Origin of the sequence: Adhaeribacter radiodurans (genome assembly GCF_014075995.1) — a bacterium.
GTDB classification, from domain to species: domain Bacteria; phylum Bacteroidota; class Bacteroidia; order Cytophagales; family Hymenobacteraceae; genus Adhaeribacter; species Adhaeribacter radiodurans.
The window spans coordinates 5,421,119-5,478,789 of record NZ_CP055153.1 but is presented as its reverse complement, the minus strand read 5'-3'; the positions used below and the strand labels follow the sequence as shown (position 1 = coordinate 5,478,789).

41 protein-coding genes, 1 tRNA gene and 2 pseudogenes (1 of these 44 cut by a window edge) are annotated in these 57,671 nt (G+C 39.8%); 22 read left to right on the top strand and 22 right to left on the bottom strand.

What is annotated here, in order from left to right:
* The 3 genes from hsdR to HUW48_RS21855 form a co-directional block, all read right to left on the bottom strand.
* Nucleotides 1–2,727, bottom strand: the 5' portion of a protein-coding gene (hsdR, locus tag HUW48_RS21865) for a type I restriction-modification system endonuclease (protein WP_182412951.1). It extends 519 nt beyond the left edge of the window; 2,727 of the gene's 3,246 nt are visible here — the first part of the coding sequence; the start codon lies at nucleotides 2,725–2,727; the stop codon falls past the left edge of the window.
* Nucleotides 2,728–2,928: 201 nt separating this feature from the next.
* The gene (locus HUW48_RS21860) at nucleotides 2,929–3,237 is read right to left on the bottom strand and encodes a hypothetical protein (RefSeq protein WP_182412950.1); all 309 of its coding nucleotides are present in this window, start codon (nucleotides 3,235–3,237) and stop codon (nucleotides 2,929–2,931) included.
* Nucleotides 3,238–3,899: 662 nt separating this feature from the next.
* Nucleotides 3,900–4,133: a helix-turn-helix domain-containing protein gene (locus tag HUW48_RS21855; protein WP_182412949.1), complete on the bottom strand. Its 234-nt coding sequence runs from the start codon at nucleotides 4,131–4,133 to the stop codon at nucleotides 3,900–3,902.
* Between the two features lie 107 nt (nucleotides 4,134–4,240).
* Between HUW48_RS21855 and HUW48_RS21850 the strand changes: the two genes are divergently transcribed.
* Nucleotides 4,241–4,507: a hypothetical protein gene (locus HUW48_RS21850; RefSeq protein WP_182412948.1), complete on the top strand. Its 267-nt coding sequence runs from the start codon at nucleotides 4,241–4,243 to the stop codon at nucleotides 4,505–4,507.
* 725 nt (nucleotides 4,508–5,232) lie between these two features.
* Nucleotides 5,233–5,415 (top strand): hypothetical protein, encoded by a 183-nt coding sequence (locus HUW48_RS21845; protein WP_182412947.1) that lies wholly within the window; start codon nucleotides 5,233–5,235, stop codon nucleotides 5,413–5,415.
* Nucleotides 5,416–6,789: 1,374 nt separating this feature from the next.
* Here the strand turns inward: HUW48_RS21845 and dnaB are convergent.
* From dnaB to pheS, 8 genes are all read right to left on the bottom strand, one after another.
* Entirely contained in the window at nucleotides 6,790–8,211 is a 1,422-nt protein-coding gene (gene dnaB / locus HUW48_RS21840) for a replicative DNA helicase (RefSeq protein WP_182412946.1), read from the bottom strand.
* Nucleotides 8,208–9,077, bottom strand: a complete 870-nt coding sequence (locus HUW48_RS21835; protein ID WP_182412945.1) for a hypothetical protein — start codon at nucleotides 9,075–9,077, stop codon at nucleotides 8,208–8,210. Before HUW48_RS21835 ends, dnaB begins: the two co-directional genes overlap by 4 nt.
* 212 nt (nucleotides 9,078–9,289) lie before the next feature.
* The gene (locus HUW48_RS21830) at nucleotides 9,290–9,628 is read right to left on the bottom strand and encodes a helix-turn-helix domain-containing protein (RefSeq protein ID WP_182412944.1); all 339 of its coding nucleotides are present in this window, start codon (nucleotides 9,626–9,628) and stop codon (nucleotides 9,290–9,292) included.
* A gap of 109 nt (nucleotides 9,629–9,737) precedes the next feature.
* The gene (locus tag HUW48_RS21825; protein WP_182412943.1) at nucleotides 9,738–11,081 is read right to left on the bottom strand and encodes a hypothetical protein; all 1,344 of its coding nucleotides are present in this window, start codon (nucleotides 11,079–11,081) and stop codon (nucleotides 9,738–9,740) included.
* A gap of 318 nt (nucleotides 11,082–11,399) precedes the next feature.
* Nucleotides 11,400–11,473, bottom strand: a tRNA-Asn gene (locus HUW48_RS21820).
* A 118-nt stretch (nucleotides 11,474–11,591) separates the two neighbouring features.
* Complete coding sequence (locus HUW48_RS21815; protein ID WP_246343577.1) at nucleotides 11,592–12,017, bottom strand: Rieske (2Fe-2S) protein; 426 nt, start codon at nucleotides 12,015–12,017, stop codon at nucleotides 11,592–11,594.
* Nucleotides 12,004–12,879, bottom strand: coding sequence for a 3-hydroxyacyl-CoA dehydrogenase NAD-binding domain-containing protein (locus HUW48_RS21810; RefSeq protein WP_182412942.1), 876 nt, complete (start codon nucleotides 12,877–12,879; stop codon nucleotides 12,004–12,006). The genes HUW48_RS21815 and HUW48_RS21810 overlap by 14 nt, the downstream gene beginning before the upstream one ends.
* Before the next feature lie 120 nt (nucleotides 12,880–12,999).
* Entirely contained in the window at nucleotides 13,000–14,025 is a 1,026-nt protein-coding gene (pheS, locus tag HUW48_RS21805) for a phenylalanine--tRNA ligase subunit alpha (RefSeq protein ID WP_182412941.1), read from the bottom strand.
* 391 nt (nucleotides 14,026–14,416) lie between these two features.
* Here pheS and HUW48_RS21800 point away from each other — a divergent pair, with 391 nt between their 5' ends.
* The 6 genes from HUW48_RS21800 (at nucleotide 14,417) to HUW48_RS21775 (ending at nucleotide 22,698) form a co-directional block, all read left to right on the top strand.
* Nucleotides 14,417–15,049, top strand: coding sequence for a TetR/AcrR family transcriptional regulator (locus HUW48_RS21800; RefSeq protein WP_246343575.1), 633 nt, complete (start codon nucleotides 14,417–14,419; stop codon nucleotides 15,047–15,049).
* Nucleotides 15,050–15,052: 3 nt separating this feature from the next.
* Nucleotides 15,053–16,525 carry a TolC family protein gene (locus HUW48_RS21795; RefSeq protein ID WP_182412940.1) on the top strand — a complete coding sequence of 491 codons (1,473 nt, stop codon included), beginning with the start codon at nucleotides 15,053–15,055 and terminating at the stop codon, nucleotides 16,523–16,525.
* Nucleotides 16,526–16,557: 32 nt separating this feature from the next.
* Nucleotides 16,558–17,694, top strand: a complete 1,137-nt coding sequence (locus HUW48_RS21790) for an efflux RND transporter periplasmic adaptor subunit (RefSeq protein ID WP_182412939.1) — start codon at nucleotides 16,558–16,560, stop codon at nucleotides 17,692–17,694.
* A 9-nt stretch (nucleotides 17,695–17,703) separates the two neighbouring features.
* Nucleotides 17,704–21,111, top strand: coding sequence for an efflux RND transporter permease subunit (locus HUW48_RS21785; protein WP_182412938.1), 3,408 nt, complete (start codon nucleotides 17,704–17,706; stop codon nucleotides 21,109–21,111).
* A gap of 12 nt (nucleotides 21,112–21,123) precedes the next feature.
* The gene (locus HUW48_RS21780) at nucleotides 21,124–21,375 is read left to right on the top strand and encodes an acyl carrier protein (protein ID WP_182412937.1); all 252 of its coding nucleotides are present in this window, start codon (nucleotides 21,124–21,126) and stop codon (nucleotides 21,373–21,375) included.
* A 1,107-nt stretch (nucleotides 21,376–22,482) separates the two neighbouring features.
* On the top strand, nucleotides 22,483–22,698 hold the full coding sequence (locus HUW48_RS21775; protein WP_182412936.1) for a hypothetical protein: 216 nt from the start codon (nucleotides 22,483–22,485) through the stop codon (nucleotides 22,696–22,698).
* A gap of 74 nt (nucleotides 22,699–22,772) precedes the next feature.
* Here HUW48_RS21775 and HUW48_RS21770 read toward each other — a convergent pair whose 3' ends face one another.
* Nucleotides 22,773–23,237 (bottom strand): hypothetical protein, encoded by a 465-nt coding sequence (locus tag HUW48_RS21770; RefSeq protein ID WP_182412935.1) that lies wholly within the window; start codon nucleotides 23,235–23,237, stop codon nucleotides 22,773–22,775.
* A 297-nt stretch (nucleotides 23,238–23,534) separates the two neighbouring features.
* Nucleotides 23,535–23,822 carry a hypothetical protein gene (locus HUW48_RS21765; RefSeq protein WP_182412934.1) on the bottom strand — a complete coding sequence of 96 codons (288 nt, stop codon included), beginning with the start codon at nucleotides 23,820–23,822 and terminating at the stop codon, nucleotides 23,535–23,537.
* Between the two features lie 443 nt (nucleotides 23,823–24,265).
* Here HUW48_RS21765 and HUW48_RS21760 point away from each other — a divergent pair, with 443 nt between their 5' ends.
* Nucleotides 24,266–25,168 carry a histone deacetylase family protein gene (locus HUW48_RS21760; RefSeq protein ID WP_182412933.1) on the top strand — a complete coding sequence of 301 codons (903 nt, stop codon included), beginning with the start codon at nucleotides 24,266–24,268 and terminating at the stop codon, nucleotides 25,166–25,168.
* Between the two features lie 147 nt (nucleotides 25,169–25,315).
* On the opposite strand, the gene HUW48_RS21755 is transcribed toward HUW48_RS21760, so the two are convergent.
* The 3 genes and pseudogenes from HUW48_RS21755 to HUW48_RS21745 all read right to left on the bottom strand — a co-directional run.
* Nucleotides 25,316–26,035: a methyltransferase domain-containing protein gene (locus HUW48_RS21755; protein WP_182412932.1), complete on the bottom strand. Its 720-nt coding sequence runs from the start codon at nucleotides 26,033–26,035 to the stop codon at nucleotides 25,316–25,318.
* On the bottom strand, nucleotides 26,028–27,140 hold the full coding sequence (locus tag HUW48_RS21750) for a type III polyketide synthase (RefSeq protein ID WP_182412931.1): 1,113 nt from the start codon (nucleotides 27,138–27,140) through the stop codon (nucleotides 26,028–26,030). The genes HUW48_RS21755 and HUW48_RS21750 overlap by 8 nt, the downstream gene beginning before the upstream one ends.
* Nucleotides 27,141–27,203: 63 nt before the next feature.
* Nucleotides 27,204–28,349 (bottom strand): annotated as a pseudogene (locus HUW48_RS21745) (NAD(P)/FAD-dependent oxidoreductase); the annotation flags it as partial.
* Between the two features lie 129 nt (nucleotides 28,350–28,478).
* On the opposite strand from HUW48_RS21745, the gene HUW48_RS21740 reads away from it, so the two are divergent.
* From HUW48_RS21740 to HUW48_RS21715, 6 genes are all read left to right on the top strand, one after another.
* Nucleotides 28,479–28,859 carry a T9SS type A sorting domain-containing protein gene (locus HUW48_RS21740; protein WP_182412929.1) on the top strand — a complete coding sequence of 127 codons (381 nt, stop codon included), beginning with the start codon at nucleotides 28,479–28,481 and terminating at the stop codon, nucleotides 28,857–28,859.
* 279 nt (nucleotides 28,860–29,138) lie between these two features.
* Nucleotides 29,139–29,489 carry a GNAT family N-acetyltransferase gene (locus tag HUW48_RS21735; RefSeq protein WP_182412928.1) on the top strand — a complete coding sequence of 117 codons (351 nt, stop codon included), beginning with the start codon at nucleotides 29,139–29,141 and terminating at the stop codon, nucleotides 29,487–29,489.
* A 59-nt stretch (nucleotides 29,490–29,548) separates the two neighbouring features.
* A complete protein-coding gene (locus tag HUW48_RS21730) occupies nucleotides 29,549–30,820 on the top strand; it encodes a lysophospholipid acyltransferase family protein (RefSeq protein ID WP_182412927.1) in 1,272 nt (423 codons plus the stop codon).
* A gap of 112 nt (nucleotides 30,821–30,932) precedes the next feature.
* The gene (locus HUW48_RS21725) at nucleotides 30,933–31,964 is read left to right on the top strand and encodes a LacI family DNA-binding transcriptional regulator (protein WP_182412926.1); all 1,032 of its coding nucleotides are present in this window, start codon (nucleotides 30,933–30,935) and stop codon (nucleotides 31,962–31,964) included.
* A 26-nt stretch (nucleotides 31,965–31,990) separates the two neighbouring features.
* Nucleotides 31,991–32,656, top strand: a complete 666-nt coding sequence (locus HUW48_RS21720; protein WP_246343573.1) for an SGNH/GDSL hydrolase family protein — start codon at nucleotides 31,991–31,993, stop codon at nucleotides 32,654–32,656.
* Between the two features lie 376 nt (nucleotides 32,657–33,032).
* The gene (locus HUW48_RS21715; protein WP_182412925.1) at nucleotides 33,033–33,371 is read left to right on the top strand and encodes a hypothetical protein; all 339 of its coding nucleotides are present in this window, start codon (nucleotides 33,033–33,035) and stop codon (nucleotides 33,369–33,371) included.
* A 191-nt stretch (nucleotides 33,372–33,562) separates the two neighbouring features.
* On the opposite strand, the gene HUW48_RS21710 is transcribed toward HUW48_RS21715, so the two are convergent.
* From HUW48_RS21710 to HUW48_RS21685, 6 genes are all read right to left on the bottom strand, one after another.
* Nucleotides 33,563–34,696, bottom strand: coding sequence for a Gfo/Idh/MocA family protein (locus HUW48_RS21710; protein ID WP_182412924.1), 1,134 nt, complete (start codon nucleotides 34,694–34,696; stop codon nucleotides 33,563–33,565).
* 344 nt (nucleotides 34,697–35,040) lie between these two features.
* Nucleotides 35,041–36,138: a signal peptidase I gene (gene lepB, locus HUW48_RS21705; RefSeq protein WP_182412923.1), complete on the bottom strand. Its 1,098-nt coding sequence runs from the start codon at nucleotides 36,136–36,138 to the stop codon at nucleotides 35,041–35,043.
* 416 nt (nucleotides 36,139–36,554) lie between these two features.
* Nucleotides 36,555–37,448 carry a YitT family protein gene (locus HUW48_RS21700; protein WP_182412922.1) on the bottom strand — a complete coding sequence of 298 codons (894 nt, stop codon included), beginning with the start codon at nucleotides 37,446–37,448 and terminating at the stop codon, nucleotides 36,555–36,557.
* 50 nt (nucleotides 37,449–37,498) lie between these two features.
* A complete protein-coding gene (locus tag HUW48_RS21695) occupies nucleotides 37,499–38,527 on the bottom strand; it encodes an MlaD family protein (RefSeq protein WP_182412921.1) in 1,029 nt (342 codons plus the stop codon).
* Nucleotides 38,528–38,633: 106 nt separating this feature from the next.
* On the bottom strand, nucleotides 38,634–39,407 hold the full coding sequence (locus HUW48_RS21690; RefSeq protein ID WP_182412920.1) for an ABC transporter ATP-binding protein: 774 nt from the start codon (nucleotides 39,405–39,407) through the stop codon (nucleotides 38,634–38,636).
* Between the two features lie 19 nt (nucleotides 39,408–39,426).
* Nucleotides 39,427–40,242, bottom strand: a complete 816-nt coding sequence (locus HUW48_RS21685) for an MlaE family ABC transporter permease (protein ID WP_182412919.1) — start codon at nucleotides 40,240–40,242, stop codon at nucleotides 39,427–39,429.
* A 1,088-nt stretch (nucleotides 40,243–41,330) separates the two neighbouring features.
* Here HUW48_RS21685 and HUW48_RS21680 point away from each other — a divergent pair.
* The 7 genes and pseudogenes from HUW48_RS21680 to HUW48_RS21655 all read left to right on the top strand — a co-directional run bounded on the left by HUW48_RS21680 (nucleotide 41,331) and on the right by HUW48_RS21655 (nucleotide 57,639).
* A complete protein-coding gene (locus HUW48_RS21680; RefSeq protein ID WP_182412918.1) occupies nucleotides 41,331–44,306 on the top strand; it encodes an Ig-like domain-containing protein in 2,976 nt (991 codons plus the stop codon).
* 551 nt (nucleotides 44,307–44,857) lie between these two features.
* Nucleotides 44,858–47,395, top strand: a complete 2,538-nt coding sequence (locus HUW48_RS21675) for an Ig-like domain-containing protein (protein WP_182412917.1) — start codon at nucleotides 44,858–44,860, stop codon at nucleotides 47,393–47,395.
* A 937-nt stretch (nucleotides 47,396–48,332) separates the two neighbouring features.
* A complete protein-coding gene (locus HUW48_RS21670; protein WP_182412916.1) occupies nucleotides 48,333–49,499 on the top strand; it encodes a hypothetical protein in 1,167 nt (388 codons plus the stop codon).
* Nucleotides 49,424–49,591, top strand: a pseudogene (locus tag HUW48_RS27635) (hypothetical protein); the annotation flags it as partial. The gene HUW48_RS21670 and the pseudogene HUW48_RS27635, both read left to right, overlap by 76 nt.
* Nucleotides 49,592–49,597: 6 nt before the next feature.
* Complete coding sequence (locus tag HUW48_RS21665) at nucleotides 49,598–51,313, top strand: T9SS type A sorting domain-containing protein (protein WP_182412915.1); 1,716 nt, start codon at nucleotides 49,598–49,600, stop codon at nucleotides 51,311–51,313.
* 1,025 nt (nucleotides 51,314–52,338) lie between these two features.
* Nucleotides 52,339–56,637: a LamG-like jellyroll fold domain-containing protein gene (locus HUW48_RS21660; protein WP_182412914.1), complete on the top strand. Its 4,299-nt coding sequence runs from the start codon at nucleotides 52,339–52,341 to the stop codon at nucleotides 56,635–56,637.
* Nucleotides 56,638–56,643: 6 nt separating this feature from the next.
* Nucleotides 56,644–57,639, top strand: a complete 996-nt coding sequence (locus HUW48_RS21655) for a PorP/SprF family type IX secretion system membrane protein (RefSeq protein WP_182412913.1) — start codon at nucleotides 56,644–56,646, stop codon at nucleotides 57,637–57,639.
* Nucleotides 57,640–57,671: the final 32 nt, after the last annotated feature.

Sequence of the window (57,671 nt, the reverse complement as noted above, 5' to 3'; positions counted from 1 at the left end):
GTAACCAATTTCGGTGCGCAGGTACTCGTCGTGGTGTTCCGACACGTACATCACTGAGGAAGCTGGTTTTAACTCGTCGAGGTACTGCCACAAACCCGATAGCTGCAAGGCTTTGTGCAGGCTCTGGGAAACGGGCTCATTCTTAAAAAAGTTAATCAGGGTATCCGGGTCGGAACCACCGGCGTTATATTTAAATTTTTCTTCTTCGTGGCCGGTAATAAGTCTTTTCTTCCGGTGCAGTTTGGCAATAATTTGCTCCAGTTGCTTTCTTGCCCGTTCGTTATTGTCGATTTCTTTTAGCTCTTCGGTTAATTGGGTAAAAGTGGTTTTGGGGTCTACCACTACCGGTTTCATTTGGGTGTAATCCTTCAAGGTGTCGTAAATACCTACGGCATCGAATATCCGGAAAGTGGTTTTGTTTATTTCGTCGCAACGGCGGGTAGCGCGGCCCAGCATTTGTTCGTACAAAATCCGGGATTTTACCCGGCGCAGAAACACAATATTGCAGATGGCGGGCACATCGATACCGGTGGTGAGTAAATCTACAGTAACGGCAATGTTGGGGTATTTTTCGTTTTTATAACGGTTTACCAGCTCCTGCGGGTTATGGCAATTGCCGGTTATTTTCTCAATAGATTTATCGGGTACGTCTACGCCAATATTTTTAAATTCTTCTTTTAAGTAGGCTACTACCGCATCGGCATGGTTATCGGTAGCGGCAAAAATAAGGGTTTTCTCCTCGCCGTCCGGGTCGAGTTCTTTTACCAGTTGTTTTAGAACCGTGCGGTTAAAGTTTTCGGTTACTACCAGTTTATTAAAGCCGGCCACATCAATCTGTAATTCGTCTTCTAACTGGTCCAGCTCAATAATCTCATTATTTTCCTGGTCGTAAGCTTTGGGTTTCTCGCCTTTGTTCCAGACAATGCCTTCCTGGTTGAGCTTCGTCTGGATGATATACGGCGGGTCGTGGTCGATGAGGAAGCCATCTACCACAGCTTCGGTGTAAGAGTACGTATAAACCGGCGGACCAAAAATGCTGGTGGTATGTAAAGCCGGAGTAGCGGTTAAGCCAATGGCGTAGGCATCGAAATAATCGAGCACCATCCGGTATTTACTGATGTAATCCTGCTGGTCTTTAAAAGCTAAATCATTTTCGTCTAATTCTCTATCCAATAAATAACCCCGGTGGGCTTCATCAATAATTATGCAATCGTATTGGTCTACGGCGGGTATATCTACTGTAGAATCGTTGTAAAATAAACGCTTAACTACACTTTGTACCGTGGCAAAATGCAGGCGGCTATCTATATCCGGAAGGGCATCTTTTAAGCCTTTAATGTCATACACTTCGGCAAAAGTATTCAGGTCGGCTACCTTGTTATCTTTAAAAGCATTCAGGGCCTGGGTACCTAGTAAAGTCCGATCCACGAGAAACAGAATGCGATTAAACCGGTTCGACTTGATTAAATGATAACACAGGCCAATGATGGTGCGAGTTTTACCGGTGCCGGTAGCCATGGCCAGTAAGGCTCGTTTCTTTTCCGGATGTTGCACCAGGTTTTCTTCTACGGCCCGAATGGCATTTATCTGGTATTTACGCAACCCTAAGCCGGCTTTGCTTTCCAGAAAATCAAGATTGGTTTTGGTGAGCTTGGCGTTAGCTTCCTCAACATCTGCTTTATACAATCGGATTAATCCTTCCGGCGAATACCAGCCTTGCAGCGCCTTGGCATGGTTCTCGGCTTTACGCACATCTAAAAACCAGATACCACTTTTGGTTTTAATCTGTTCCAGGTAAGGTCGGCCGTTGGTAGAGAATAAAAAAGGTACCTTGTATTTATGCCATTCTCCCAGAAATACAGCATTATGATTGGCCTGTACCAACTCGGCATATATTTTGGATTGGCCGAGGTTGGTAGAAATATCCTGAGCGTATTTCTTGGCTTCTACAATACCGTACAGCTCCAAACCAATAAACAAAGCATAATCCGCCCATTTTGAACTAGCCGGCCATTCGGCAATAGCCAGATTTTTTCCTTTTTGGGGTAAAGTCTTTTTCAGCTTATAGTTAAGCGTTGCCGTATCCGCTTCCCAACCGGCTTTGCGTAGCTGGGCATCAATCAAATCCCTGGTTTCTGCCTCGGTCATTTCTATCTTGCGGGCAGCTTTCTCCGAACGCTGCTGAATAGCCTGCTGCTTTTCTTCCGGTAAGCCTTTGGTCTCCCGTTCTTCCAGCAGTTGGGTAAACTTGCTTTGGAGGTCTTTAAAACTGGTTTCCAGTTCCTGTAAAGCGTGGCGGGTATCTTGTATAGCCGGTACCTGATACTTAACTCCCGAAATATCTTGATTATTCCGGGAGTAAGTCTCGTAAAACCACTTGCTCAGTTTAAAGGCGGAAAACAAGCCGTGCTTGGCATCATCTATGGAGCCTTTGTTTTGGTGTACGGCTACGTTGCCTTTCTCTTTGATATGAAAGAACAGGTCTTTTATATTGGTTGGTAGTACCCGCTCCAGCTCGAGGGTTTTTATCCGGTTATGAAAAGAATTTTCGTAAGGAAACTGTAGATTATGTTCCTCAAAGAGCTTCTCCGTTAAGCGCTCGCCAAACAACCGAATCTTAAAAAGACTTGCCACTGGGTCTTGGTGCAAGTAAAACTCAGCCGATTGCCCTATGTTGAATAAAATCGGAAATTCTTCTTCTAGAAAAAAGAAGTTGGAAGACGCCATATCAGGTGATTTCAGGTATTGCTTTCAGAAAAGCAAAAAGTAGTAAATATAATATATAATTTTCGTAATACAGTAGAGTAATTCTAATTAATCATTCAATATAGTAGGGAATTTAATAATATAATTTTGTTACTACTCCGTTATTGGCTTTAGTCCACATTGTATTAGCATTTAAGCCTTGGGCAGAAAGTGGAGTAGAGTCTAATTGATTCTATCGATAAGCAGTTGATAGAATTTTTGCGCCAGGGCATCTAATTGATTAAAGAAGATAGAAGTTTCTAGGGAAGTGAAACTGGTCAATTGATTCTGATAAAAGGCATATAAATTGTCATCGCTTTCTGGAAGGTTCATTAGGATGAGGATAATGCTGCCTAGATCACTGTGGTAATGTTCGGCGACAATGCCGAGCTGGTTTAAGCCCAGTAGGAGCTTATTACTTTTCAGGTCTTCTTTCAGGAGCCTGATTATCAATTCTGGGCTAAGGGTAAGTGGGTTGGCTGGTGGCGTCATAAGATTTTTTAATTAATGGTGAGTGGCTAAGTTGATTGATGTAAGAATGAAATGTGATGTAAAATGAGGACAGGCAGGTTTGGACTTGTAGGATGTAGTAATAAGGAATGAAAACTCCGGAATACTGGAGGTGTTTACCGGTTAGGTATAATCCTATTATTTAGAAAGTTTGTAAAAGGCGCCAAGCTGGGCTTTTACCCCTTACTTCGTTCTGCTAGATGGTTCTTTGTGCTGCTAAACATAAACGCCCTCTTCAAACTTCATTTCCTTCAATACCAAAGGCTATAATCTTTAACCTTATTTCATATCAATTTCAAAACAGTAGGAAGGGGAAAAAATAAACGGAATGGAATCATATAGGATCAGCAAAAGCTTGCTAAGTTCAATTGTAAAACGGGGCTATGCTAGTTCTGAATTGGTCTGGCATTAAAGAAACGCTTTAACAAGATTTCTTTTGCTGTTAGTGTAATTAAGTTGTGGTAGTTACAAGAGAGGAATATGTATTCTAATAAATCAATAAATAGATCAGTTCTCGAGACATACTTAACCAGTAGAAATGCAACTAACTATAGGAGCCAGGGTAAACAACAACTGTCAACTACCTAGTTCTGTTTTTAAATATATAAACAATCCTAAAGTCTAGTTATTGCTGTGACAAGAAGTTAGGTGGTGGGCAGAATGGGAAAATCCATTAAGTCCTTTAACGGCATTTCTAAGCCTTCACTCAAGGCTAACAATACATCTAAGGTCACGGCAAACTGCGCATTCTCAATCCGGTAAATGGTTTGCTTGGCAATATTGGCCCGATCAGCCAGTTCTTGCTGACTCATGCCTTTCTCGGCTCTAATCTTTTTGAGATGCTGCCCAAACGACTTAATTCTTGCTTCATGTTTCACCCTATAAAGGTCAACCCACTAGAAAATAATTTTGTATACATATATGTTTACAAACTAAAATATTCTTAATATTGCTGAAACATTTCAGAATATTAATTCAAATATCAATGGTACAGGTGTACAGTTACGGCATGGAAGATGAAAATACCTTCTATATGGAGGGCGAGATCGATGGAGAGGAAGATGTGGAATTATTTGGTAAACGATTTCAAGAGGGGCTCCAGACTCATATGGGTACCGTTTATGCTTTAAACTATTATTACTTCCATCGCGCTTTTAAAGTGACTTACCCTTTTAAATTGCGATTCCGGGTGGCTTATGATCGGGAATGTTACTTTAAGATGGGGTGGGAAAATGGGTATGATTATTCTTAGTAGAAAGTTGCGCAATGCTTGATTGCCCTATTTAATAGAAGAAGCCAGGAACGAGCATAAGCCAGCCAGAGGCCGTTAATTCGACTCCTTAGAAGTAAAGAGCTAGATTCAAGTAAGTAAATAGACGACAGTAGGGTATCTTGAGGCTAGTGTCCGATATAGCCCTCTGCGGCAATTTTGATTTCGATAAGCAAGTTCTAGGGTGCATTATAGAACGGCAAATAACTTTAAGAGAATAGGAGTGAGGTATAGCCCAAAAGGATGGGCTCTATCTAATAAGACGACCTAGATTTAGTTCTCCCTTATATATTACTACACGCAAGGGATAAATCAAGATTAAGGGCAAAATTAAGGCTTTGGAGCCTAGTATACAAAATAGTATCCTTTACTGTACTGATGCTTGCACGTATCAGGAGCAGCTTCTTAAATGTCAAAAACAAGGTGTTTAGCTGTTGGCACTTGCTTCAGGTTTGATAAGTGTACGCAAAAAAATAAAAGGTAGGTACCGAATTCTGAAGTTGTCAAAAAGATTTGCGTTGGGGAAATATATTGACGGGGGAGGGTTTGAAAGGGTGGTACCCCGTTAGGCACGCTCCCCAAAAATAAGAGCACAGGTAGGTTCCCCTGCCAGGTACAATGCTGATGTAACCCCAGGATTGCCGGGTTAGCAAGCACTTGATTATTCACTTGAGCTATCGAGAAAATAAAGGCTTACCAGATGGTTAATGACCATCATTGCCCAAAGTATTGCACCGGCTAAATGGAGCATCAATCACACGCACTATAGTTATTACAGTTATACTAAATACCAAAAGGATAAAACAAGGAAAAAGCACGAAAGTGTGCAAGGTTCGGAGTGGCTTTCTTCTTCGCACATCCCTTACAATTTTTTACACTTGGCAGATTAAAAACACTGCAGATCCCGGTACCTACCTTGTATTAACTCTAACAAATATCCAGGAATTGAGGAATGCAGTAATTCGGTGCTTAGATAACCTAAATAAAATCGTACCGTCCAGAACCAGGATGGATATGTCGTACTTGAATTAGCTTCCAGGTAAAAGTAGTAAATTTCATAGGCAGTGATTTGTATGGCCTGAACCTACTCGGCCCAATAGAATTTATCAGCTATCATTAGAAGGGAATGGAAGTAAATGGGTGAGCGTATAAGTTAATAATTTATAGTAGAACAAGCCTCTTAAAATCTTGGTTTATGAAGTGCTGAAAATGAGCTTCAGGCTCTCGCACTATAGTATACTACAGTTATACTAAATACGAAATAGAATACAAGTACTAAAAGCACCCAAAAAGGCTTGGTTAAGAGTGGCTGTCCTCTTAACATCTACTTCTGTTTTTTTATTTCTTTAGGTGAAGATTATTCCATTAGACCTGGAAGTAACGGCCGTACATTTTTTCTTTCCTAATTCGTTCTTAAGTAACAATGAGAAGAGCGTTTAAAGTTATCGCTCCAGGTAGAAATTAAGCTTTCCACAAGAAAATAGATAGCAATCTGCTGGTTAATACAATGACTTTAAAAAGACTTCAATCACACGCACTATAGTATACTACTGTTATTATAAACAGCAAGTGGGAAAAATCAGGAACATTCACTCAAACAAGCGCTTTTAAGAGTACCACCTCCTTTTATTCAAGCTTACATAAATTTAGGAATACCTAACGCAACATCATCAGCGATTACCTATATTCGTTAGCTTGTTATAGATTACTACAAAAATGGTTATTCTTCCCTAATATAATAAATTGCTTTTGTTAACTAACTCAGTTTAATAAGTGCCCTCTTAACATGTCGCCAACTCTCGTCTGGACAATCATCATAGTCATATTGGCTTTCTTCCTGCTGCAGGTCCTGTTTAGATACCTAAAAGAAGCTTAGCATATAAGCCGGAATGGCGGCATGGCCACCAAGTACCAGGAATTGATCCGCTTGGTCTGCCAGGCGCAACCAGGCTTACACGTCCGGTCAGTAGGAAGTCGTTACATTGTCTACCAAGGTGATCAGCGTATCGGCCCAGTCGGCTTTACCCTTTTCCAAACCGTCGGCCAACTGAAAGTAGAATGGCGTTTGCGACATCCTACCTTTGGCCCGCGTACCTATTAATGGAAGTTTTCTGAAAATGAAGACCAGCAGCACATGTATGAACGGATAAGAGCAGATTTAGAATGGGCAGCCTATTAATAAATGTAACGGGATAAAAATTTGCCTTCAAATTTGGTATAATCTCTTTATAAATGCCAGATTGGAGCTAATATTTCAGGAGAGTTCAAGAGTAATAAATATCCTCAATGTTTTGAGAATAACTATCGTTAGTTTCAAGTTCTGTATCATTAAATAAGCTGCCCACATCCCCGAAGCGCATGGTTGGTAAATCATATTCGATTATCAAGTCATCTAACTCTCCATTACGATGCTTTGCAAAAACAATTTCCATTTTATTCTTCCACTCCGGATCCGTCCTATCTTTAGCATAGTACTCCCGTCGGTAAAGAAAAACAATTACATCCGCATCCTGTTCAATAGACCCGGACTCTCGTAGATCAGACAACTGCGGCCGTTTACTTTCCCGCTTTTCTACTTCTCGGCTCATTTGTGAAATAGCAATAATGGGTAATTTAAGTTCTTTGGCTACTAGCTTCAACTGCCGGCTAATAGCGGCAATTTCTTGTTCCCGGTGGCTTTTTCTGGTGACATCCTGCATCAATTGTAGGTAATCTACCACAATTAGCTTAATACCGTATTTGGCTTTCATTTTAATAGCTTTAGCCCGAAACTGTTGAATAGTTAATCCAGCGGTATCGTCAATGTAGAGCGGCGCACGGGCAAATCGATGGACTCCTTGCTGCAGCTGAACTAGCTTCTCATCTGTAAGGAGAGCGGGACGTCGAATATGATTTAGGTTTACCCGGGTTTCCGCTGCTAATAACCGGTTCGCCAACTGCTCGCTACTCATTTCTAACGAGAAGATAGCTACGGGGATTTGATGTATCATGGCTATATGCTTTGCCTCTGCCAACGCATATGCTGTTTTGCCCATAGAAGGCCGGGCCGCTAACACTATCAAATCGGATTCTTGCCAGCCACCTGTTAACTTGGTAATTACATCGCAGCAGGAAGGAATTCCGGTGGAGGCTTGTCCCTGGAATTTCGCTGCAATCTCTTTCATGTTCCGATACATAACCTGATTTACGTGTTCTTCTTTCTTGACACAAAGCATATCACTTAATTGCAAGAGATTGGCCTGACTAGTGGCTAGTAACTCCAGTGGATCTTCGGTGTCATCATAAGCCTTTCGAAGTAGTTGTTCTTGAGTATAGATGACCTGCCGCCTTACATAATGCTCCTGTAAGAGGCGGATATGGTATTCTAAATGCGCGGCGGAATTCACGTGACTAGTTAATTGCACGATGTAATGGGGACCAAAACTATTTTCCTTCCCTATTTGATCTAAGGTGCCTAATTTTCGGGCTTGCTCCGTTACGGTAATGACATCAATCTTATGGCCCGCCTGATGGGTAGCCAGAATAGCTTCAAAAACAAGTTGGTGACTTCTCTGGTAAAACACTTCCGGGTTCTGGATTAGCTCCAGTCCGAGCTGGGTACCTTCCTGTTCCAACAACATTGCTCCTAATACCGCTGCTTCCAAGTCAGACGCGTGCGGAATTGTTCGCGGTAGAAATTGATTCATATTCTTTGGTTTTGGCGTTGCAGACGCTCGCTTAAAGATAGGTTCTCAATGGCGCCATGGTTTGATTTAACAAGTATGAGGGGAGGAATGGGAGGGATCTCCTCCTCCCACTTTCGGTTGTTTATCCAAGTAACAAAGTTGGGTAAAGCAGGAATGAAGAATTTAGGATCTTTAGCTTTATAAACTTCTGCCTCTTGATGCCAGATGTGCAAAGCATTAACGGCAGTTTGTAGAGCAGGGCATAAGTCGAGGTATTGAGATGGATATTTTGCCCGAAAGTTTTCCCATTCTGTTTCCAATCCGCGTTTTCGCCCTTTGTAGGATAACCGGGCCTCTTCAAACATTTTCTTCGCCGTATTTTCTAATTCTATATTTTTTTTACTGTTAGAATTAGAAGAAGAAAATGAAGAGGAAGTAGAAGGGGTTGCATTTTGCTTGGCGGTTTGCTTAACCTTTTGCTTAGTCTTTTGCTTAACATTTTGCTTAAGCAAATTAGAGGTTCCTCCTTTGCTACCAGCTTTTGCGCGAATATTGCGTAGGTATTCATCTTTTATCATCCGGCGGCTATAAATAGCTCCAGATTCATCCTTGCTATAAACACCGGCCACTTCTAATTCCTGTAAACACTTAATGGTGTCTTTCAAAGGTAGGCCCACCATAACTGCCAATTGCCCTGGTTGAATGATTTTCTGGTTAACTCTTAAATAGCCATAAGGTGAACCTTCATGCATGAAGCAGAGCATGTCCATCCATAAACCCCGCGCAGTAATGGAACAAGTTCGCAAGGCAGTATCTCGGAGCCAGTCGGAAGGATAGAATTGAAAGCTGGGTCTTTTACCTTTGTAATCTTTATTATTTACAGCCATTTAAAAGCACCTCCTTGGCTGCAAATTTTTGTGATTTTAGTGGGAAACATTCTAAAGATTGAGTCATACCATTCATCATATTTTTCAAATATTATAGAATAGTAAACCTTCTTATGGATAAGATAGCTGCGTATAAAAGATTGTGATACTCTAACTTTATTCCATCTAATAGAAAAATTAGGTAAAGAAAATAAATATAGATGCAGCACTGATTATCCTCTTTTATTTTTAGAAAACTTGAAAGTCGTAGCTTCAGCTTCTATCTCTAAAATAGTCTTCTTCCTTCCGGATTGAACCCACTCAGTTAACTCCGGCTTGGAGAAATAAAGACGTTTCCCTTTCTTTGAATGAGGCAGCACTTGCTGGCTTACTAAAGTGTAAACGGTGGGTACAGCCAAATTAAGAAATTTGGCCGCTTGCTGAATAGTAAGCGGTTGCTCTGGTTCAGAATGTGTAGAAAAGTTGTTTTGCTGTAGCAGCTTTTCAATTTGGTCAACCTTTACTAGGAGTTGCCCAACCGCTTGGGGTAATTGTTCGAAAGTGATTTCCATTGTTAACAGTGTTTTATTTATATTCTGTTAGCAATGATAGAGGCTTATTATGGGTTTGTTTATTTTAGGGCAATTTGGGCAAAATCTTGGGCAAGTTGGGCAAAATTTTTTACCAATTTACCTTTGTTTTACTTGGTTTGAAATTGTCGAAGATCTGTTTATGCGTCCAATTGGTAAAGTTATCCGCAACTAAATCCATATATTTTTCTCTTTTACTTACTTCCCCCCATAGAGTTATGGCTAGGACATAGAACTCATGAAATCTTTTAATCAATAATCCTGTCTTCCTGTTGGTGTGGTTCATGGTTAATTTTGGAATTTCTTTTTCACCCAGAAATGCCCTTTCCATAAAATTGATAAATTGTTCCGGTGTAAGATGAGGTTTGCTATTTTTACTTTTTTTATCCATAAATATACGGAAATGGTTAATAACCACCTTCATGGGCATTCCTATACAAAAGGTATTCTCTGCCAACTCTAGAGAAGCTAGTTTCTGTTCTATTGTTTCGATTGTAGGATTTAATATAACTTCCATTGGGTCATTGGCAGAAGCTAACGAATGTTGTTTCAAATAGGAAGCTTTTTCTAAGTGGCGGGTAATATCCTCCATATACTTCTGTTCAGTTGTTAACCAAGCATCTAATAGGGCCACATACTTTTTTTCATCTTCATTATATTCTTCTAATAAAGCCTTTTTCTTTAGCCGGTAATTGGAATTAATAACTTGTATTATCTCCGCTGAGGGAATTGATCCTTTTTCAAAAAGTTTAGAAGTTTCCACTCTATTTAACATTTGCTTGCTCTCTTCCACCAAAGCGGCTATTGTTTCCGAATTTGTTTTAGGTTCATAAAATTCCTCCCCTAGATATATATTAAACCGGGTTTCTTTAAAAAATATATTTTTTAAATTATAGCCCTGTTGCCTAATTTCGTCCACATAAGTGATATCGGAAGGGAACGTTTTCGACCATTTTAGATACGTTTGCAAGTTAATTTCTGAATCGCGGTCCCTTTCGGCTGCTGGTTTCAAAAGCCAATCAATAAACGCTATTATCCTTTGTTGCTTCTGAATCGGGATTTCCGGAGCTTTCTGAATAAAATATTTAGTCCATTTGAGATAGAATTTAAAGCCTTTGATAGCCATTAAACTATTACCATTATAATAGATATAGTCTGTTATATCTTCATACCAATTCTCCTGAGAGATATTGTTAGTTATATGGTGCTCGGTAAAGGACAAATGTTTTAACATTCTATACCTAAAGCGCTCAAAGGTCATTTTTCTACCTTTTAATGTAGAAAGCCTCCAACTAAAGTAGTATTCCCCATCAACCAAATCTTGTTGTATCTTTTGGTGATAGTCGCAACAGTTAGGGAATCCTTTGTGCAGTTGATAACCCTTTAAGGGGTCGATGCCAAACAAAATCTTATTGTTACTTATATTCTTTACCATTCTTCCTTATATTGATCTAGATCACATTTGATTTTTAATCTCCCCACTTTCCTCTTAATAGCAAAATATATAGCAATAATTAGATGTTAAGTTGGGCATTAATCTAAAATGAATTAACTATTCATTTTAGATTAATAATATAATGTAAAAGGGAAATACTGATTTGAGATAAAAAAGGATGTACAGGCCTGTAAACTTAATTATTATAAGGATGGTAATTTCAACTAGCTGAATTAATATACTTGGATGTGTGTGCAAATTGTGTGCAAATAAAAAAAGCCACTTATCGATTTTACTCGTAAGTGGCTGATTTTAAAGCTCCCCCTCTTGGGCTTGAACCAAGGACCCCATGATTAACAGTCATGTGCTCTAACCAACTGAGCTAAGGAGGAGTTTGTGAACTCAATTAGCGTTGAATTCGGATGCAATATTAGGGCAAAAACCCGGTTCGTGCAACTGTTTGTTCGAAAAAAAATGAAAATTGTTGCATCTTCCTGATTATGAGAAAAATTAATTATTGATGTAAAGTAAGTTGCCGGTTAAAGAAGTACTGTATTGTTTTAACGGATAAGGCGAAGGACCACCCGTAACAAAGCCGTTCAAGTCGAATACAGATTGGCAGCACGAATCGGCCATGAAAAAACCGGAGGGATCCATGGAAACCTGGGCGCACTCATCAAAAGGCCGATAAGGGCAGTTACGCTCAAAAGCAAGGTAAGTATCGCCGGTTTTGTGTAGTAAGATAATGCCTTTTACGCCGCTTTTTAAATAAACATACCCGTTATCCCGGCGGAGCGAATTGTACTGGATGTTCGTTAAATTTATTTGTTCGTTTACGAGTACGTTGGGGATAATAGGATTGTCCGTGGTTTCGTCGCAAGCAGAAATACCTGCTAGCAGAAAGCCAAAAAATAAGAAGCGTTTAAGAATAGTCATAAAAACCTTTGCCGGATTTGCGTCCGTGGTAGCCGGCATCTACTTTTTGTTTTTGTATACGGCTTGGCCGAAACTTAGGATCGTGGTAAAAAGCGTCGTATAAGGCACTGGTTACCGCAAAATTAACGTCTACACCAATTAAGTCCATTAACTCAAAAGGGCCCATCTTAAAACCGGTAGCTCGCAGCAAGGCGTCGATGGTAGCTACATCGGCAACGTTTTCTTCCAGCATTTTTAAACTCTCCGTGTAAAATGGCCGCGCTACCCGATTAACGATAAACCCAGGTGAATCTTGTACCCGCACCGGCGATTTTCCTAATTGTTGCGCCATGGCATAAACGGCATCGGTAACTTTTGGGTCGGTGCCTAGGCCGGCTACTATCTCGACTAAAGGCATTACGGGAGCAGGATTGAAAAAGTGCATGCCAACTACTCTTTCGGGATGCGGGATTTTGGCAGCAATACTGGTGATAGGCAAGGAAGAGGTGTTAGAGGTCAGAATGGTACTGGGTTCATTGAAGGCTGCTAGTTCAGTTAATAAGTTTTGCTTAACCTCCAATTTTTCAATTACCGCTTCTATAATTAAATCAGCGATAACCTGTTGGATGTCGGAAGTAAAAACAATCAGCTTTTCGGCTTCGATTTTTTGCCTCGGAGTTAATTTACCTTTTTCAACTGCTCGTTGCCAGTTTTGTTCGGTTGCCCGGCGGGCTTGGCTCAGTACCGCCGGATTAATATCATATAAGATGGTAGGGCAACCTGCCTGGGCACAAACCTGGGCAATACCTTGGCCCATAGTACCGGCTCCCACTACTCCAATGGTTTTAATGTTGTAGTCGATGGTCGATAGGTCATGGTCCATAGATCATAGTTCTTATTACATGGAAATTAGTAAGTCAAATTATTTCTGTCCTAATTTAATGAAAACTATCAATCACGGACCATGACCTATGGACTATTGTCTATGGTCTGGGGCTAATATTTAAATAGATTCGAATTGCCGTAAAAACCGTACGTCGTTTTCGGTAAATAAACGCAAATCTTTAATTTGGTACTTCAGCATGGCAATACGCTCGATACCCATCCCGAATGCAAAGCCTGAATAGCGAACCGGATCGATGTTACAGTTTTTTAGTACCTCTGAGTCTACCATGCCGGAACCGCCAATTTCTACCCAACCGCTTTGTTTGCAAATATTACAACCCGCTCCTTTACAAATCAGGCACGAAATATCAATTTCAGCGCTTGGCTCGGTAAACGGAAAAAAGGATGGCCGGAAACGAATTTTAGTATCTGCCCCGAACATTTCCTGCACGAAATAATACAAGGTTTGTTTTAAATCGGCGAAGCTTACTTTTTTATCGATAAATAAACCTTCTACCTGGTGAAAAATACAATGAGCCCGGGCCGAAATAGCTTCATTGCGGTACACCCGGCCCGGTGAAAGGGTCCGGATGGGTGGTTTTTTGTTTTCCATCACTCGCACCTGCACACTGGAAGTATGGGTACGTAACAGCATGGCGGCATCTTCGCCAACAAAAAAAGTATCCTGCATGTCGCGGGCGGGGTGGTTTTCCGGAAAGTTCAGTGCCGAGAAATTGTGCCAGTCATCTTCAATTTCCGGGCCTTCGGATAGATTAAAGCCAATCCGTTCAAAAATGCGGATGATTTCTTCCCGCACTAAAGTTAAGGGGTGCCGGGTGCCCAGGGTTTGCGGTATAACTGGTAAGGTAAAATCAAATTCAATTTCAGTAGTAGCAGCGCTGGCAGCTTCCAGTTCTTCTTGTTTAGCTTTAAATTTGGCTACGGCTTGTTCTTTTAAAGCATTTAGTTCCTGTCCGTACGCTTTCCGTTGCTCCGGGGCAACGTTTTTAATACCATCAAACAAATCGGCAATCCGGCCTTTCCGACCCGTATATAAATTCCGGAATTGTTCCAACTGCTCTTTATTGGCTAATTCAAAGGTCGCCACTTCTTGGGCTACCTGGGCTAATTCTTCAAACTTCATAGACACAAATATACACTTTATCAGAATTTAGTGAACCTGCAAACTGGTATAAAAAGCTTAAATCTGGTTTCTGTAAAATCAAACACGAATAATATGGTTTATCTTTATTCTGATAGTCTGGATTTTATAGAATACGATGAAACAATTCACCGACTTTTTCCGGCTTTTTACCGGTAATTCCTACCTAGTTGGCTTATTCCAACTTGTCCAAGCTTCAACCACCTGCTACCTTTAAATCGTTCTTTAAAAAAGAGCAAAATATCTAATAATAATTCTATTTCGCATAAAATATTCAAAAAATCCGGCAGATGATGGTTCCTTTTTAAACAAACACTAAATTTTTAGGTTATACTCTGGAAACTTTGGAAACAAAAATAGTTTCCTTAGTTTTGTGCCGGAAGCAATTGAAATGGAGATCAAAGATAAAATTTTACAAGCAGCTTTTAGGCTGTTTATGCGCAACGGTATAAAAAGTGTTTCGATGGACGATATTGCTTTACATCTGGGAGTTTCAAAAAAAACGCTTTATAAGTGGTTCGAAAACAAAGACCAGCTGGTTATGGCCATGTTGCAAGACCACTTAGATAAGATGGTAGAAGACTGTGGTAGTTTTACTATTCAAGCTAAAAATGCCATTGAAGAGCTGTTTCAGATGATGCAGATGATCCGGCAACAACTGGCAGGTATGCATCCGTCGGTATTTTACGATCTGCAGAAATACCACCAACCCGCCTGGCAAGTCTGGATCACGCATAAAAATAAATTTATTCTGCAGCAAATTGCCCGGAACCTGAAAGACGGGATAGAACAAGGTTTATACCGCAGCGATTTTGACTTAGATATAATTGCCCGGTTACGACTGGCCCAGATTGAAGATGTATTTAATCCCGAAATATTTCCTCCGGATAAGTTTGATTTACAAAAAGTGCAGTTAGCCACGCTTGAACATTTTATGCTGGGTATTGCCAGTTTAAAAGGGTACAAGCTTATTAATACATATAAACAAGTTGTTGAACAAGATTAAATTATGAAAAAACAATTATTCAGTCTCCTGTTCGCAGGTATTTTCAGTTGGTCCGCCCAAACTGTTACGGCGCAGCAAGCGCCTCAGGCATTCAGCCTGCAACAAAGTATCGACTATGCCTTAGCTAATCAGCCTAATTTAAAGAATGCCCAGCTACAAAATGAAATTGCCAAAGCCCGGATCGGACAGATTCGTTCACAAGGCTTGCCTCAAATTAACGGAGCCGTGGATGTGGGCAATAACGTTGTATTGCAAAAAACGCTGATCGACCCAAACATGTTTGGCGGAGGAGGAAAACAGCAAATTACCATTACTCCGGATAATTTAAATTCCTTAAATAATGGGCAGAATGTAGTACTTGATCCGCAGTTTGTAGAATCTACAGATCCATTACCACCAACTACCCTTGCTTTTGGATTGAAATATTCTGGTTCGGCAGCTATTAGTGCCAGCCAATTGCTGTTCGATGGTTCGTACCTGATTGGCCTGAAAGCCGCTAAAGTGTATACAGATTTATCGCAGAAGCAGGCGCAACAAACCGAAATTGATGTGATTGACCAGGTTACTAAGGCTTATTACGGAGTTTTAGTATCTCGGGAACGCCTGAATTTATTAGACCGGAATTTAGAACGGCTGGAAAATCAGTTACGCGAAATTACTGAAATCAACCGGCAAGGTTTAGCAGAAAAAATTGACGTAGACCGGCTGCAGGTAGCTTATAATAACCTGAAAGTAGAAAAAGATAAAGCCACTCGTTTGGTAGAACTGGGAGTAGATTTACTAAAATTCCAGATGGGTATGGATTTGAGCCAGCCGTTGGAATTAACGGATAAGTTAGATAATGCCTTAGTAGAAGCACAAATAGTAGCTAATAGTAACTTTGACTATAGCCAGCGGATTGAATATTCTATTTTAGAAACCCAGCGCGATTTAGCCAAGCTGAATATCAAAAATAAGCAATCGGGTTACTATCCTAAATTATTGTTAAACGGGCGCTATGGTTACAGTGGGTCGAGTAATAGTTTCCGGGATTTAGCGCGTTTTGAGACGCAGGTAGCCGAAAAATTCTATCCTAACTGGTTCAATTTTGCTTTTGTTGGCGTGAGTTTACAAGTGCCGATTTTTGATGGCTTGCGGAAGAAATACGAGATCCAGGAAGCCAAGTTAAACTTAAAAACACTGGACAACGGTTTCCGGAATTTGCAGCAAAGCATTGATTTACAATTAAACCAATCGAATACCAATCTGCAGAATGCCTTGCAAGTAATTAAGTCGCAGAAAGAAAGCCTGGAATTAGCCACCGAAGTAGCCCGCGTAACCAATATCAAGTTTAAAGAAGGGGTAGGCTCTAACCTGGAAGTAATTACCGCTGAAACTGAACTGCGTCAAGCCCAAACAAACTACTACGCTGCCATTTACGATGCGCTTATTGCCAAAGTAGATTTACAAAAATCAGCTGGAACCTTACACAAATAATTTATTCAAAAATGATACGCACTAATAAAAAGATGAAAAAACAACTATCTATAGCTCTTATAGCTGCCTTAGTAGGTTTTACGGCCTGCTCGAAAGGTGGTGGCACTCCCGAGGAACAATTGGCTGCTTTAAAGAAACAGCAAGCCGAAACCCAAAGCAAAATTACAGAACTGGAAGGTAAAGTAAAAAGTACCGGTAAAACCGATGCTCCAGCCGCAGCGGCCGTGCAGGTAGTAGTACAGCCGGTGCAACCCAAAACGTTTGACCATTTTCTGGAAGTACAAGGTCGGGTAGATTTTGATAAGAACGTAGTTGTAAGCCCTAAAGTACCTGGGGTGCTTACCAGTGTGCGGGTAGACGTAGGTGACCGCGTAACCAAAGGTCAAGTTCTGGCTACTATTGATGCTTCAATTCTGGAAACCAGCGAGCAGGAACTTCTTACTGGTTTAGAGCTAGCCAAAACCGTTTTTGAGAAACAGCAACGTCTTTGGGATCAAAAAATTGGTACTGAAATTCAATACTTAACCGCTAAGAATAACAAAGAATCGCTGGAGCGGCGTCTGGCTACTTTACGTCAGCAAAAAGACCAGTATACTATTAAAGCTCCTATTAGCGGCGTAATTGATGAATTTAATCCAAAGGTTGGTGAAGCTGTAACTCCGGGTTCTCCAATGCCGGTGGCCCGAATAGTAAATACCTCCAGTATGAAGGTGCTAGCCGAAATTTCAGAAGCCAATGCGGGTAAAATAAACAAAGGCGACGAAGCTATAGTAGCTCTGCCAGACCTCAATAAAGAGTTTCCAGCTACAGTTACTGTGGTTAGTCAGGCAATAAACGCATCTTCTCGATCCTTTCCTGTGGAGTTGACTATAAAAGGTGGTTCTAAATCAGAGCTACGGCCTAATATGATAGCCTTGATAAAAGTAAAAGATTACGAAAAGCCGAAGGCCTTGGTAGTACCCGTAAACGTGGTGCAGCGAGATGATACCGGTGATTTTGTGTACGTAGCCACGAAAGAAGGTAGCCAAAATGTAGTTCGCAAAAAGAAAGTACAGACTGGTTTAAGTTATGCCGGTAAAGCAGAAGTAACCGGAGGCCTGGCCGTAAATGATCAGGTTATTACTACGGGCTATCAGAATCTGTACGAAGGTCAAACAGTTACTTTTTAAAGTAAGCCGATGAAAAAGATAAAAGATTTTTTTCCTACCAGCTGGTCCATTGACAATAAAACCAGCATTTATGTAATGACGGTGATCCTGACTATTGCGGGTGTGCTGTCTTACAATAGCCTCCAGAAAGAAAACTTTCCGGACATTGTTATCCCTACGATAATTACCGGGGTTATTTACCCGGGAACGTCGCCTTCGGATATGGAAAACCTGGTAACCCGCCCCATTGAGAAAGAAATTAAATCTTTATCGGGCGTTAAAAAAGTTACTTCTAACTCTATGCAGGATTTCTGTATGATAACGGTAGAATTTAACACCGATGTGGCAGTAGATGTGGCAAAGCAAAAGGTAAAAGATGCGGTAGATAAAGCAAAAGCTGATTTACCGCAGGATATGCCTAATGAGCCGGATGTACAGGAGGTAAGCTTTTCTGAGTTTCCGATTATGTACATTAACCTATCCGGCGATTACTCCAGCGATAAGTTAAAGCAATATGCTGAGGCTATGCAAGACCGTATTGAAGCTTTATCTGAAATTAACCGGGTAGATATTGTAGGTGCGCTGGAGCAGGAAGTACAAATAAACGTGGATATGTATAAAATGCAGGCCGCGCAAGTTACTTTCGGGGATATTCAACGCGCCATTGCTTCTGAGAATATGACTATGTCGGGGGGCTTAATTGCAGTAGGCGAAATGAAACGTGCTGTGCGAGTAGTAGGGCAATATACCGATGCGAATGAAATCGGCAACATTGTGGTAAAATCATTGCCAGGGGCCAACATCCCGCTCCGCGAAATTGCCACAGTTGTCGATGGCTTTAAAGAAAAAGAAAGCTATGCTCGCTTGGACGGTAAACCGGTTATTACCCTGAATGTGATAAAGCGGAGCGGAATGAACCTGATTGAGGCATCCGATAAAATTAATGCCATTGTTAAAGAAATGCAGGGTTCTGCGCTTCCTAAAGACTTAAAAGTAACGGTAACCGGCGATCAGTCAACCCGTACCCGGCATAGCCTGAATGACCTGATTAATACTATTATCATTGGTTTTATTCTGGTTACGGTTATTCTTATGTTCTTTATGGGTACTACTAACGCTTTGTTTGTGGGCTTATCGGTGCCAATTTCCATGTTCGTAGCCTTTATTGTGCTATCGTTCTTTGGTATTTCCATGAACATGATTGTGCTTTTTGCCTTTTTGCTGGCCTTAGGTATTGTGGTGGATGATGCCATTGTGGTAATTGAAAATACGCACCGTATTCACCACGAACATCCCTGGAGTATTGTTAAATCAGCAAAAGCAGCCGCCGGTGAAGTTTTTGTGCCGGTGCTCGCGGGTACTTTAACCACCGTTGCTCCCTTTGCTCCGCTATTATTCTGGCCGGGTATTGTGGGAGAGTTTATGTACTATTTACCGGTTACGCTTATTATAACGTTAATGGCCTCGTTGCTGGTAGCATTTATTATTAACCCGGTATTTGCGGTGTCGTTTATGGGTAAAAAAGAAGTGAACCCTGTAAAAGCGCGCAAAACGTTCCTGTATACTATGATTGGCATGGCGGTGTTTGCGGGAATTTGCTATTTGGCTGGTTTCCGGGGAGTAGGCAACCTTACCATATTTATTATGCTTTTTGTGGCTTTAAATAAATATGTGTTTACGAGTTGGATTAATTCCTTCCAAACGAAAGTACTACCTAAGTTCATGAACTTGTATGAACGTACTTTACGCAGCGTATTAAAAGGTAGCCGGCCCTGGATGGTGTTAGGTTCAATAGTTTTCCTGCTTATACTCTCGGTTGTGTTTACTGTTATCCGGCAGCCGAAAGTTGACTTTTTCCCATCAGGTGACCCGAACTTTGTTTACGCCTACTTAACGTTGCCCGTTGGTACCGATCAATCTGTCACCGACTCTTTGACTAAGGTAGTAGAGCAACGGGTAAATAACGTAATTGGTAAAAATAACCCCGATGTAGAATCGGTAATTGCAAACGTAGCTATTGGTGCCGGCGACCCTACGCAGCCGTCTTATACCGCTGAGTCGCACAAAGGTAAAGTTACCGTGGCTTTTGTGGAGTTTATGGAGCGCACCGGCCCCAATACCAAAACGTACCTGAACAAAATTCGGGAAAGCGTAAAAGGTATTCCAGGAGTAGAAATTATCGTAGACCAGGAGCAAAACGGGCCGCCGGTAGGTAAACCAATTAGTATTGAAGTATCCGGTGAAGATTTTGGTCAGTTAATTAAGGTATCTAAAGACGTAGAGCAATACATTAATTCCCTGGGAATTGCTGGAATTGAAGATTTACGTACCGATTTAGAAGATAAAAATCCGCAGATAAGCGTAGCTATCGACCGGGTACGGGCTAACCGGGAAGGTATCAGCACGGCCCAGATAGCCATTGAATTGCGAACCGCTATTTTTGGAACCGAGGCGTCTAAGTTTAAACGCGACGAAGACGAGTACCCGATTCAGGTGCGTTACGCCGAGCCTTACCGTAAAAATATCGATGCCTTAATGGATATGCGCATTACCTTCCGGGATATGTCTATGGGTGGAGCTATTCGCCAGATTCCATTGTCCTCGGTGGCTAAAATTGATTATTCTAATACGTTTGGCGGTATCCGGCGCAAAAACCTAAAGCGGGTAATTACGCTCTCCTCTAACGTGCTGGAAGGGTATAATGCCAATGAAATTGTTGGCGAGATTCAACAAGCCTTACCAAACTTTAAAGCCCCTGAAGGGTATGAAGTAAAATTTGGTGGGCAGCAGGAAGATCAAAAAGAAACAAGCGATTTCCTGGGTGTTGCCCTGATATCGTCTATTGGTTTAATCTTCTTGATTCTGGTTACCCAATTCAATTCTGTATCTAAACCGCTCATTATTTTATCTGAAATTGTATTTAGCTTAATTGGTGTACTGCTAGGTTTCTCCATATTTAACATGAATATCTCTATTGTTATGACGGGAGTAGGTGTAATAGCGCTGGCGGGTATTGTGGTGAAGAACGGTATTTTACTGGTTGAATTTGCCGATGTGCTACGTGAACGGGAAGGCTATGAGCTGAAAGAAGCAGTAGTTATGGCAGGAAAAACCCGTTTAACGCCGGTAATTTTAACGGCTACAGCTGCTATTCTGGGCTTAATTCCATTGGCTATTGGGTTAAACCTGAACTTCTTTACTCTGTTCTCTGACTTTGAACCACACTTCTTCCTGGGTGGTGATAGCGTAGTATTCTGGGGGCCGCTTGCCTGGACGATTATATTTGGCTTAAGTTTTGCTACTATATTAACCCTTTTAGTTGTACCTGCTATGTACTTGATTAGTGAACGCTTTAAGTTAAAAATGGGTCGGAAGCCGAAACACGTGCAACCAATCGAATCTCAACCGCATCTAGTAGAAGAATACAGTACACATTAATTTTATCCTGACATGCCACGTACTCAAAACATCGAGCATCAAATCATTAACATAATTAGTAAGACCAAAGAAATTAAACCTTCTCGCTTACAGGCTCACGCTAATTTAAGCCGGGAGTTTGGTTTCGATACCGTGGATGTTGTTGACATTATCCTGGAACTGGAAAAAAGTTTTAAAATAACCATTCCGGATGAAGTGCCTCTTGACACAGTTGGTGATTTTATTCATTATGTTTCTGCGCAAACGTTGCGTAAAGCGAGCTAGTACAAATTTTAAGCTTTCGTAACGAAATAATAATTATAAAATTAAGAAAGGCGAACCTTGAAAAAGGTTCGCCTTTCTTGTTAAATGAAAGTGATAAAATGAAGAACTGCTTTGGCGAGAACAAGTACTTGGCTAGTATGCATCCGTATTCGGATTTAGTAATAATTTCTCGCCTTCCTGCTTAGCGGCTACAACTACTAGCTAATAACTTGCAACCAAATTATACCCAGCGAGAGCGATTCTGAATTCCTATTTGGCACCACCCACGGGTAGTTAGCAGCAAGAAGAAAACTGGCCAGAGCTTTTAATTTTCTTACCTGTTTTAAATTTTAATCCAATCATGTAAAGTTGTTATTATTACTATTTTGCCTACGGGCATATAAAAGATTTGCGGCTAAAGAAACTTTAAAACAGAGCATTATAGTCAATATTAGGCCGTTCAACTTACTTATTAACACTGTAACTTGCGTAATCCATTATCGTACTTCTTGCATGAGAGTTTGTCCTTCAGGTTACTTTTGTATCTAAACTAATTAGCAAGAATAAATGGCATAAAATCTTGTAATCAAGTATGTCTCAGGAAGAACCTAAAGTTTATTATTCCCCGTTCAACATTGCGCATAAACAGGCTAGATTAAGTTTAAAGGCGCTTCTTTTCTGAGGAACTAACTAATTGTTATAAAGTTATAAATTTATTACAGTGTCATGGCTATTAAAAGACCTAGTTTAAAAATGCATAAAACCACAGTTTGGGTCTTTTTAGCTATAGTAATAGCTTTTGTAGTTATAACCTTAATTGCTTTAGAGAAGAGTGCAGATAGGCACGGGCGGAAGTTGATGCCAACTAAACACGGACTAGAATCAAAGAAACAAAAGAATTAGAGAAGCAAAGGTTAGGAATACTTTTAGGATTAGAAGATTGTGCTTTATAGCTTCATTAGAAGCCTAAGCATTTCTTATAGCCTATTAGATAATGACTAATGGTTTTCTGAAGACAGGACGTAAAAAGAAGAATTGAAAATTATCAAACGCTATTCCTGTCTTATAAGTATAACTGCACAAGTAATATCAACAATACTCCTTAAAGGTGATTAACAGTAAATTTTAATGGAAGGTAATAAGTTAACTTACGACGAGTTTAAAGCTATAAGCTTAAAAGATATTCCGGAAGAGCAGCATTCGCAGTGGTTAAGCGAAAATGCCATTGAACCTACTCCTCTTCTGGAAGAAGGCTGGATGGTAATTCCGAAAGAAAAGCAATTACCTGGATATAAAAACCTAGATGATTTCCAGGATTATGAACATTCGCGCGAGATCGAATAAAAATAGCTAAAGTGCCTTAAGAAAAGTTTTATCCAAGCCCAATTAGGCTCTAAATTAATGTATCTGGCAGGCTATTAACTTGCTCTTTCCAGTAACAGAGTGTAGTCCGTTAAAGGAATATTCTTTTCCTCTATGGATTTTTGCTTATAACTAATAATCCGGTTGATATAGCCTAAAGCTTGCGGAAAATTACTTTTAACATAAGAGTTGGGTATTCTTATAGTGTATTGACCATTTACTAAGGAGTAATGGGTTCTTTGTAAATCAGAAAGGGAAGTATTAGTTGTATTAGTACTTCCATCTATTTCAATTGTTATTTTATGCTCCGGAACAGATATCGTCATGATGTGCTCCTGGCTAATGTACTTCTCTAATTTTGCTCTGATACCTAAATCCTGCAATTCATGGTACAAGGCTTTTACCTGGGGTGTTACCTTAAATGATATAGGTTTAGGATAAGTAGCCGTAGCCCATATGCCATAATTTAAGTTATAATAAACAATATACGCTACCGTAAAGCAAATGATTAAAGAACCCATGATGCTAAATATATTTTATTTTAAATATATTAATAAATAATTATATATGAAAATTTAGATTAAATTTTACGCAGAAAAAGGGAGGATCAAAAAAGATAATTACCGGTTGTTTTTTGCTTCAATAAAGTAACTGCTTCACCAGCTTAAAACATCTTACAATAGGGCAGGTGTCTAAATTATGGCTTAGTTATTCAAATCTTTCACAAGCAACCTTAAATGAGTTGCTTTTATACTTAGGAAAGGATTGCTTAATTAGAATAAAGGTATTTTACGATTATTTTTTGATTGCCGAAATGCCTATAAGTTAGCGTACATATATTCCCGGTGTTGTTTCTGCTGCTTTTGTTCTTTGGGTTGCTTTTGCTTAGGCATTATCTCTTTAGCGTAATGTAAATTCTCTCTTGTAATAAGTTCACGGGTGGTGCTAGCAATAACGCCTTGACCTTCGTATAAATAACACGCTATTAAATCGGTAGGACGATTATGTTTAAATAACAACTTATAGATGGTCTGGACTAAGTAAAGTTTTCTAGTGGTAAGATCGGCAACCAAAAAATATTCTTCTGGATCGTAAAAATGGTTCATGTAAATAGTAAAGTATAAGTTTTACAATATATTAAGGGTTTGTAGTTCTATTGTTAATACATTCAAAATTTGCTATATATTAGTACTTTAGTAAGTAGCTATTCCGTTTATCTGTCATACAAATAAATTGTATAATTAGGTAATAAAATCCATTTAGAGCCATTAAATAAGCTATTATTCTATAAGTTATATAAGATTCTGATTAAATTAATATAAGCCAGGATAATTGTATTAAACTGAGTATAAAACCAATGCCCAAATCAGAATCAGACACTAATCTTATCAGACTGAATAAGTACTAAAAAAATAAATGGCCGGGCTTATATTAAAGTTAATGGTTTAAATAATAGGTAAAGCCTATAAACAATTTATAGGCCAGAAGTCTTTAGAATACGTTATTTGAAAAGTTTTTTTGTAAAAGTTCTTAATATCTGTTTTACTGCATGCTAAAAATCGCCTGGACAGAACAATATGCCCATGCTTTACCCCCGGGGCATCGTTTTCCGATGCTGAAATATGATTTACTGCCGGATCAATTATTACACGAAGGAACTATTGAATCTGCGAATTTATTTCGGCCTGAACCGTTGCCGGATAGTATTATTCTTACTACGCATGATCCTGTATACTGGCAACGTCTTCGTGATTTACAACTTACTCCCAGTGAAATCAGGAAAACTGGTTTTCCGTTGAGCCAGGAATTAGTAAATCGCGAAGTAGTAATTATGAACGGAACGGTACAGGCCGCTTTATTTGCTTTGCAATATGGTATTGCCATGAATGTAGCTGGTGGCACGCACCATGCCTTTACGAACCGGGGCGAAGGCTTTTGCCTTTTAAACGATATGGCAATAGCGGCTAATTATTTATTGCAGCACCACCTCGCTAAGCAAATATTAATTGTTGATCTGGATGTGCACCAAGGTAATGGAACAGCACAAATTTTCCAGACAGAACCGCAAGTATTTACTTTTAGTATGCACGGGAGCCACAATTATCCGTTGCAAAAAGAAAAGTCTGATTTAGATGTGCCTTTACCTGATGGAATAGAAGACGATGCCTATCTGCAGCAATTATTTGATCATCTACCACGTCTTATAGATCAGGTGAAGCCCGATTTTATTTTTTATCAGGCGGGAGTAGATATACTGGCTACAGATAAATTAGGTAGATTAAAAGTATCAATGGAAGGTTGTAAAAGACGCGACCGCTATGTGTTGGAAACTTGTAAACAGAACCACATTCCGGTTGCGGTGAGCATGGGAGGAGGGTATTCGGAACGGATTGCCACGATAGTGGAAGCGCATGCTAATACCTTTCGGCTAGCTCAGTATGTATACTTTTAATTTAAAACTTACGAGTGTTACTAATATGTTCCACTAAGTTGGCTTACGTAATTATTTTTAGTAAAAGCTGCCGAGGTTTAAAAGTGCCACAAATAGGCTGCTTTTTACTTTTAAGCTGGCGTTAAAACAAAATAATGAGAAACTTTACTATCGGTTGGTGTAGAGAATAGCTTGCCAGCGAAAGGCCCATTGCCAGCGCAACTGGTACTTAAAGAACCCGGTAGCTTTAAATAAACGAATCAATTCGGTGCGTTTAAAAGCCCTAAGTACCGAAAGTGGCGCATCATTTTTTACTAAATACGAGCGCGAAAAAAAGTGAGTTAACCATTTAATAGAGTAGTAGGCAAATGGATGTCGATGAATGTCGTTTATAATAATGGCTAACCGGGCTTGCTGTTTTAGCCGTTGGAGCAACTGCTGCAATTGGGCATCGGTAAAATGGTGACAGAATAAACTGCAGATAACAATATCGTAGTGGGTTTCCTGAAAATCAGGCGCAAAAACATCTGCCTGTAAAAAATGAATATTAGATACACCCGCACATTTTTGCTGGGCATACTTAATCATTACCGGATTAGCATCTACGCCAATTAAAGTAGCATTTACATTTTTTTCGAATGCCCAATCAGCTACATCGCGTAAGATATCGCCCCCACCACAACCTAAATCGGCAATAGTTAAATTACTTTGGAGTTCCGGATTAATTTGCCCGTTGTTCCATAAAGTATTTAAAGCTTGGGTTACTACTTCATTGCCACCCAGCCATTTGTTAATAAACTCCAGCTCTTCTAAGTTACGCCGTAAGGCAGATCCATCTACATTCGGATCGTCCATTAACTCGGGGGTAATTGAACGGTTCTTAAACATAGCACACTCTTAAAAGCATTGATTCTAATGTTAATCCAGGACCAAAAGCAAAGCTCAGTATCGGCTGGTTGTGGTGAGCCGGTGAGAGGGTCTGTAATATTGCTTTTAAAACAAATAGTACCGTAGCCGACGACATATTGCCATAATCGCGCAAAATCTCGTAGGCAAAACAATTATGTTCGGGCTGTAAATCTAATGCTTTTTCAATTGCTTCCAGTATTTTCCGCCCACCCGGATGAATAGCAAATAAATCTACGGTAGATAACTCTAAATTTAACTTTTGCAATAAGCTTTGAGTAAGAGATTTAATACCTTGTTGGATTAAATCGGGCACGTACGAGGATAAGGTCATCTCAAAGCCATGATTGGCAATGTGCCAGGCCATTTCTTTTTTACCGGCTGAGGCTAACTCGCAATGGAATGCAGCCAGTTCTAAATTTTTGTGTTTAGGGATGGGTTTACTTTGAACCAGCACAGCAGCCGAACCATCGCCGAAAATAGCATTAGATACTAAATGATCGTACTCCTGATACTTCTGAAAATGAAGGGTACATAGTTCGGTGCATACCACTAACACCTTAGCCTCCGGATTAGTCTGGCAAAAGGCATCGGCTACTTTTAAACCGTTAAAAGCGGCGTAACAGCCCATAAAATTTACCGAAGTACGCTGGGTAGTAGAAGGTAAATCTAATGCCTGAATTAAGTCAATATCCAAGCCCGGTGCATACATCCCTGTGCAGGAAACCGTAATTAAATGCGTAATAGAGCTCCGGTCAAAGTTTTTTATTTGATCCAGACAATCTGTAACGGCCGCTACCGAAAGCGGCAATGCTTCTTGCTGATACATTTCCATCCGCTGCCGCACTGTTGGAAAAGGTTCTAAATCGGGAGTATTAGGAAAAAAAGTAAATTGGCCGTTCGTAGTGGCAAAGTCGGGTAATACGGTGTAACGGTGGGCAATGCCTGTTACCCGGTATAAAGCCTTTAATTTCCGGTTTTCTTCCGCAGGTAATTGCAAGGCGGTAGCCATAAATTCGGCTGTTCGCATTTGCGCTATTTTGTGAGGGGGCGTAGCGGTACCAATCGCACAGATAAAGCTATTCATCGTGGTAGTATAAGCAAAAAAATGGGAAATTGTTTTATTACTTATTTCGCCAGATATAAATATTTACTCAAAAGCTTTTCCGTGCGTGTTTTTCATTAAAAAATGTACAGCCTGGGGCATTTGCTTTAATAAGGTTACCGTTGCTTCAGATAAAATAGGTCTACCAAACAAACCTTGAATTAACCGGCCCACCTGCAACCGGCTATTAAATTGCTTTTTCCATTGTTGGCTATAGGCTTGTTCTAATTGTAAACGGGAGTAGTGGCCTTGCAGGTAATGCGTAACCCGATCGCTGATAATTTTTGCTCCGTGAATAGCCATAGCCATACCATTGCCACATAAGGGCGTAATCAGGCCGGCTGCATCGCCGCACATTAAAATATGATTTTCAAGGCAACTCTTCGGGGCAAAAGAAATTTCGTTAATTACTTCGGGTTGTTCGTACAAAAAATCGCTTTCGTTAAATATGTGCTTTAAGTAAGGGTTTTGCTGCAACACAATTTTTTCCATTTGGGCAATAGTGCCGTGCTTTTTCAGGTTAGAGCGGGTTGTCAGGTAGCAAAAACAATATTTATCGTTTTCAATGGCCGAAATTCCGGCGTAGCCATCATTAAAGTTATGCAACGCAATTAAATTGCGCGGAAAATCGGTACGGATATGGTATTTAACGGCTAAGTAAGGCGAACGCTTCTGAAAAAAGGTTCGCTGTAAGTTCCGGTCGAGATTTGCCCGCTTACCGTAAGCGCCAATTACTAAATCAGCAGTAATTTTACGATTATCGGTTAATAACACTGAAAACTGATCATCGTTAAATTTTACATCTGAAACACTGGTGTTTAAAATAAACTCCACTCCCCGTTTTTGGGCCAGTTGAAATAAGTAATTATCCAGAGAATACCGGCTTATGCCAAACCCGCCTAAATCGAGCGGAGCTCTAAGCGTTTTACCAGCCGGTGAGCTTAGTAAAAATTGATTAATTGTAGCCGGTTGTAGCGCATCTAAATCAACCTCAAGTTTCTTTAAAAATGGTTTTACTTCGTTAGAAATATACTCGCCGCAAACCCGGTGAAACGGATATTGTTTCCGTTCAATTAAAGTTATGTGGGCGCCGGTACGTTGTAATTGCAGACTGGTAATTAATCCGGCAAGGCCGCCGCCAATAATAATTATATTTTTCAAAGTACTTGATTGTAATTTAACCTGACTTTTTGAAGGACAAGTTTGTTTTTAGATTTTGAGCAAGTAATACTAGCTAAAATACAAAAACTAATTTATTTACAATGCGTTACTTCACAAAGTAGACATATTCATGCAACTTGATTTTGATAAATAGAATATATGAAAAAAATTATACTTTTGTTTGGTGCCTGGTTGCTCTGCCTGAATATTGGTGCTCAAGTTAAAGCACCGGATTCAGAGCCGGCAAAATTACAGGTTGCGGCTCCAGCACCAGCAAATAAAGAATCAGATAAGGGAATAACAATTTTTCCTAATCCTAGTACCGGTAAAGTTTTTTTAGAACTTTCCGGTTTTAAAGGCCATCGGACCGAACTTCGGGTGTTAAATGTAATTGGTAATGTAGTACTCCACGAAAACTTTTACGAAACAGAAGATAAAACTACTAAGGTATTAGATTTAAGTAAATTCGCGAGTGGTTTGTATTACGTAAAACTGGAAGCTGACGAATACAGCGAAATTAGAAAAGTTATAATTAATTAAAACTTAAAGTATTTTATCACTTTTAAAGTAGTACAAAAGGAGCAGAAAATGCTCCTTTTATTTTTATAGCCATTTAGTAAATTAAATAGCAAAGTTAGACCTCTAAATACTTCCTCTCGTTTTTCTTGTAAAAGCATCAAAAATAGTAGTATTAACTATTTTATAATATCTGCATAATATAAAAGTAATATCCCTAATCCATATTTGCTGAAGTCGGTTTGTGTCAAAATTGCCAAGATTAATTTAGAATAAAAGGTTGCGGCTACTATCTACTTTACTATGGATATTACTTCAGCAAATGATTTTGCTTCGGCAACAAAATTAGATAAAACCAATACCCGGTTTTTAGCTCCTGTGCTTATGCGACTACTTAAATTGCATCAGCTTAACGCTGTTTACGCGGCCACCCAACATTTAAATGGCTTAGATTTTATTGATGTTGTGTTAGAGCAACTAGGTATTCAGTTTGAAGTAGACGCGAAAGAGCTGCAAAATATACCGGTACACGGAGCCTTTATCGCTATTGCCAATCATCCGTACGGTGGTATTGATGGCCTTATCTTACTAAAAATCTGGCTAGCGTACGGCCCGATTTCAAAATTCTGGCGAATAAACTATTACAAAAAATAACGAATATCGAAGATTATTTTATACCGGTAAATCCTTTTAAAACCCACGATCTGTTTAATGTGCCAGGTTTACGCAATGCCTTAGATCTCATTCATAACGATGGTCCATTGGGTATTTTTCCGGGCGGAGAAGTGTCGAGCTTACAAGCTGTGGAAGAGTATAACGTGAGTGATCCGACCTGGCAACCTGCCGTTGGTCGGCTTATTAGTAAAGCGAAAGTACCTGTATTACCCGTTTATTTTACCGGAAGTAACAGCTTCTCGTTTAATTTATTAGGCTTGGTTCATCCTTTGTTACGCACGGCCCGTTTACCCGCCGAATTATTTAACAAGCAAGGCGTTTGTATTAAAATCCGAATTGGTAAGCCAATATCTTATACTAGCTTACATGGTTTGTCTAATCCAGATTTATTGGCTTACCTCCGCGCTAAAACATATGCCCTTGGATCTTCTTTTTTCCGGCCAGCTGTGCCTACGGTGTTTAAATACGTCTCTGCGCCTAAGCCATTGCTGCCAGAAACAGATAATGAGTCCATTTTAAACGATATTAAAAATTTAAAACCCGCCAGCCATTTGTTCTCCCATCATCAATACGCGGTTTATATGGCTCGTCAAGCAGAAATGCCTTGTGTTATTCGGGAAATTGGGCGTTTGCGTGAACTTACTTTCCGGCAAGTGGGCGAGGGCACCAACCAGGCAACCGATCTGGATCAATATGATGCTCATTACTATCATCTGTTTTTATACGACCACCAGAACCACCTGATTGTGGGAGCCTACAGGTTAAGAAAAGGAAAAGAAATTTACCGGAAATTTGGTAAAAAAGGCTTTTCTACTTATTTAGCCGGTAAATTGAGCTATCAGTATATTTTAGGGCCGGTAAGTATAAGCAATTATTTCTCCCAGGTATCTAAAGCTCTAATGGTTAATTTTATTACCCAGTATTTTTTTGATGCCGAGTTAGCGCAGTATATCAAGCCCCGAAAGAAGTTTAGGTACCGATTAGCAAACCATTATCCGGAAACCTTGCTGCAAAAAAATGTACAAAACTTACATTCTCTCGACGATTTAATTGCCGAAATAGAACCGAAGCACATAGGAATACCTATTTTACTAAAGCAATACCTGAAGCAAAATGCCCGTATTATTGGCTTTAATATTGATCCTAAATTCTCGAATGCGCTGGATGGCTTAATGGTAATGCGAATAAGTGACTTACCCGCTGCCACCGCTTGTATGTTGGAACGTATTCCCCTACCCGATAGTAATCATCCCGAAGAATATCGCTGTTATTTTCTCGCAGGTACTCCACCCAGGTATATAAAATCTTAATTTTATTAGTATAGTTATTATCACGGGTTAGGTTGTTTTTTATACGAAATTTTGTTCATTTTTGTGAGAATTGAATCTTGGGTTTCCGACCTCAGGATAAAGCTCATTGTGTATGAAAAACAGACCGGTTACCATTAAAGATATTGCGCAGCAGTTAAATATATCGGTTTCTACAGTTTCTAGGGCTTTACGGGGTTCGCCGGATATTAATGCGGATACAAAAAAAGCTGTATTGGATTTAGCCGCCGAGTTAGATTACCAGCCTAATTCTATTGCTTTAAGTTTAGTAAAAAGTCGTACTAATATTTTAGGGGTTATTATTCCGGATATAGCTGTCCAGTTTTTTGCTTCGGCTATAAGTGGCATTCAGGAAGTTGCTTCGGCGGCTGGTTTTAACGTAATGATTTGTCAGTCGAACGAGTCAGAACAAACAGAAATAAATAATATTCAGGCTTTGCTATCGAGCCGGGTAGCGGGATTAATTGTGTCGGTGTCTGGGAGTACGGTTAGTACCGAACATTTTAAAATGCTCCAGAAAAAAGGAATTCCTTTAATTTTATTCGACCGGGTATGCGATGATATTGAAGCCTCAAAAGTAATTGTAGATGATTATCAGGGAGCCCTAGCTGCTGTTAATCATTTAATAGCCGTTGGTTGTAAACGGATTGCTCACCTAGCTGGGCCAGAAAAACTACAGATTACCGCTAACCGCAAAAATGGCTACCTCGACGCCTTGCGCCAGAATAATATTCCGGTGGAGGAAACCTTAGTGAAGCACGTAGATTTTGACCGGCAGAAATCCATAGATGCTACTAACCATTGGATTCAATCAGAAAACCCGCCCGATGGAATTTTTGCTATTAGCGACCGGGTAGCTATTGGGGCGATGCTGGCAATAAAAGCCGCCGGATTACGTATTCCGCAGGATATTGCTTTGGTGGGTTTTGGGAACGAAGCTACTTCATCTATTTTAGATCCGGCGTTAACTACCGTTATGCAGTATCCCGTAGACATGGGAAGAGCAGCCGCCCGTTTGTTTTTAGAGCAAATAGAAGCAGACCCGGAGGATTTTACTCCGCAAACTATTGTATTAGAAACTAAATTATTAGTAAATAAATCTTCAGATAGAAGCCTGATAAAATAGGAATTGTTTAAAGAATCACTACGCTTATGTACCGCCTGAAAAGTTTAATTCTGTCTTTGTTTATTAGCTTATTATTGTTTGTTGGCTCTCTGCAAGCGCAGGATTTTCAGAAATGGGAAAAAGAAATTTCAACTTTAGAGCAGCAAGATAAACTAAGTGCGCCTCCGCGCAAACCTATTGTGTTTACTGGTAGTTCGTCTATTCGGCTTTGGAAAACCCTCAATCAGGATTTTCCGGGTAAAAAGATTTTAAACCGGGGTTTTGGAGGTTCTCAGACTTTTGAAGTAGTACACTTTGCCGATCGTTTGATTTTGCCTTATCATCCGAAGCAAGTAGTAATTTACGTAGGCGATAACGACTTGGCCGCCGGTAAGACTCCCGAACAGGTTATGGCTGATTTTAAATCTTTGTTTCAAAAAATCAGAGAAAATAATCGAAAGACTAACATCACCTTTATTTCAATAAAACCTAGCCCATCCCGCAAAAACTTAATCCCAGTTATTACCCAAACCAATCAGCTCATCCAACAATACCTGGCTGCACAAAAACACGCTACTTATGTGGATGTGTACAGCCGAATGTTATTACCATCCGGTAAGTTTAATCCATCTCTCTATCGCGCTGATAGCTTACACATGACGGATGCGGGCTATCGCATTTGGGCAGAAGCGGTGCGTCCGGTATTAAAGTAGAAGCTTGCTTATTTCTATCTTTAGATTACGTCAGAAAATTGCTGCATTTGTAAGTTGTTAACTAGCTTTTATAGAAAATAATTAATATTTAATAGTATAAAATAATTTTTTTAAGACAAAATTTTCTAAAAAGTTAAGTTTAAATAAAGTAATTATTGAAAAAATGATATTCGTTCATTAAAATTATTAACTCTAAAGCCGACTATTTTTGCTGATAATAAACAGCTGGAATTTCCTACAGAGAACGAGCATAATAAGGTTTAACTAGGTATATTTTGTATTTTTCTAATTAAAATTGCATTATTTTTGCTAAATAACTAGAACGGTATTACATTTGTTTGATTAATAGCAAATTTAATTAGTAAGAACAAAGAAAATGATCGAAGTTAGAACTTTTAGCTTTAGCCTCAGAGTAGAAAAGAATAATACAAATAACAGCCAGTGCAATGGTAACTATTATTTAGTATTATCTTGTGAAAGCCCCTTTGATACCAATAAGTCTTTTTCTGAAGAATTTTTGTCTGATTCAGACTTAACTCCATTCTATAGCTTTGGCGATATAGCCCGGTTTGCTGAAGAAATGGCTACTTTTTGGAAAATCCGGTTATTAGTTAATCCTAAGTTAGATTTAACCCGGCTCGAGGAGATTGCGGATTTGTGGAGTAAATTACTTCGCCAGTTAACCAGCGAACTTACTCTTAAAGAAGTAGCTTAATTTAACCTAACAACTCAGTATCAAGCTCGTCTTATTCTTTCTACTAAAAAATATTGCCTTTAAATTTATAGTAATTTTACGTTTTAATTAGGAGAAAGAATCTGTTTGATAGCTCCGTAGAATTTGATAAATCATCTAGAAAACAATACTGGTGAAAGTTAGGCCGTAAAATATAGAACAATAAATTTAGTTTACTTTGTCTTTTCCTTTTCCAGTAAAATAGTTTTACCCGATTGTGCTGAACGGCGCGCAGCATCCAAAATTTCTACTACTATTACATTATTAGCCAAAGAAGATAAATTATAATCATCATTAGGTTTTATATCGTTGCGGACTACAGCCGTTAAATACCGGAACGGATCGTTATAGGGTGCTTGTAAAGAAGCGGTCTGATAGGGTTTAGCAGGTTCATCGGGCTTTAAGCGCAATTGCATATGCGTATTATCTAAGGCAAATACGGCCCCGGCTTGTCCGTAAATTTCTAAATCTTTGCGGCTGTACGGCCAGTTCCAGGAAGCTTGAATAATGCCCTGCGCTCCCGGATACGTTACCAAAATAGTAGCTTCATCGTCTACTTTAGGATAAATTTCGGGTTTAAGTTGTTGGGTAACTGCTGTAACCGATAATGGGCGCTGGCCTTGCATGAGCCAGGTAATTAAGTTTGCCCCGTAGCAGCCAAAGTCGATAAGCGCTCCGCCCCCGTTTTGTACCGGGTCTGTTAACCAGGCCAGGAACTCGGGACCCACTCCAATTTCTTTAGGTCCTTGGTGACCATCGTGTACCACCATTTTCCGGATAGAACCAAGTGATTTATCGGTATGAATAATGTCGTAAGCTTTGTGATTGCTGCCGTACCAGGTAGTCTCGTAATTGGTAAGCAAATGAATCGGGTGCTTGCGGACGAGCACTTCCATCTGGCGGGCATGATCCAGGCTTACCGCCAAGGGTTTTTCTACCATCACGTGAATGCCGCGCGGCGCGCAAGCCTGAACTACCGCTAAATGATTGTAAATGGAATTAAAAGCCGTAACCGCTTCGGGTTTGGTTTTAGTAAGCATCACATTTAAATCAGAATAAATCAAGCTCGCTGGTAAATTATATTTTTTAATATAGCGTTGAGCCAATTCGGCATCCGGTTCGGCAATGCCAATAATCTCGATATCGCCGCGTTTGTTACTTTCAAATACCCAACCTACGTGACCGTGTACCAGACCTGCTACTCCAACTCGCAAGGGTTTGGATGATTTTACCTGGCTTAAAGCAGCTATATTTTGGCAAAAAAGAAAAACAAGAAGGAAACCGAAAAAGGCACTAACAGAATTCATAAGCGAGTGGCTATAGATTTGTGTTCTGTAAATATAAGTTCAAAAAATCAAGGCGCTACTAAAATAACAGTTTTCATTTAGTTATAGGAGTGGTAGCAAGAAGTGGCTACTGGATTTGGAAAAAGAAAATTGATTGTCTGAGGTTTGATCTAGCGAAACGGTTACCTAAATCTGTAATTATGTTTTCTGAAGACGATAGCTTCGGAGAAGTTTCGCCTCCAGAAAACATGAATGTAATTAGTAACTTTTATAAACCAGAATTTAAAGCGAATTGCTACATTTCTTCTATTATTGCTCAAGCTAGATTTATCAGCAAGGCTCAGCTAAATTCATGATTTTATTTTTTAATCTATGGTTGTAAATATGCGGTTCCAGCGGATTTTATCGGTTAAACCACCTTTAGGATCTACTGACATCCAAACAAATACGGCCTTGCCCACTACATGGTCTTCGGGTACAAAACCCCAGTAACGCGAGTCTTCGGAGTTATGCCGGTTATCACCCATCATGAAATAATAGTTTTGCTGAAAGGTATATAGCTTTGTTTCTTTACCCTGAATAAAAAGTTTTCCGTTAGATACTTCCGCATCTTTATTGTGCTCGTACTTGGTAATAACGCGGGCATACAAAGGTAGGGTAGTAGGAGAGATGGTAACAGTGGTGCCTTTTTTAGGAATGAATAAAGGGCCATAATTATCTTTATTCCATTGGTAGATAGTTGGTGCTTGCGGAAAAACATCGGCTTCTACTTCGCCGGCAGGAGAAAGTAAAAACCGTACTTCTTTAATAAAATCCAATGAAGCTAATTCTTTCGCTTTAGCCGGACTTGTATGTACCGCATAACCATTTGGAGCCGAGAAGTAATCTGTTATATCCCGATCAGCGAAAAACTCTTCGTTTAATGCCATATCGGTAACAAGGTAATACTGGAATTGCTCTTTCTCCGGATTAGAGATAGGTTGATTATTAATATATATCTGTGCGTTTTTAATACTAAAAGAATCGCCGGCCAAGCCCACGCAGCGTTTTATGTAATGCGTTTTTAAGTCAAAGGGGTGCTGGTCTTCGGAGGGAAGGTTAAAAACTACGGCGTCGTTGCGCTTGATTTCGGAAAAACCAGGCAACCGGAACGATGGTAAAGTAATTAAATCAGAATAGGAGGGTAGTTCTGTTCCCCAAAGAGTCTGGTGCGTTAAGGGCACTTGCAAAGGAGTAGCCGGAGTACGGGAGCCGTAATGCAGTTTACTTACAAACAAATAATCCCCGGTCAATAAAGATTTTTCCATCGATGAAGAAGGAATAGCGTATGCTTCGAAAGTTGCCCAACGAATTAAAGTAGCTGCTACTACGGCAAACATGAGCGCATCGCCCCACTCGCGGATAATACTTTTAGTAGGAGCTGGTTTATGGTTTGATTTTTTGTTCCGGAAAAATATTCTCATAGTGTTGATTTAGGCAGAATATAGTTTTTCTGTATATAACTGATTATTTGCTCATAAATTATATTGTAGCCTATAATTAGGTAGTACAAAAAGTAAAAGTTAGCTAAAAGTAAATAGATAAATTATTTCCTGAGTTTTAAACAGCTAACTGCTTTTAAAACGGCCTAGATCTATTTTAAAACAGCGTAGTTTTACTAACCTATTTTAATTTGAGGAGGATCCTTTAGGTGACGGAGCCTGGCAAAAAAGCCTGAATAGTTTAGAAAAACTAAATAAAATTCTTCCGCAAGTGGGATAAAAGCAGGGCTACGAACGAGCAAAAATTTGATTTCAATTTTAAGATTAAGGCTACTGCAAAAAAAATAAATAGGAGTAAATGAAGTGGGTACGTAAAGGGCTAATGGAAAGCCAAGTTATTAATGCAAAGGTTTCTTTTTTACCATACCACCTTCGGTATCATCAATGCTGTGCTGGATTAAAAAAGCGTTTGGGTCGATGCGTTTTACTTCATTACGCAAGTCTGGAATTTCGAAACGAGTTACAACAGTAAAAATAATATCAATACCTAAACTACGATCGCCGCGTTTGCCATAACCGCGCTTGCCCTGGTAAATAGTAACACCCCGGCCTAATTTTTCGGTAATACTTTGCCTGATTTCTTCGCTTTGTTCCGAAACAATGGTTACTCCGGTGTATTGTTCAATACCCGAAATAAGAAAATCAATCATTTTAGAAGCAGCAAAGTAAGTTAAAATAGAGTATAAAGCTGATTCGATGCTGAGTAAAAAGGCAGCGGCCGAAAAGATAAAGATGTTCAATAACAAGATAAAATCGCTTACTTTTAACAGCGGATATTTCTTGCTTACAATTAAAGCTGCTATTTCGGTACCATCTAATACTGCTCCGCCGCGCATGGCTAAACCAATTCCGACGCCAATAAAAACACCCCCAAACACAGCCGTTAATAGTCTGTCGGGAGTAATATCCGGAAAAGGCATTATAGCCAGACAAACCGCTAAACCAGCAATAGCTATCGCACTTTTAAAAGAAAAGCGCCAGCCCATTTGCCGATAACCCAAAATAATAAAGGGTAGATTAATAAATAAAATAAGTACGTACAGCGGAAAGCCCGATACTTGAGCCAACAACATGGAGATTCCCGTAACACCCCCATCAATAAAATGGCTGGAAAGCAAAAAACCTTTTAGGCCAAATGCTGCGGCTAAAATGCCGCAAATAATAAGAACAATATTTTTTATCGCGGTTCCAACGCTTTGCTCTTCATTAATAGTAGTAGAATTAGAAGCCATAATATAGTAGCTGACAAGCCTCGCTAGAACGACCGGGCGCCGAGATTTTGTTAATTGGTTTGAATTTTTTCCTTTTGTTTGGCTGCCTCTTCTTTTTGTTTAGCTGCTTCCCGTGCTTCCCGCACTGCTTTTCGTTTGAAGTAACCTTTCAGGAAAAAATTATTTTGAATAGCTTTTAAGGTCTCATCCAATTCATCGGTGCTGGATTCGAGATTTGTCATAGTATTGCGAAGTTGATCGGCAAAGACTTCATCGTTTAAAAAGACACCTACGGCGTTGGAATCGCTGTTTAATTTACCGCTAACCTGTTTTAAGTTACTGGTAATATCGGCGGCAGCAGCGGTGCTTTGTTGTATTTTCCCCACGGATTGCTCTAAACGCCGGAAAACTACTGTATCCGTTAAAAATTTACTCGCTAACCCGTTTGATGTATTGAGTTTGTTGGTAAAAGTGGCCAAAGCACCGGTTGCCTTTAAGGTAGTAGCAGAAGCTTGTCTTAAATTATTTACCACTGCCTGAAAATTATCCGCCATAGTAGAGTCTTTCAGGATAGCTCCCATCGTGCCCTGGCCTTGTACCAGCCGGGAACTAAGCGTTTTAAAATCGCGGGTTATATTTACTAAATTCTTGTTATTTTCCTGTAAAGTTTCTACTACATCATCGGTGTCGAGTGGGTTTTCGGCTAGTACCCGGTCGTTTTCTTCTACGGGAGCTGCCTGCGGACTGCCACCAAACAAAACAATAATACGGTTACCAATTAAGCTTTCGGAACTAATCCGAGCTTTAGAGTCTTTCCGGACGAACTGCCTTACTTTTTCTTCAATACTCATGGTGATTTCTACTTGCGACTCGCCGTAGAAATTAATGGTTTTAACCGTACCAATTTTAACTCCGGAAAACCAGACATTATTACCCGGTTTTAAACCGGCTACATCGTCGAAAACGGCTTTAATGTTGATACTGTTTACAAACCGCTTTTGCTGGCCACCTAACAGAAAGACACCGCTGATAAAAATAATAATGGCCAGTAAGATAAATATGCCTACGATTACGGAACGTTTGTTCTCTGCTACACCCATTTAAGTAAGTGGTAAATATTTAGTTTGTTAGTGATGAGCCAGGTAAAAGAAGAATGCCCTCCTATTAATCCCGACCCGCTATTTTACTTTTTAATGGTTAATAAAGTTATTCGATAAAATTATAATCGTAAAATGCTTTAACCCGATCATCGGCTGCTGCAAATACTTCTTCAAATGAACCTTCGTATTGGAATTTCCCATCTAGCAGCATTACAATCCGGTCGCCTACGGAGCGGGCACAGGTTAAATCGTGGGTAATAATAATGGAAGAAGTATTAAATCTTTTCTGCACCCCATTAATCAATTTATTAATTTCAATACTGGTAATAGGGTCCAGACCTGCCGTTGGTTCGTCGTAAAGCATAATTTCCGGCTTCAGAATCAAAGTCCGGGCAATTCCGATTCGCTTGCGCTGGCCTCCCGATAATTCAGATGGCATTTGATTAATGGTATGCGAGAGCTCAACTGCTTCCAAAACAATATTCACGATCCGGTCAATTTCGTGCCGGCTTAAGTTCTTCTGATTCCGGACTAACGGAAACTCCAGATTTTCACGAATAGTCATGCTATCGTACAAGGCACTATTCTGAAAGGAGAAACCAATTTTTAAACGAAGCTGATCTAATTCTACCGGCGTAAGGTTATTTAAATTACTGCCTAAAACATTAATATCCCCTGAATCGGCCTTTAGCAAGCCGGCAATTATTTTAATTAAAACCGATTTACCGGTACCAGACCGGCCCAAAACTACTAAGTTTTCGCCTTGGTACAAGTCCAGGTCTACTCCTTTCAATACATCAAAATCATCAAAAGATTTCTTTAAATTCCTGATGGAAATTACTCTATTATTTTTATCAATATTCGGATTTATTTTTTTCATAAAAATTATACTAGCCGAATTACATGGTTCTTAACGCGGTAATTATTTGCAGCGAAATTAATTCTTCAATAAAAATCAGGAACATGCCGGTTACTACCGAGGAGTTTGCTGCTTTTCCTACTCCTTCGGTTCCTTTCGAAGAGTTGTATCCTTTATAGCAACCTACTACGCCAATGGTAAAACCAAACACAAATGATTTTATAATAGAAGAAAAAATATCTAAAAAAGTTATTGCATTAAAGACCTGTACGAAATAAGTAGTAAAACTGGTTAATTCGTTTTTATGAACATTTACATAGGCCCCCAGTAGAGCCACTAAAACCATATACATCATTAAAGAAGGAACCATAAAAGTAGTTGCCAGTACCCGACTTACCACTAAGAAACGGAACGGGTTAGTGGCCGATACTTCCATAGCCTCTATTTGTTCGGTTACTTTCATGGAACCTAGCTCGGCGCCAATGCTGGAGCCTACTCGTCCGGCGGCAATTAAAGCGGTTACCAAAGGCCCCATGGCTCGAACAATAGCCACCGAAATAAGCGCTGGTAACCAAGAAGTAGCCCCAAATTCGGCTAAAGATACCCGCGACTGATTGGTGAAAACAATACCAATAATAAACCCGGTTAAAGAAATAAGCGGCAATGATTTTACCCCTATTTCAAAACATTGCTTTATAATTTCTTTGCCTTCGTAAGGTGGTACAAACACTTCCCGGAAAAAGCGGGCGATGAACTTGTAAATAGAATATAGTTCCAGAAACAAGCGGTCCATCCGTTTAGACAGCACGTACTTGCGTGAATTTTTAGTGTCAGTATTTTCGTCGGTAAGAGCCATAAAGTAGTATAAACCGGTTCCGAAGTAAAAGTACTAGTTATACCGTAAATAAGTTTGGACTAGCAGTTAATTGTTTTAAATTAGATTCTATTAAGATAAAATTTTTAGTACCTAGATAAGGGTCAAATACAATTTTGTACTTTATACGTAAAGCTGACTTATTATTATAAAGTACAAACAAATAAAGATATATTTTTATAAAATTTAGTTTAATAATTAGGCAACCTGTTTTTAGTTACTGTCCGTATAAGGATTTATATTAAATATTGTAAATTTTGTATAAATATTTATCAGCTTTTAGGAGCGTAACTTACAAATACCTAAAAATAGGTATTGTTTTTTCCTGGATAGTACTGCAACTTGCATATATTAATTTAAAATGAATCTATATATTAATAAATCTATAGTGTGAATTTAATATTTAATTTAACTATAGCTGAAAGAACAAAAAATTGTTAAAACGCTAAGTAATAGTTGAACCTTTTAGCTTTTATTCATTTTAGCTATAGTAAAAGATACATTAAACCTAGAATTCAGAAAAAAATATTAAGGCAATAAAATATTAATAGTGAATAAGATATATATGCATAATTTAGACTTCTTGCTCTAAAAGAAGATAAAATAAAGTCTCGGTTTTTAGTGAATTTGCTTAAAATTAAATGAGTTATTACTAATTCTAAACCTTGTTTATTCAATTAGTAGTAAAAAAATAATATTGTAAAGTTTGTGCCTCATAATGTCCGCATTATATTTAAATTTATATTGACTTAGCTATAACCAGCTAATTATATTATAATGGTTAAATTAGAAATGTTCAAATGTTCCAAATAATTTTTCAATCTATAAATACGTCCTGAGCATACATAAAAATTATTACTAGAAGTGTTAGAGTAACAGCTAGTTAAAGTTTCTCCGAAAACGACAGTTTCTGCATTAAAACATCCAAACTTTTCGATGTTTATAAGTCACTTCAATATCCATTCTGCCTGACAGATTTGGAGAGGTATATGCTACGTACCTTATCCTATTTTATCTGATGAATCCTGTTTTTTAGCTTATTGTTTAATCATAGTGTATTTTAAATTTGTATGAAAAAAGAAATTACCCCTTATCAAAGGTTTATAGAATTATCAAATAGAAGGTTACTTACTACGCTTCTTTTCGCCTTGATATTCGGTATCCAGTTAAACGTAACCAGTTATGCTGCCAGTGCAGCCAAAGGGAACAGCAAAAACTATTACTCAACTACTAAAAATGGTATTGCTTTCGCGGGCCAAAGAATAATAAGCTTTACCCTGATTAATGCCGATACGGAACAGCCTATTCAAAAAATTGCCAACGGTGCAACTTTAAATTTATCTACTTTACCAACCAAAAATCTTAATATTCGAGCCGATACTGACCCCGTTACAGTAGGAAGTGTAAAGTTTGAGTTAACCGGCGCTCAAATTCGGACAGAAACGCAAACTGGTAAGCCATACGCCTTATTTGGCGATGCCGGTGGCGATTATAATCCATGGATTCCTACTCTAGGAAGCTATACCCTTAGATGTACTCCTTATGTGGGCAGTGCGGCTTCCGGAACGGCCGGTACTACTTTAACTATTACTTTTAAAGTAGTAAGCCAGAGTTCAACCAGTTTAATAAGTAACATTAAATCGTATACTGGTCATAGCTATGCCCAGTCTAATTTAGCGGTAGGGGTTCCTTTCTATACCGATCGGACTTATAAAATTACCTCTTTGCCCGCTTCCTTAAACGGAGAGGCATTTATTAAAACGCCTAACGACGATAAATACTTTACTGGTTCTACGGCATTCACCTTTCAGCTTGGCCAGAGTTCTACGGTTTACGTGGCTTATGATCCGGTAGCTACTAAATTACCAGGCTGGATGACCGGCTGGCAAAAATCATTTGACCGAATTGGAATTAATGACCCTCGTATTAGTTATTTAGACGTTTACAGCAAAACTTTTGCGGCAGGTACCGTTACTTTAGGCGGCAACCTGGCTAGTCCGGCAGTTGGTTCTAAGAATACATACATTGTAGTAGTAAAACCATCCGGAGTTACTAATGTTCGCCCTTATGTAACGGCGGTGCGTCCTGCTGATGAAGCTACCAACGTTTTACTAGATCAGTCTGTTTCTGTAGATTTAAAGTATCCGGGTGGCAATTCCATTAACGGAAGTACAGTAAATACCAATACTGTTAAATTATATACAGTTAGTTCTACGGGCGTTAAAGCCTTAGTAAGCGGCACTGCGGTTAACTCTACGGCGGCTGGCGATGCTATTACCTTGTCCGCGGCCTTAAAAGCCAGTACTACGTACGAGTTTCAGATTAGCGATGGCGTGAAAGATGATAATGGTAATGCTTTGGTTCCTTTTGCTTCTCGGTTTACTACTACTAGTGCAACCCCAAATGATCCCGGTGATTTAAGCGGAGTATCTTTTACCGAAAAAACTTTAATTACAACTTCTTTCGGCAGCGATGGTTTTACCTCGCTAGTAGTGGGTCCGGATCATCGTTTATATGCTACTACTTCGGGCGGTAAGATTGAACGTTGGGACATAAAAGCAGATGGTACCATTACTAACCACGTCCGGATTTCGCCATTTGGAACCAGTCGCCGTTTGCTGATTGGTCTACGTTTTGCTCCTTCGTCTACCTCCAGCAACTTAATCGCCTGGATCAGCCATTCTTCGCCGGTGTTTACCAATGCGCCGGATTGGTCGGGTAAAATCTCCCGGATTAACTTAAACAATCCGTCTAGTCCGCAGGTGATTGATTACGTAGTGAACTTACCTCGTTCGTATAAAGATCATTCTACTAACAGCCTGGATTTTGGACCCGATGGTGCTTTGTATTTCCCGCAGGGTAGTAATTCTGCCATGGGTTCTCTGGACGGAGCTTGGGGGAACCGGGCCGAAAGACTGCTAAACGCCGCTATTTTACGGTTAGATATTAATAAGGCCCAACAGCAAGGATTGCCGATTAATGTAAAAACCCAAGAAGGCGGTATTTATAACCCATACGCTAGCGGCGCGCCTTTAACTCTTTACGCAACCGGAGTGCGCAATGCCTATGATTTAGTGTGGCACTCGAATGGCTCGTTGTACATTCCGGCTAATGGTTCGGCTGCTGGTGGCAATACGCCTGCTTTACCTAATGGCACAATATGGTCGAATGGCAAAACGTATACAGGCCCAGGTATCCCGGCTATGAACGATGTGCGTCAAACCCAAAGCGATTATTTGTTTAGAGTAGTACAAGGCGGTTATTATGGGCACCCCAATGCTCTACGACACGAATACATTATGAACGGGGGTAACCCAACCAGCAATACTGATCCGGGAGAGTTAGTAGGTTACCCAGTAGGAACACCTATAGAACCAAATTACCGGGGCTTCATTTATAATTTTGGCTTGAACATTTCTCCAAACGGAGCTATTGAGTATAAGAGCAACGCTTTTGGGGGTAAGTTAAGAGGTAAAATGCTGGTTTGCCGCTTTAGCGGGGGCGACGATTTAATTGTGTTAGCACCAAGTTCAACTAATCCGAACAGCATTACCGCTACCGAAGGTATTAAAATACCAGGTTTCCGTCGGCCATTCTCTAACCCACTTGATGTAATAGAAGATGTAAAAACTGGTAACCTATATTTATCTGAGTATTACGATGGCAATGGCGATGGTCAGCCGCGCATTACTTTACTAAAAGCCGATAAACCTGCTACCAGCGGTACCGTTGCCAAAAGAGTAGCAAGCGTTATAGACACGGAGGTTATAAAAGAATCGGGTTTAGCCGTAAGTGTGTATCCAAATCCAAATTCAGGCAATAACCTGCACGTAGAAGTAAAAAATTTCTCGGCGCAGGAAGGTATTACGCTTACCTTGCACGATGTAGTCGGCCAGGTGGTACATGCTACTTCGGTGGTTACAGACGAACAAGGAAATAGCAGCGCGGATATAGCCTTAAATAAGACGCAATTAGTGCGCGGCGTTTACATAATAAAAGCAGCCGGAATTTCAGGAAATACCCAAACAAAGGTAGTGATAGAATAAACGCTGCTTTTTCTTCTATAAACTATTATAGTACAAGGGAACTGTCCATTTAAGGGGCAGTTCCCTTTATTTTTAATGGTACTAAAAACCAATTATTAGCTTGATTGGGATATGTGCCAGTTTATATTTAATCCAATTTTGATCTAACAAATTTTAAAATTCAAATTTATTCTTCTTTAGATTGTATTCCTGGTTTAAGTAATAAAATCTAAATATAGTTGTGCAAAAATTTGTATTTACTTTAGATACTATTATATTTATAAAGTATATTGCGCCAAAATAATGTTGTTTAAAGTTTTAACTTTTATACTTTTGAAAAATTTTTCTTAAATAAACATCTAAGCTAAATTATATGCGGCATCTGTTTAGTAAAAAAAAATGAAATGGCTTATTCCATTTTCAAGCAACATATCCTAACTTAAATTTAATCCTTTTAATCAGCCAGGTTAATTAAAGAGAGTTGAAAACGCGATAGATCCAAAATTAGAAAGTTGCCTTTTAATCAGTTTATAATTAATTGTTAAGTAATAGTTCCTATTTATTATTTGTTTATGAAAAAAGTATCTACTTATTATCAAAAGTTCACGGATTTATTTATTAGAAAATGGTCGGTAACTTTACTCCTCAGTTTGGTGTGGGGAATGCAGGCCAATGGCTCCACTTCTCTCGCTAAAGCAAATAGTGCTACTGCGCCTAACACCCATTCTACCTCTGTAACGCGTGCTGCTTACGCCCTACAAAGAGTTGTTAGTTTTACGTTAATAAATGCGGATAATGAGCAGCCTATTCAAACAATTGCCAATGGTGCTGTTTTAAAGCTTTCCAGTTTGCCTACCAGAAACCTGAATATCCGGGCTAATACCGACCCGGCTACAGTAGGTAGTGTTAGATTTGTTTTAAGTGGTTCTCAGTCTTTAACTCAAATGCAAACCGAAAAGCCTTATGCTTTATTTGGTGATTCGGGTGGGGATTATTATCCTTGGGTACCTACCAATGGTAGTTACAAACTCGTATGTACGCCCTACACGGGTGGGGCAGGTTCTGGTACAGCAGGTACAGCTTTAACTATTTCCTTTACTGTAGAAACCGGCACAACCAGTATACGTCCGTATGTAACCGCGGTGCGGCCAGCCAATGGTGCTACTAATATAGCGTTAGATCAGTCTGTATCCGTTGATTTAAGATACCCAGGCGGTAATTACATAAGAACCACTACGGTAAACACTAGTACTGTTAAATTATATTCGGTGAGTTCTACCGGTACTAAAACCCAGGTAAGCGGTACTACCGTTAATTCAACGGCGGCCGGCGATGCTGTAACTTTATCGGCTCCTCTTAAATTAAGCACCACTTACGAATTCCAGATTACGAGTGGGGTAAAAGATGATAATGGTAATTCTTTGATTCCGTTTACTTCACGTTTTAAAACTACCAGTACAGCAACCCCACCCGGAAACTTAGATGGCGTGTCTTTCACCGAGAAAACTTTAATTACTACTTCTTTCGGAAGCGATGGCTTTACTACCCTCGTGATCGGACCAGACCACCGCTTATACGCAGCTACTTCGGGCGGTAAAATTGAACGTTGGGACATTCGGACAGATGGCACTATTACCAACCATAAAACTATTTCGCCTTTTGGATCGAGCCGCCGATTGCTGATTGGTTTTCATTTTGCTCCTTCCGCAACAGCTAGTAACTTAATTGCTTTTATTAGCCATTCTTCTCCGTTATTTACAAGTGCTCCCGAGTGGTCGGGCAAGATTTCGCGGATTAACTTAAACAATCCATCCAGCCCACAGGTGGTTGATTACGTAATTAACTTACCGCGTTCGTACAAAGACCATTCTACCAACAGTATTGATTTCGGATCAGACGGTGCGTTATATTTTACTCAAGGTAGTGCTACTGCCATGGGTTCTTTGGACGGAGCCTGGGGTAACCGGCCAGAGAAAATTTTAAATGGTGCTGTGTTACGTTTAGATATTACCAAAGCACAGCAACAAGGTTTGCCGGTTAACGTGAAGACTCAGGAAGGAGGAACTTATAATCCATATTCCAGCAGCGCTCCATTAACTATTTACGCGACCGGGGTGCGGAATGCGTATGATCTGGTGTGGCATTCGAACGGGGCTTTGTACGTACCCACTAACGGTTCAGCGGCGGGTGGTAATACTCCAGCTTTGCCATCTGGTACTGTATGGTCGAACGGGGCGAAGTATACAGGCTCCAGTATACCAGTGATGACAGATGTACGCCAAACTATGAACGATTACTTATTTAGAGTAGTAAAAGGAGGGTATTACGGACACCCCAACATTTTACGCCACGAGTTTATTTTAAATGGTGGTAACCCAACTAGCGGAAGTGATCCCGGCGAAGTAACCGCATATAAAGTAGGTACTCCTAAAGAACCGAATTACCGAGGCTATATCTATAATTTTGGAACAAACAAGTCACCAAACGGTATTATTGAATACAAAAGCAACGCTTTTGGTGGGAAACTAAGAGGTAAAATGCTGGTGTGCCGCTTTAGCGGGGGCGATGATCTAATGGTATTAGCGCCAAGTTCTACTAATCCGAACAGCATTACTGTTACCGAAGGTATTAAAGTGCCAGGTTTACGCCGGCCATTTGCCAATCCTTTAGATGTAATAGAAGATGTGAAAACTGGTAACCTGTACTTGTCTGAGTATTACGATGCGAATGGCGATGGTCAGCCGCGCATTACTTTACTGAAAGCCGATAAACCTGCTACTAGTGGCAGTGCCATAGCAGAAAGAGTAGTTACCGATCCGTTTACAGAATTTAGCAGCGAGGAAACTGGTTTAAGTGTAGCCGTTTTTCCTAATCCGAGTACAGGAGATAATTTGCACACAGAAGTGAAAAACTTTGGCTTCCAGGAAAAAGTTACGTTGACTTTACATGATGCAGTGGGCCAGGTAATTCAAACCTCTACCTTGGTTACAGATGATCAGGGTGCAGGAAGCCAGGATATAGCTTTGCATCAGCAAGTACTGCGAGGCGTTTATATTCTGAAAGCAGCCAGTGCTTCGGGTAATACCCAGACCAAAGTAGTAATTGAATAAATTTTAACGTATTTTCTTATTAAGGGACTACCTTGTAAAGGGTAGTCCTTTTTATTTTCATAGTAATATAGTAATTTTTCTACCTATTATTTTCTGATTATATCCCTTTTCTGGTGGCCATTCCATGAAATACTTCTTTCCCTATTTTATAGAAGTTTGCTTTTCCACTGCTAATAAAATAGCTGTTAATTACGGTACTTAATCTTAAAATGCTCTAATGCTAGCCCAAAAACCAATTTGCTATAATAGTTATTATAAAGTTTTCTTAATTATCAGGTAACAATCTGTTTATTAATAAGATATATACATAGATTGGATAAAAGAGGTATTTATTAAAACGAGTATTTCAAAATCTTAATAAAGCCCTATTACACTCTTCGGCAGATTTTAATTCTAAAAAATGCAACCAGGCTTGAGAAATAAACTATCTTCTTTCCATCCGAAAACGCCTAAAAAGTAACTGCCTGTTTACAGGTTTAACTAAGTATATAAAGCTTACTTTCAGAGGTCTGTATTAATTAAATAATAAATGTACAGAGTATAATGCTATTTATTTTAATTCAGGTACAAATACTGATAATTGTCATTTGAATACTAAATAGAACTATAAATATTTGTTCGTTTAAACTATAGCATTATATTTATAAATAGATTGACTATGTAATTAAGAGATTTGCAAATTTTGCGATTCAGAATAATTTCTTAACACTACAAAAGATTATGCTTACAATTGATTTCTTAACTAGAATTATTAGGGTAGCAGATTATTTTTATCGTTCAATTTATATCTCTCCTGAGGGTTGTCAAAGCGTAGCCTCAGCATAATTTCAATTCCCTTCTGCCTGACTGATTTTCAAGAGTAAATATTTTGTTTACCTGAATCAGATGTTTTCCAATTCTATCTCATCACTTTTACCATTCTGTTTTATTTACTATTATGAAAAAGAAATTTACTTTTTATTTAAAATCTGGAGAGTTCTTAAAAAAGAAGTGGCTTGTAGTTCTGCTTCTAAGTTCAGTAATTGGTTGGCAAAATCATGTTTTGGCGTTTAATCTAAAAGAAACCGCCAAGGTAAAAAAAACAAATTCTTCTACTATTAATAACCCTGCCCCTTTCGCCGGAGAGAGAGTAACTAGTTTCACCTTAATAAATGCAAATACAAACGGAGAGATTCAGAAAATTGCCAACGGCGCTACTTTAAACCTGGCAAATTTACCTACCCAAAATCTTAGTATTCGGGCAGATACCGATCCATCTACTGTAGGTAGCGTAATATTTAATTTGAGTGGTACACAGGCACATACTCAAATGCAAACCGAAAAGCCTTATGCTTTATTTGGCGATAGTAAAGGCGATTATTATTCCTGGAAACCAGCTAATGGTAGCTATACTTTAAAATGCACTCCTTACTCCGGACCGGATGGCTCTGGTACGGCTGGTACGGCTTTAACTATTACCTTTAAAGTAACTAACCAAACAACAAGCACCAGCTTGGTTAGTAATATTCAGTCTTATACAGGTAATAAATATGCTCTATCTACTTTAAATACAGGTACAGCTTTCTACACCGATCGAACTTATCAGATAACTTCTGTTCCGGCTTTATTAAGTAAGCAAGCTTCTATAAAAACCCCCAACGATGATAAATATTTTACCGGCACCAAGGCAGTTTCTTTTAAGATTAGCCAGAGTGCAACTGTTTATGTAGCTTACGACCCCTTAGCTACCCAATTGCCATCCTGGATGAACGGTTGGCAGAAGCTTTCGGAAAGGATTGGAATTAATGATCCCCGAATTAGTTATTTACAAGTTTACAGCAAATCTTTTGCGGCAGGTACTGTTACATTAGGCGGCAACCTGGCTAGTCCGGCAATTGGTTCTAAAAATACGTACATTGTAGTAGTAAAGGCGGGTAGTACTCCCAACGTACGGCCATATGCTACAGCCGTACGTCCGGCAGATGGTGCTACTAATGTGTCTTTAGATCAATCTGTTTCCGTAGATTTAACGTATCCGGGGGTAACGCCATTAACGGAAATACGGTTAATACTAGCACCGTTAAATTATATACGGTTAGTTCTACCGGCAGTAAAGCGCAAGTAAGTGGTACTGCCGTTAATGCCTCAGCGGCCGGCGATGCCATTACCCTATCGGCTCCTTTAAAAGCCAATACTACGTACGAATTTCAGATTAGCGATGGCGTGAAAGATGATAAAGGTCATGCCTTTATTCCATTTACCTCCCGCTTTAAAACCAGCGGCACTACTCCCCAGCCTACTGGTAATTTAAGCGGAGTATCCTTTACCGAAAAAACTTTAATTACAACTTCTTTCGGCAGCGATGGTTTTACCTCGCTAGTAGTGGGTCCGGATCATCGTTTATATGCTACTACTTCGGGCGGTAAGATTGAACGTTGGGATATAAAGGCAGATGGTACCATTACCAACCACGTCCGGATTTCGCCATTTGGCTCTAGTCGCCGCTTGCTGATTGGTCTACGTTTTGCTCCTTCGTCTACTTCCAGCAACTTAATTGCCTGGATCAGCCATTCTTCGCCGGTGTTTATTAATGCGCCGGATTGGTCGGGTAAAATCTCGCGGATTAATCTAAACAATCCGTCTAGTCCGCAGGTGATTGATTACGTAGTAAACTTACCTCGTTCGTATAAAGACCATTCTACCAACAGTCTTACTTTTGGGCCGGATGGCGCTTTGTATTTCCCGCAGGGTAGTAACTCGGCTATGGGTTTGCAGGACGGAGCTTGGGGGAACCGGGCCGAAAGACTGCTAAATGCGGCTATTTTACGGTTAGATATTAATAAGGCTCAAAAACAAGGTTTACCCATCAATGTAAAAACCCAGGACGGTGGTTCGTATAATCCATATTCCAGCAGCGCTCCATTAACTATTTACGCAACCGGCGTGCGTAATGCCTATGATTTAGTGTGGCATTCAAATGGCTCGTTGTACGTTCCGGGTAATGGTTCGGCTGCTGGTGGCAATACTCCGGGTTTACCATCGGGTACCTTATGGTCTAGTGGGGCCAAGTATACAGGCTCCAGTATTTCGTCTATGACGGATGTGCGCCAAACTATGAACGATTACTTATTTAGAGTAGTAAAAGGTGGGTATTACGGACACCCCAACATTTTACGCCACGAGTTTATTTTAAATGGCGGTAACCCAACCAGCAATACTGATCCGGGCGAGATAGTAGCCTACAAAGTAGGTACCCCAAAAGAACCAAATTATCGGGGTTATATTTACAACTTCGGTTTAAACAAGTCACCGAATGGTATCATTGAATACAGAAGCAACGCTTTTGGCGGTAAACTAAGAGGCAAAATGCTGGTGTGCCGCTTTAGCGGGGGTGATGATTTAATGATATTAGCGCCAAGTTCTACTAATCCAAACAGCATCACCGCTACCGAGGGTATTCAAGTACCAGGTTTACGCAGGCCATTCTCTAACCCACTTGATGTAATAGAAGATGTAAAAACCGGTAACCTGTACTTGTCTGAATATTACGATGGCAATGGTGATGGCCAGCCGCGCATTACTTTACTAAAAGCCGATAAACCTGCAACTAGTGGCAGTGCCATAGCAGAAAGAGTAGTTACCGATCCGTTTACGGAATTTAGCAGCGAGGAAACTGGTTTAAGTGTAGCCGTTTATCCTAATCCGACCCAGGGCGACAACTTGCACGCAGAAGTGAAAAATTTTAGTGCGCAGGAATCTGTTACTCTAACTTTGCACGATGCCGTAGGGCAAATTATACAAACTTCTACTCTGGTAACCGATGAACAAGGAACTGGTAGACAAGATATAGTTTTAGGAAACCAAATGTTACAAGGCATTTATATTTTAAAGGCTTCGGGCATTTCGGGTAATACGCAAACCAAGGTAGTTATAGAATAACACGTTTAGCTTTTTTATTACCAAGGAACTGTTACGTAAGTGGCAGTTCCTTTTTTATTTTAGTTGTATCCTATAAGTTATACCAAATAGTAAAAAGAATCTTCCTTCGTTCAAACCCGGTAGATTTTTAAAACCTGCCGGGTTTTACCATTATGGTTTAACCTTAATTTGAATAGGGAACCGTTAAATACTATGGGGTATAAGAGGTATGCCATTAAAGTAAAAATAGTGGTTCAAGAAGACCCTTTAGAGCGTGTTTTAAAACTAGCCTTATTTTGTTTATTAAAGAGGAAGGGGAAGGGATTATAAAGAATAAAAATTTGCTTCTAAAATATTTCATTATAAAAGAAATATAAATAGGTCTATTAGTAAATGTGTTTCGTATACATTAACCATCCAGCTTAAAAATTATTGCTGTTTCTCTTGCCAAAAATTATGATTTTTAAGCCAGAATAGTTCTACCAGAATTTGTTCTCACAACAATAAATAGTCAAAATATTATATAAATAACTAAGAATAAATATCGTGAAATCTATGTTTACTTAGAACTCTTTTCTATATTTTTAATATAAGTGACTGGACAAAAGTAATTTACTAAACTGGATATCGGGTTCGTAGTAAAAAGCAATTAATATTTCATTACTTATGCACCCAAAAGCTTAATAGCTGATAGGCTGATATTGAAATCTTTTTACTTGAAGTAGTAAACAATAAGTAAATAATGCTACTTTCTGAATGAAGTTGCTTATTAATATTTGATCAGTAAGTACTAGTTTACTAAGTATAAGTACCATAATTAAAGAATTAGATTTTCGGATGAACCCTGAAAATAGTAAAATCTTTGTTAGTTTCGTTTAACTCGCTTTAACTTAGTTAATAAAATAATTGCCTGGAATGCTTGTACTATCTTATCTCGCCATATTCTAAAAACTGGTTCGGGGATACCAGCAGGAATCATCAGAACTAAAGAATGAAACACGCTATATAAATATTGCTAATTTTATATTTTACTTAAAGTCGATTTCATGAGCAAAAGTATACTATATATTACCTTCTGTTTTCTGTTTGCCCATTGGCAACAGGGTTGGGCACATATATTATTAAATTCAACTACTACCACACTTTTTACTTCTACTTTTACCCCACCCAAAAAGACTGACACAGCGCCCCACAATATTTTCGATAGAAATATTCATTTAGAAGGAATCTCCGAAAAAACAGCATTTCCGGAAAAAATAACTTTATCACCTTTCGGCATTATATATAATCAAGCCTACAGTAGCAGTAATAATTTTGCTCTTATCCCAACTAAGGCGAATGAAACTCCTGAAATTACTACTCAGCCCGTATCGGTTACAATAAATAGCGATGAAAATGCCAGCTTTACCGTTGTTGCTTCCGGCGATCCATTATCTTACCAATGGCAGGTAGATACCGGCAATGGTACATTTGCTAACATAACGAACAATGAAGTTTATAGCGGTGCTACTACGGCCACCCTTACCATTACCAGTGCTCCGTATTCGATGAACAACTACACTTACCGGGTACAAATTAGCGATGGGGAGGTGGTTACTTCCGACAACGCAGTATTAACTATAACTAAACGCGTTCCCGTTATTACCCAACCCAAAATTACAATTCCGGCCATTGCCGAAGATTTAGCAAAAGAGCAAAATTTAGGGGCGGAAATTTCTAGTTTACTAGCTGGTGCCGTTTCTTCGCCGGAGGGTTTGGAAATAGGTATTGCCGTTACCGGAAGGGATGTTACCAATGGAACCTGGGAATTTTTTCAGAATAATACCTGGTATACTTTTGATTTAAGTAATACTCCTGCCGATGCTAACGCCTTGTTGTTGCCGCCGACTGCTAAAATCCGGTTTGTGCCGACCGCTAATTTTAACGGAACCGCTTCCTTCACTTTTCGAGCCTGGGATCAAAGTGCTGGTACTGCCTATTCCGTAGCGGATATTACTACTGGAGACACTACGGCCTATAGTGCTGCCTCAGGCACTGCTACTATTACAGTATCCGCCGTTAATGATGAGCCGGTAATTACTAGTTCAATAAGAGTAAACGGGCTGAACTTTGATGGTACTAAAGGGTATGTATCTATTCCGGAGTTAAATTTAGAAGGCGATTATACTATTGAAGCCTGGGTGAATGTAGCCCAACATCAAACTTGGGCGCGTGTTGCTGATTTAGGTAATGGGCCCAATCAGGATAATATTCTAGCTACCTTTAATACTGCTCAGCATTTGGAAATGCAAACGTTTATTGGCGGCAATCAGGGTAGTTCTTTGGCTGCGAATTCCGCTTTCCCGACCGGGGTTTGGAAACACGTAGCTGTTGTGAATAACGGAGCTGGTACCGGTACTTTGTATATCGATGGCTTGTTGGTAGGTTCCGGTAACCAGAATGTGCCTCGGGATGCAGTTCGGGCGCTTAATTATTTAGCTAAAAGTAACTGGGCCAATGATGCTTATTTTAACGGTAAAATGCGCGAAGTACGAATCTGGGATGTAGCGCGTACGCAAACTCAGATTCAGGAGAGTAAAGACCTGCAATTGGCGGGCAATGAAGAAGGTTTAGAAGTGTACTATAAATTTGCCGAAGGTACCGGTACTACGCTAACAGATGCTACTACTAATGGTAAAAATGGTACTATTCACGAAGGAGCCACCTGGGCAGTAGAGGCTTTCCCGGTAACATCCGTTACTACTCCCGAAGATACGGAGCATATGATTACCGGAGTACAAGTTTCTGACCCTGATGCTGGTTCCGAAAAAATAACCTTAACGCTTAACGTTGCCAATGGAATAATAAAAATTAAGAATGACGTAAGTAATGGCATAGCGGCCGGCGATATTACCACTAACAATTCAAACGCAGTTACTATTAATGCACCTCTGGCAGCTATAAACGAAACCTTAGCCAAGAATGGGTTAATTTATGCTCCCAATGCCAATTATAGCGGAACGGATAATCTTGTTCTTACCCTTAACGATAATGGCTTAGCCGGGGCAGGCGGAAGTAAGATTAGTTCGCTTACTATTACTGTAATTGTAGAGCCAATTAATGATATTCCGGTTATAACCTCTACACCGATTAGCTCTGCTTCTGAGGGCAACAACTATGCGTATACTTTAACCGCTACCGATGCGGATGTTACAGATAAGTTGATTTTCTCGGCTCCTATTCTACCCGGATGGTTAAGCTTTAATGCTGCTACAGGTGTTTTAAGCGGCATTCCGAAACAAACCGATGCGGGTACGCACCCGGTTACTTTGCGGGTAACCGATGGTAAGATTACTTTAGATCAAACCTTTACTATTACGGTAGGTTTATTGCCGCTTGCTCCGGTTATTGTGGGAGTTACAGAAGATACCGGTAATAACACGGATGGTATTACCGCTGATAATTCCTTAATTCTTAGGGGTACTGCTCAGTCTGAAGTAACCGTAAAAATAGTAGCAACAGGACTCGGCGACATGGGCACCACTACCAGCGATGGAGCCGGCAACTGGGCTTTTACTTTTGCTAATGTTTTACCTGATGGTGTTTACTCCTTCACTGCAAACGCTATTAATGCTGCTAACCAAGATGGGCCGTTTAGCGCTCCTTTTCGCGTAGAAATAGATACAAAAGCGCCGGAAACTACTATTTTATCTGCTCCTTTAGCTAACTCGAGCAGTACGGCAGCCATCTTTGATTTTGCCAGTAGTGAGGCAGAATCTGGATTTGAAGTAAGCTTGGATAATGCTGCTTACGTAACATCTACTAATCGATTAACTTTAACTAGCCTGGCGGAAGGAACCCACGAATTAAAGGTGCGTGCCCTGGATAAAGCCGGAAATATAGATGTTACTCCAGCTAGTCATACCTGGACGATAGATTTAAATGCGCCAACAGTAACTATTTCTACCACCGCGCCAACGCCTATTAATGTTCCTTTTGAAGTAACTATAACTTTTAGCGAAGAGGTTAATAACTTCGACGCAACGGACCTTACTTTAAAAAATGCCACTGCGACTGCTTTTACTGCGGTAAGTAAGCAAATTTACACGGCAGTTATCGCCCCCATAGCCGACGGTGAAGTAACAGTAAACGTTGCCGCAGCCGTAGCGCAGGATGGATCTAATTCTGGTAATGTAGCTTCTAATGAACTGAAAATTATTTTTGATGCTACCAAACCAACTGGTTACGCAGTAAGTTTTGAACAACCGCAAATAGATGTTACGAATCAGGGAAACATTACTTTAAAAATAACCGGAGCGGAAATAGGTACTACTTATTTTTATACCATAACCGGCGAAAACAGTGGTACCCCAGTTACCGGCACCGGACTAGTGGAACAAGCGCAATTTGATATTACTGCTTTAAATCTGACTGAACTGCCTAATGGCCCGGTTACAGTTTCGCTTTATTTGGTTGATGCGGCCGGTAATCAAGGTGAAACAATTACAAACCAGATTATCAAGAATACGAAAGATGTTGTTGCCATTAAACAATCGGATAATATAAGAGTGCCCCTCGGTACACCTTTTCAACAATTACCCCTGCCGGTTACCTTAGAAGTTACGTATTCTTCCGGGGAGAAAGAAGAAGTTCCGGTAACTTGGCAACCAGGTTCTTATAATCCGGATGCTACCGGGCAATACGAATTAACTGGTATTCTTACGTTAAGCTCCGGTACTACCAACCTGAATAATATACCGGCCAAAATAATTGTATCCGTAGAATCTAATCAAGTTCCTACAGCTATTACTCTAAGCAATACTACTTTCAGTCCCAACGTAACGCCTTCCGACGCAATTGGGAAATTAGAAACCGCCGATGCCGACGATACGCAATTTACGTACACGTTAGTTACCGGTCAGGGAGATACCCATAACGGGTTATTTAATATAGTGGGAGACCAGTTATTTCTGAAATCAAATGCAGGCTTATCGGGGCAAACTCAATTTACTATTCGGGTAAAATCTACCGATTCGTTTAATAATAGCATCGAGCAAAGTTTTACCTTAACCAAAGCCGCCTACCCAATAACGGCTGACCAACTTAAAATAGTAAATGCTTTCTCGCCCAACGGCGATGGCATAAACGATGAGTGGACTATACCCGAGCTTAAATTTTACAACCAGGTTCAGATTGAAGTATTCGACCGGTCTGGGGTGCGGCTTTTTTACACCACTGATCCGGAAAAAGGTTGGAATGGCCAAAATGCAAACGGAAAGGTTTTACCCGGTTCTTACTTGTTTATTATTCAAGTGGCAGATATTAACCTGACGAAAAAGGGAGTGGTAACGGTCCTTAAAAAGTAAGAGAGCATGAGAAAATATTTATTCTTTATCTTTTTAGTAACTATAGCCGGAGAAATTCAGGCGCAAAGCAGAAAACATCTGGCCAGTTTTTCGCAAGTGCAGCATTATTTTAACCCCGCTTTAACCGGACTAAACGGCTCTCAGCTTAAAGGTATTTACCGCGACCAGTGGACTGGTTTTGAAGATGCGCCGCGTACTTTGTTCTTTTCGACTGAGTTTGATTTGGCGGATGTAGGTGCCTGGAGCCGCAGCAAACGGCCCGGAGTGTTGCAGGAAGAAAGACCTGATCCGTATCTGGGCGCTAAAGATGGGCTAGGAGTTACTTTATTGCACGATTCTTTTGGCCCGTACCGCGAAAATCAATTGTTATTAGGTTACAGCAGGCAGGTATACCTTTCCGAAAAATTAACTCTGCGGGCCGGCGTTGCAGCTACGTACAATAACATTTTTCTGGATTACCTGCGACTTACTTTAGACCAGAGCAACGATCCGGAATTGCAGAATTTAATTGAAGCAGATAATAATGAAATTAATAAAATAGACGTAAATGTTGGAGTGGCTTTAGCTGGCCAGAACTTTTATGTGGGATATGCTTTGCAGGATGCCGCCGAAGGTAAACTAACTTCTAACAAAAACTACTTTACGAATACTTTTCCGCGACAGCATATTGTGCAGGCGGGTTACCGGCAAGGCTTTTCCGAACAATTTGGGTTAACGGTAAACGGCCTTTTCCGCTACGATCCTAAGCTAAAAGAGACTATAGAAGGCCAGGTGAAAGGAGTGTTTCAAAATACTTTTTGGGCAGGAGTGGGTTACCGCTCTAATCTGGCTTATACTTTTACGGGTGGTTTCCGGTTAAAACAAATCTTTTTAAACTACACCTACGAATCTGTAACACAAGATGCCCGACGTTTAAACGCCAGCAGCAACGAAATTGCTATAACCTATAACCTGGTACCCCTTCCATTTAAAAATTTAGGTAAAAAAATGTTGGTCTGGTAAAAAAAAATATAACCAGAAGTAAAAAGAAAAAG

Bases quoted from the DNA above. Each gene is read 5' to 3' on its own strand.
- HUW48_RS21780 (WP_182412937.1), top strand. From the start codon at position 21,124: ATGCCACGTACTCAAAACATCGAGCATCAAATCATTAACATAATTAGT.
- HUW48_RS21710 (WP_182412924.1), bottom strand. From the start codon at position 34,696: ATGAATTCTGTTAGTGCCTTTTTCGGTTTCCTTCTTGTTTTTCTTTTT.
- HUW48_RS21770 (WP_182412935.1), bottom strand. From the start codon at position 23,237: ATGGGTTCTTTAATCATTTGCTTTACGGTAGCGTATATTGTTTATTAT.
- HUW48_RS21810 (WP_182412942.1), bottom strand. From the start codon at position 12,879: ATGGACCATGACCTATCGACCATCGACTACAACATTAAAACCATTGGA.
- HUW48_RS21825 (WP_182412943.1), bottom strand. From the start codon at position 11,081: ATGGTAAAGAATATAAGTAACAATAAGATTTTGTTTGGCATCGACCCC.
- HUW48_RS21785 (WP_182412938.1), top strand. From the start codon at position 17,704: ATGAAAAAGATAAAAGATTTTTTTCCTACCAGCTGGTCCATTGACAAT.
- HUW48_RS21720 (WP_246343573.1), top strand. From the start codon at position 31,991: ATGTACCGCCTGAAAAGTTTAATTCTGTCTTTGTTTATTAGCTTATTA.
- HUW48_RS21690 (WP_182412920.1), bottom strand. From the start codon at position 39,407: ATGAAAAAAATAAATCCGAATATTGATAAAAATAATAGAGTAATTTCC.
- HUW48_RS21660 (WP_182412914.1), top strand. From the start codon at position 52,339: ATGAGCAAAAGTATACTATATATTACCTTCTGTTTTCTGTTTGCCCAT.
- HUW48_RS21740 (WP_182412929.1), top strand. From the start codon at position 28,479: ATGAAAAAAATTATACTTTTGTTTGGTGCCTGGTTGCTCTGCCTGAAT.
- HUW48_RS21755 (WP_182412932.1), bottom strand. From the start codon at position 26,035: ATGTTTAAGAACCGTTCAATTACCCCCGAGTTAATGGACGATCCGAAT.
- HUW48_RS21680 (WP_182412918.1), top strand. From the start codon at position 41,331: ATGAAAAAAGAAATTACCCCTTATCAAAGGTTTATAGAATTATCAAAT.
- HUW48_RS21725 (WP_182412926.1), top strand. From the start codon at position 30,933: ATGAAAAACAGACCGGTTACCATTAAAGATATTGCGCAGCAGTTAAAT.
- HUW48_RS21735 (WP_182412928.1), top strand. From the start codon at position 29,139: ATGGATATTACTTCAGCAAATGATTTTGCTTCGGCAACAAAATTAGAT.
- HUW48_RS21670 (WP_182412916.1), top strand. From the start codon at position 48,333: ATGAAAAAGAAATTTACTTTTTATTTAAAATCTGGAGAGTTCTTAAAA.
- HUW48_RS21750 (WP_182412931.1), bottom strand. From the start codon at position 27,140: ATGAATAGCTTTATCTGTGCGATTGGTACCGCTACGCCCCCTCACAAA.
- pheS (WP_182412941.1), bottom strand. From the start codon at position 14,025: ATGAAGTTTGAAGAATTAGCCCAGGTAGCCCAAGAAGTGGCGACCTTT.
- HUW48_RS21830 (WP_182412944.1), bottom strand. From the start codon at position 9,628: ATGGAAATCACTTTCGAACAATTACCCCAAGCGGTTGGGCAACTCCTA.
- HUW48_RS21655 (WP_182412913.1), top strand. From the start codon at position 56,644: ATGAGAAAATATTTATTCTTTATCTTTTTAGTAACTATAGCCGGAGAA.
- HUW48_RS21715 (WP_182412925.1), top strand. From the start codon at position 33,033: ATGATCGAAGTTAGAACTTTTAGCTTTAGCCTCAGAGTAGAAAAGAAT.
- lepB (WP_182412923.1), bottom strand. From the start codon at position 36,138: ATGAGAATATTTTTCCGGAACAAAAAATCAAACCATAAACCAGCTCCT.
- dnaB (WP_182412946.1), bottom strand. From the start codon at position 8,211: ATGAATCAATTTCTACCGCGAACAATTCCGCACGCGTCTGACTTGGAA.
- HUW48_RS21850 (WP_182412948.1), top strand. From the start codon at position 4,241: ATGGTACAGGTGTACAGTTACGGCATGGAAGATGAAAATACCTTCTAT.
- HUW48_RS21695 (WP_182412921.1), bottom strand. From the start codon at position 38,527: ATGGGTGTAGCAGAGAACAAACGTTCCGTAATCGTAGGCATATTTATC.
- HUW48_RS21765 (WP_182412934.1), bottom strand. From the start codon at position 23,822: ATGAACCATTTTTACGATCCAGAAGAATATTTTTTGGTTGCCGATCTT.
- HUW48_RS21685 (WP_182412919.1), bottom strand. From the start codon at position 40,242: ATGGCTCTTACCGACGAAAATACTGACACTAAAAATTCACGCAAGTAC.
- HUW48_RS21815 (WP_246343577.1), bottom strand. From the start codon at position 12,017: ATGACTATTCTTAAACGCTTCTTATTTTTTGGCTTTCTGCTAGCAGGT.
- HUW48_RS21860 (WP_182412950.1), bottom strand. From the start codon at position 3,237: ATGACGCCACCAGCCAACCCACTTACCCTTAGCCCAGAATTGATAATC.
- HUW48_RS21760 (WP_182412933.1), top strand. From the start codon at position 24,266: ATGCTAAAAATCGCCTGGACAGAACAATATGCCCATGCTTTACCCCCG.
- HUW48_RS21675 (WP_182412917.1), top strand. From the start codon at position 44,858: ATGAAAAAAGTATCTACTTATTATCAAAAGTTCACGGATTTATTTATT.
- HUW48_RS21790 (WP_182412939.1), top strand. From the start codon at position 16,558: ATGAAAAAACAACTATCTATAGCTCTTATAGCTGCCTTAGTAGGTTTT.
- HUW48_RS21700 (WP_182412922.1), bottom strand. From the start codon at position 37,448: ATGGCTTCTAATTCTACTACTATTAATGAAGAGCAAAGCGTTGGAACC.
- HUW48_RS21775 (WP_182412936.1), top strand. From the start codon at position 22,483: ATGGAAGGTAATAAGTTAACTTACGACGAGTTTAAAGCTATAAGCTTA.
- HUW48_RS21845 (WP_182412947.1), top strand. From the start codon at position 5,233: ATGACCATCATTGCCCAAAGTATTGCACCGGCTAAATGGAGCATCAAT.
- HUW48_RS21795 (WP_182412940.1), top strand. From the start codon at position 15,053: ATGAAAAAACAATTATTCAGTCTCCTGTTCGCAGGTATTTTCAGTTGG.
- HUW48_RS21835 (WP_182412945.1), bottom strand. From the start codon at position 9,077: ATGGCTGTAAATAATAAAGATTACAAAGGTAAAAGACCCAGCTTTCAA.